The following is a 57,671-nucleotide window of genomic DNA, read 5'->3' on the forward strand; positions in this document are numbered from 1 at the left end:
TGCGTGTAAGGTCGATCACGGCAATCAGCCCCAGGACGCCCAGCCAGATATCCGTGGAGGTCAGAAAATAGAGCCCGGTCTCGATCTCGGCTGCGGCGCGAAAATACTGAAAGACCGCGATGCTCAGGAAACCGGCGGTGACAAGCGCCAGCACCTTTCCCATGGGGCTGTCGCTGCTGTCGATCTGTGCCAGCAGGATCAGCAGACCGCCGACCAGCAACATGCCGACCCGCAGATAGGATTCGCTGAACACGCCAAATACAGAGACGTAGAAAACAACGGCAATAACCAAACCGGACAATGCCAGGTTCAGTCCGGTAACTGATTTTGAAAGCACGCTTTGCATCGGTTTCCTCTTCCTCTGAATGCGGTGACGAAAAACGTTTCCGCCCACGACGCTCCGTCATGAAGGACTAGACAGGAAACTGGATCCAGTCGAACATGCGTTTCACTAGGTGGAATGCCATGACCAAGTTCAACCGCTCTGTCGAGCGCAGCATGAAAATACTCGAAGTCGTTTCCGGTAGTGGCGTGACTTCATTGGCTTTTCTGGCGGATCAAACTGGTCTGCCAAAACCCACGATCCTGAGAATCTGTGCCACTCTGGTCCATCAAAGGTGGCTTACACAAAGCCGAAGTGACGGCCGATACAGGATTGGTTCACGCTTTCCTCGCCTGGGCACTGCCCCCGATTCGATTGATGCACTGGTCGAAGCAGGCAGTTCGGAAATCGTTCGTCTGTCCGAAGCAACCGGATTGGGCGTAGACTTGGCGGCAGGGATCGGAAATGGACGTGTCGAGATCGTCGACACCACCAGAACCTTCTCCGACCATGGCATCTTTCCTGACTGTATCGGCTATCGCCCGTCGCCATTCCGCTCGGCCCTGGGGTGTGCGTTCCTTGCGGCCCATGATGCCGACGCAAGGGCAGACTTCTCTGCCAAACTGGCTGTGAACACCAAGGGAAAAGACCGCGAGGCCGCACTGAGCCTGCCCGGAATACTCAAGGAGATCCGGGCAAAAGGGTTTGCCACAAGGGAGTTCGGCTATTGGGGACGTGCGGTGGATTACGGCGGCATTCCCAGTGCGATCGGCGTTGCCATCCGTGCCGAGGGGCGCGTCATTGGCGCCGTTAGTCTGATTTGGCTTGCCGAGAAGCTTAGCGTCGATGAGGTCGCCTCGGCGCATTTGAAACAGCTGACATCGGCAGCAGTTGCCATCGGCAGGCAATTCGAATCCAACGTCCGCCTTCCGGACGGAGCAGCCTCCTAGGTCGCCATACAGGGGCTTGTCTAGTCAGCCAGGCCTGATTCTTGCCGTCGGATTGCCCCTTCGGAAAGACAAGCGACCGCCCGTGCGGCTGGCCAGTTTTGAGAAATCGTGCTTCTGGCGCGGCCAACAGCGCGCGCAGACCACCGGGGACGACAAACCGGATGGCGTCACGCAATCGCCATCCTTGGTCAGGACCGCGGCTCAGACCTTTGTGACGACCTTGTCCAGTTCGTCATGCAGCCGCGCCATCATGTCGTGCAGCTGATCCCTCTCGGCAGGTGAGAACGCACTCAGGATCACAGCCTCCAACGCAAGTGCCTCGGGCACGATTCGCTGAAAGACCTCACGCCCGGCTTGGGTCAGTTCGATTTCGACCAGCCGGTGATCCGAATCGCAGGTGGATTTTCGCAGAAGTCCGGCCTGTTCGAGCTTGGCAACCGCGCGGCTGACGCTCGGCTTTTCCAGATCGACACTGTCATGGATTTCACGGACCGACATCTTTTCACGGCGCGCGACATGCGCCAGCACCCGCCATTCGGGCGTCGAAAGACCGTATTTCTCACCATAGACTTTCGCCAGAACCTTGGTCGTGCGCGATGCCAATACGGACAGTTTGTAAGGCAAGAATTCAGACAGGTTGAAGTCGTCTGCGGTCATGTGATCCGGCCCCCTTTATTTCGTTGCAAATGAAATGACCTTGACTCAGCCTCCCACAGAATGGTATTCGTTGCAAGTGAAACGATTTTAAGAGTGCAAACAGCAGCAGAGACTTCGAACCACAGGACCGGAAGTAAAATGTTTCAGGGCAGCCACTTGCAAGGTCTACTTCACGCACATGCGGCGGGCATTCTTTCTGAGAATTCCGCCAACCGAAGGAAGCCAGGCCACCCTGATTGTCGTGTCCCCTTTGAATGGAGAACCCTATGAAGATCGAACAAATCCACCACGTCGCCTACCGTTGCAAGGACGCAAAAGAGACAGTCGAATGGTACGGCAAGATGCTCAACATGGACTTCGTTCTGGCCATTGCCGAGGACAAGGTGCCGTCCACGCATGAGCCTGACCCCTACATGCACCTGTTCCTGGACGCAGGAAACGGCAACGTCCTGGCGTTCTTCGAACTGCCGACAAAGCCGGAAATGGGCCGCGACCCGAACACGCCTGAATGGGTTCAGCACATCGCCTTCAAGGTCAAGGATCGCGACACGCTGATCGAATTCAAAGAACATCTGGAGGCCAACGGGGTCGAGGTTCTCGGCATCACCGACCATTCGATGTTCCACTCGATCTATTTCTTCGATCCGAGCGGCCACCGGGTCGAATTGGCCTGTCCCGATCCCGAAGAAGAAGCCATGCTCGCACGCATGGATGAGGTGAAATGGGATATGCTTGAAGAGTGGTCCCAGACCAAACGCGCTCCGAAGCATGCAGATTGGCTGCACGCAAAAGAGCTCAAGAAAGACGCCTGAACCGGCCAGAACGCACCGAAGATCGATTCGGTGCGTTCGCCCCCAATGCAAGGAGACGCGCGATGAACAACCCGGATACCAACCCCATGATTCAGGCCGATGGCGGGCTGACAAACCCCGGCTACATGCCCGGTTTTGGCAACGACTTCGAGACCGAGGCACTGCCCGGCGCTTTGCCGCAAGGCATGAATTCGCCCCAGAAATGCAACTATGGCCTGTATGGGGAACAGCTGTCCGGCACTGCCTTCACCGATGTGCGTCCCGAACGGACCTGGTGCTATCGCATCCGTCCGTCGGTCAAGCACTCGCATCGCTACGAAAAGATCGACCTGCCCCATTTCCGGTCGGCTCCGGATATCCACCCGGATGTGACCTCGCTGGGTCAGTACCGCTGGGATCCGATCCCGCATACAGACGAGCCGCTGACGTGGCTGACCGGCATGCGGACGATGACCACGGCAGGAGACGTAAACACCCAGGTGGGCATGGCAACGCACGTCTATCTGGTGACCGAATCCATGAAGGACGCGTATTTCTTCTCGGCCGACAGCGAAATGCTGGTGGTTCCGCAGGAAGGCCGCCTGCGTTTTGCGACAGAGCTGGGGATCATTGATCTTGAGCCCAAGGAAATCGCGATCATCCCCCGCGGCCTCGTCTACCGGGTCGAAGTGATCGACGGCCCCGCGCGCGGCTTCGTGTGCGAGAACTACGGCCAGAAATTCGAACTGCCGGGCCGTGGCCCGATCGGCGCCAACTGCATGGCCAACCCGCGCGATTTCAAGGCGCCCGTCGCGGCCTATGAAGACCGTGAAGTGCCGTCGACCCTGACCGTGAAATGGTGCGGCCAGTTCCACGAAACCAAGATCGGTCAAAGCCCGCTGGACGTGGTGGCATGGCACGGCAACTACGCGCCCTACAAATACGATCTGCGCAACTACTGCCCGGTCGGCGCGATCCTGTTCGACCACCCGGACCCGTCCATCTTCACCGTTCTGACCGCGCCCTCGGGCCAGCCCGGCACGGCCAATATCGACTTCGTTCTGTTCCGCGAACGCTGGATGGTGATGGAAGATACGTTCCGCCCGCCGTGGTACCACAAGAACATCATGTCCGAGCTGATGGGCAACATCTACGGCGAATACGATGCCAAACCGCAGGGTTTCGTGCCCGGCGGGATCAGCCTGCACAACATGATGCTGCCCCACGGTCCTGACCGCGAAGCGTTCGAAAAGGCTTCCAACGCCAATCTCGGCCCCGACAAGCTGGACAACACCATGTCCTTCATGTTCGAGACCCGCTTCCCGCAGCAACTGACACAGTTCGCGGGCAAGGACGCCCCGCTGCAGGACGACTACATCGACTGCTGGGCGGACATGGAGAAGAAGTTCGACGGCACGCCGGGCAAGAAGTGACGGCGATGCTGACGCTCTATTCCTATTGGCGCTCGACCACATCCTACCGGGTGCGGGTGGCGCTGAACCTCAAGGGGCTGTCCTATCGGACAGTCCCGGTGGACCTTGTCGCCGGCGCGCAACACGCGCCGGACTATGTGGCCTTGAACCCTATCAAGGGCGTGCCGACGCTGGTGCTGGAGGACGGCACCGCGCTGACCCAATCACTGGCGATCCTGGACTATCTGGATCAAATCGCGCCCGACCCTGCCTTGTTGCCGGACGACCCGGTGCTGCGGGCCAGGGTGCAGGCGGCGGCACAGGTCATCGCGACGGACATTCATCCGGTCAACAACCTCAAACTCGTGAACCGCCTGAAGTCCGAATACGGGTTGAGCGCCGATCAAGGCGTGGAATGGATGCGTCACTGGATGACACAAGGGTTGCACGCCTATCAGGCGCTGCTGCCCGAAGGCCCCGCCTACAGCTTTTCGGACACTCCGTTGCTGTGCGACATCTGCCTTGTCACCCAGCTTTACAATGCCCATCGCTGGGGTGTCGACCTGACGCCCTTTGCCCGTCTGCTCCAGATCGAAGAGCAGGCCCTGAAATTGCCGGCATTTGATGCCGCGCGCCCTGAAAACCAGCCCGACGCCACCTGAAGGACACCTCATGACACAGCTACTCCGCTCCTGGGTCGATAGTGCAAATTCGCCCGACACCGACTTCCCGCTCAACAACCTGCCCTATGGCGCCTTCCGCGTTTCGGGCGGCGACCTGCATGCAGGCGTTGCCATCGGGGATCACATCCTTGATGTAACGGCTCTGGAACAGGCCGGCATGCTCGACCTGCCGCAAGGTGATGTGTTTGCCCATGGCACATGGAATGACTTCATGGCGCTTGGCGCTGATGTCTGGAACAGCTTCCGGGCCTATCTGTCCAAGGCGCTGGCCGAAGGTGCCTCGCAGCAAGCCGATCTTGAAGGGCATCTTGTGGCGATGGCCGATGCCACGCTGGAAATGCCCTTCAGCGTCACCGAGTTCACTGATTTCTACGCAGGCCGCCATCACGCGTTCAACGTCGGCTGCCTGTTCCGCGATCCGGCCAATGCCCTGCCGCCCAACTGGCTGCACATCCCGATCGGCTATAACGGCCGCGCGTCCTCGGTTGTGGTCAGCGGCACGGACGTCACCCGCCCCAACGGCCAGCTGAAAGCGCCGGACATGGACATGCCGGTGTTCGAGGCCTCAAAGCGTTTCGACCTGGAACTGGAAATGGGTGCCATTGTCGGCAAACCGTCCAAGGGCCGCGTTTCGGTGCAAGAGGCCGACGACATGATCTTCGGTTATGTGCTGCTGAACGACTGGTCCGCACGCGACATTCAGGCGTGGGAGTATGTGCCGCTCGGTCCGTTCCAGGCCAAGGCGACGGCGACGACCATCAGCCCCTGGATTGTGACCAAAGCCGCACTTGAACCCTTCCGCGCCTCGACCCCGCCGCGCGAAAAGGAACTGCTGCCCTATCTCAAGGAACCCGGACCGATGCTCTATGACATCGATCTTGAGGTCGGCCTCGCCCCCGAGGGCAAGTCGGAAACGATCCTGTCGCGCACGAACTACAGCGTGATGTATTACTCTGCGGCCCAGCAACTGACCCATCACACCACCAGCGGCTGCCCGATGCGGGTTGGCGATCTGCTGGGATCGGGCACGATTTCGGGCCCGGAAAAGGAAAACCGCGGCAGTCTTTTGGAACTCAGCTGGGGCGGGAAAGAGCCGCTGACCCTGGACACCGGAGAGACGCGGACCTTCCTGGAAGACGGTGACACCCTGACCCTGCGCGGCGTCGCCAAGGGCGACGGGTACCGGATCGGGTTTGGTGAGTGCGCAGGCACCTTGCGCCCCGCACCCGCCCTCGATTGAACGACACGACCGTCGCAGCCCGACTGCGGCGGTCACCTTCCGGACGGGACCGCAGCGAATGATCACATCGGCGATCGATGACGGCCCTTGCACCAAATCCCCCGATGGCCGCAACACACCCCCGCACTGACAAACTCCCTTGCGCGACTGCCGGTATGACGGTCGCGATACGGGCTCCGGCATTCAGGACAGCCCGACCTCTGCCGTCCGCGGCGCGATTTCCCTTTGACGACACGCAGGACTTCGACGAGGCATTTCAGAGGCTGATCGCGGCGCCGGACAGCCTGCAGATCGAAGCCGAGGCGGGCGGGTTCGCCTGGGATCTGGAGCGCTTCGACTTCCTGAAACAGGGCGAAAACTTCGACAGCATCCACCCGTCGTTGGAACGGCAAGCCCGGCTGACCACCCAGTTCGGCTTGTACGAGGTCATGGACGGCATCTACCAGGTCCGCGGCTACGACCTGTCAAACCTGACGCTGATCGAAAGCGAAACGGGCTGGATGGTCTATCAGTATGCCTTCCTGCTGCCGGCCAGCCCCTTTGGCTATGTCACGCAGGGTCTGGGCCAGTCTGCCTCCAGCGGCGCGACAGGTCTTGTCGCACCGACGATGGAAATCACCGATCCGATTGAAGAGCACATCATCGACGGCGTGAAGATGGTCTTCCAGTTGACGCCGGGCACCGAGGCGCCGTCCGAGTTGAACACCTATCTTCCGGACATGAAGGCGCTGTGTATGGCCGAGAACGTCACCGGGACGATGCACAACATCTATACCTTGCGCGGTGCGCAGGTGCGCGATGCGCTCGGCTGGTCACAGTTCATCAACGAAGCGCTTCAGATGTTCGGCCAGGACGCCGAGGTCATGTTCGCCTCGCATCACTGGCCGCGCTTTGGCAACGCCCGCATCCAGGAGGTGCTGCGGGCGCAACGGGATCTTTACGCCAACCTCAACAACCAGGTGCTGCACTTCGCCAACCAGGGCGTAACGATCAACGAAATCCACAACGTTTATGAACCGCCCGCGAGCATCGCGAACAACTGGTTCAACCGGGGCTACCATGGCTCGGTGCAGCACAACGTGCGCGCCGTCATCAACCGCTATCTGGGATACTGGGATGCGAACCCCGCAATGCTGATCCCGCTGTCCCCTGCCGACGCCGCCCCTCTTTATGTCGAAATGATGGGCGGTGCCAATGCGATCATGGCGAAAGGTCAGGAGCTGTTCGACGGGGGTGCGTATTTCCAGGCGGTCGAGATACTCAACAAGCTGGTCTATGCGGAACCCGCCAATACCATCGGCTACCAGCAGGAAAACCCGGGCCTGCGGAACAGCTTCCTGGCAGGCGCATACGAATTGCGCTCGCCGCTGCCGCAGGGCACCGCGACCGAGACAGCGACCCCCGATGTGATCCAGGCGATGGCCACGGGGCTGTTTCTCGACTACGTCGGTGTCAAGATGGACAGTCGCAAGGTCGGCGACCTCGCGTTCACCGTCAACATCGTGCATCCGGACATCGACGAGCAGTACATCCTTGAACTGAGCAACGCCACGTTGACCAACATCGAAGGGTACCAGGCCGACGACGCTGATCTGACGGTGACCATCGACCGCGAACAGCTTGTGCCGGTGATGATCGGCGAGGCGACGATCGACGCACAGATCGACGCCGGCAATGCCCGGGCCGAGGGCGACCGGACGGTCCTCACGCAAATGGCCTCGTTGCTGACCGACTTTGAAATGACCTTCGAAGTCATGCCCGGCACCGATGGGGCCACGGCGGTACCGGGGCGGTATGACACCGTGGATGCAGCGACCGGCGAAGGACCCTTCGAGGTCAAGACATCCAGCGGCAGTTCCGTCCTGCCGAACTGAAGCCGCCCACCTGACGAAGATGCGCCTGCACGCCCCAACCGCGTGCGGGCGTCCCCGCAAGGGTGACGCACTCAACGGTCTGATTGGCGCCGCCGTCCCCGAGCTTTCTCAAACCAGACGCTGCCGGACCAAAACTTTGGTTTGGCCAGCGCCTGCACACAACCTAGTATCCTGCCAGACACGCCCGCCAGAGTCGCAACCGACGATCCGATGTGATCGCGAAGGAACACAGCATGTTTGACTTTCCGCCCCTTGCACGTTCTGTCGTCCTGCTGACGGCGGCCGTATTTCTGGCCACCGCGTCCGAGGCCCAGGATGCGGACGCCGAAGCCAACAACCCCCTGGCCAACACAACCGCGCTCAACTTCCAGAACCAGTATTTCGGCCAGATCGAGGGCCTGGATCGCGACGCCAACCAGTTCTACCTGCGATATGCACAGCCCTTCGGCGCCTTCGGCGGCAACTGGCTGGCCCGGTTCACAGCCCCCGTGAACACTCTTCCGGAAGTCGGCAGCGGCGATCAGACCGGGCTGGGGGATCTTAATCTTTTTGCCGCCTACCTGTTCGACACCGGCAACCCGGCCATCAGCTTCGGGATCGGGCCGCAGGTCACGGCCCCCACGGCGACGAAGGATGAGCTGGGGTCCGGCAAATGGTCCGTCGGGCTCGCCAACGTTCTGTTCAATGCCACCAACCCGAAGTTCCAGTGGGGGTACCTGCTGACCTGGCAGGCAAGCGTGGCCGGCGACAAGGACCGCGACGACGTCAACATCGGGGCCTTCCAGCCGTTCGGGTTCTATCAGCTGGGCCAGGGCTGGTATCTGCGCTCTGCTAGCGTCTGGACATACAACTTCGAAACCGACAGCTACGGTGTGCCGCTGAGCCTGGGCCTCGGCAAAGTGATCGAGACGGAGCATGCGGTCATCAACATCTACGCCGAACCGCAAAAATATGTCTGGACCAGCGGCGACGGCCAGCCGGAATGGGGCGTGTTCGCGGGCGTGAATTTCCAGTTCTGATGATGGACTGCGCGCCGTGCCGCGGCCCGGCACGGCGCACACGACGAATGCTGTCACACACATGATCGGTGCGCCTCGGGTCGCCTTGCAAAGCAGGCGCCCGAGGGCGGCGGCCATGCCATTCCCGATACGAGCGAGAATCAGGCCATTGCCTTAACCGCCGCCGCAGCCATGCGCGGCGCGGGCAGCACCCTGAGCGCGCCACGGCCATAAGGCCGCCAAAGGCGTCAATCTAACATCCTGTATTTATGCTTGGATTTCCCTGTTTCCAATCTCTTTTCCGATGCCTGACAAGTGAACACTTGACGTCTGATAAAATTCAGTGAAGTTTACTAATAAGCGGATCGTGAGTTTTTTGGAGACTATGAATGGCTGGCGTCACCCTGAATGCAGTCCGCAAGGACTACGGCACCTTCCTGGCCATTCCCGAGCTTGACTTGGAAATCGAAGATGGCGAGTTTTGCGTGTTTGTCGGGCCGTCCGGCTGCGGAAAGTCGACCTTGCTGCGCACGATCGCGGGGCTGGAAGACCTGACCGATGGCCAGATCCTGATTGGCGATCAGGACGTCAGTGATCGCCATCCGGGCGAGCGTGGCGTGGCGATGGTATTTCAGAACTACGCGCTGTATCCGCATATGAACGTGCGCCAGAACATGGGCTACGCACTGCGATTGGCCCGCGAACCCAAAAGCACGATCAGCCAGAAAGTCGAACGCGCTGCCGACATCCTTGGTCTGCGCGATCATCTGGACAGAAAGCCCGCCGAGCTTTCGGGCGGTCAGCGGCAACGGGTGGCCATCGGACGGGCCATTGTGCGCAATCCGAAGGTCTTTCTGTTCGACGAGCCGCTGTCCAATCTGGATGCCGAGTTGCGGACCAGAATGCGGCTGGAATTGTCGGAACTGCATCAGACCCTCAGCACGACCATGATCTACGTGACCCATGATCAGGTCGAGGCCATGACGCTGGCCGACAAGATCGTCGTTCTGCGCGCCGGACGCATCGAACAGGTGGGCTCTCCGCTGGAGTTGTATGACAACCCCGTCAACAAGTTCGTCGCGGGTTTTCTCGGATCCCCCAGCATGAATTTCCTGCCGGCAACGATGACCGCGAACGGTCTGCAATTTGCCGATCTGGATGGCGCCTGTGTGGACTTTGGCACCGAACCGACGCCCGGCAAGGTCGTCATGGTCGGCATCCGGCCAGAGCATCTTGAAATCAGCGAAGACGGAGCCCCCTTGCCGCTGCGATCGGTCGAACAACTGGGCGGCGTCACCTATGGCTATGCAATCCTGCAATCCGGCGAGGAATTCTGCGTTGACCTGAAAGGCCGCCGCGACATTCGGGCAGGCGACACCATCCGTCTGCTCATTCCCCCGTCACGCGCACTGGTCTTTGACGCGGATACGGAACTTCGAATTCGATAATCGACGCCGACAACTGACAGACAACATCTGGGAGGATACCATGTCTAAATCACAATGGCTGCAAAGCTCTGCGCTGGCCCTGGCATTGGGGCTGACGGCGGCTTCGGCTTCGGCCGAAACGCTGCGGGTCTATTTCAACGCCGGACACGCCTACGACACCTATCTTGAGGCCATCGCGCAATTCGAAGCCGACAACCCCGGCTGGGAAGTTCAGTTCGAAAAGTTCCAGTGGCCGGATCTGCGCACCAAGCTGGTTGCCGATTTCGCTGCCGACAACGCGCCGGACCTGGTGGCGACGGCGGGCGGCTGGGTGCCGGAATTCGCGTTTCAGGACCTGTTGCTGCCGCTGGATGATCTGGCCGCCCGGGATCAGGCCGAGTTCGATTTCCCCGGCGACTGGTTTGACCCAGCCATTGCCAAGAACACCGTGAACGGCAAGATTTACGGCCTGCAAATCCACCTGACCTGCGCCACGCTTGTCTACAACAAGGACATGCTGGCCGAGGCAGGCTATGACGCGCCGCCCACCACCTGGGACGAATTCCGCGAGGTGGCCATAGCCACCACCAAGCCGGGTGTCTTCGGCTTCGCGCCCAATTCGTCGTTCTTCTATTACTGGCCCTGGGTGTTCCAGAACGGTGGCGAGTACTTTGACACCGAAACCGGCGAAGTCGGGTTCGGCTCCGAGGAAACCATCGGCGCGATGCAATTCCTGGCCGACCTGATCCACAAGGACCGCGCGGCCCCCGTGCCGGTGGCGGGTGCCGACTATGAAGGGCCGCAAAAGCTGTTCACCTCGGAACGCGCCGCGATGATCCTGACCGGCCCCTGGGACATCAACCCAATCCGCACCGGCAACCCTGACCTGAACTGGGCCGTTGCGCCGTCGCTGTCGAATGCGACGCAGGCAACCGTGCAGGGCGGCGTTGCGCTTGCCATTCCGAAAGGCGCCCAGCATGCCGACATGGCGTGGGATCTGGCAAAGCGCCTGACCGATGTCGAGGTCGAGGTCGCGACCTCGTTGCAATACTCGATGACCATGCCGCGGAAATCCTGGCTTGCGGATGAGCGTGTGCAGGCCGACCCGCTGCTGGGTCAGTTCGGGTCCTGCCTGCCCTATTCCAAGGACGTGCAACTGCCCCTGACGCTGACCGGGAAATACGATCCGGCAGTCGATGCTGTGATGCGCCAGGCGGTCGAAGAAGTGCTGTATTCCAACGAGCCCGCGGCAGAAGTCCTGCCGGTCGCGGCGGAAGAAGCCAACAAGATCATCGCCAGCAAGTAAGCACCCCGGCCCCGGCGACCGTTCGCCGGGGCCACACCTGAAAGGAGAGGCCATGACATACCGCCAACGACGCGCCTTGACGGCCTATGCCTTTCTGCTGCCTGCAATCTTGTATTTTATCGTGTTCTTCTTCTGGCCGATCGCGATCGAGCTTTGGGCCAGTTTCCGGTCGGGGCAGCCCTTGATCGGCAAGTCCGAATTCGCCGGGATGAAGAACTATCTCTACATCTTTCAGGACAAGCTGGCGATCAAGGCGATCAGCGCCACGATGATCTACGCCCTGGGATCGACCGTGTTCACGCTTCTTCTGGCCCTGGGGCTGGCGTCGATCCTGGCCGGCCCGCTGAAAGCCCGCAACACGATCCGCGCGATCCTGTTCTTTCCCTACATCGTGTCGTTCGTGATCTCTGCCCTGATGTGGAAGTCCATCCTAGACCCCTATACAGGGTTGTTGAACGCCGCGCTTCTGAAGGTCGGGTTGCCGCCGCAATACTGGCTGACCGATCCCGATACCGCGATCTGGGTGCTTGTGGCGGTCTCGGTCTGGAAGGACATCGGCTATGCGGTCCTGATCTATATCGCCGCCATTCAGGGCATCCCCAGCCACCTCTACCAGGCGGCCGAACTGGACGGGGCGCGCCGGCACCACCTGTTTCGCGACATCACCCTGCCGCTGCTGATGCCGACAACGCTGTTCCTGGCCGTGGTGATCATGATCGCGTCGATGCAGGAAATGGCCCTGCCCTACCTGATGACCGGCGGCGGCCCGGCCAATGCCACGAGGCTCTATTCGCTGCACGTCTACGAAACCGCGTTCCAGGGTTTGAACATCGGCTACGCCTCGGCGTTGTCCTTCGTGATGTTCCTGCTGATCCTGCTGATCACCTGGGTGCAGTTCAAGCTTCTCAACCGTGACATCCGCCACGTATAGGACCCGCGCATGGCTTATAAACACACCTACTCGTTGGCCGCCAAAATCTGGATCTATCCGGTCATGGCCTTCTTCGTCCTGCTGTCGGTTCTGCCATTCCTGTACATGATTTCACTGTCATTGCAGAGCGATGCCGAGATGTTCTCGGGTCAGGTGGTGGTCATTCCGGAAGAACTGCAATTCACCAACTACGTGACGATCTGGGAAAAGGCGCCGTTCGCGCGCTTCATCCTGAACTCGTTCTTCGTGGCCGGAACGATCGCGGCATTGCACGTCCTGTTCGACCCGTTGATCGGCTATGTGTTCGCAAAGATGGAGTTTCCAGGCAAACGGTTCATGTTCGTCGCCCTGTTGTCCACGCTGATGATCCCGTTCTTCGTGCGGTTGATCCCGCTTTACATCATGACCGCCAAGTTCGGGCTGCTGAACACCTATACCGGGCTGATCATGCCCTTCGCGATGAGCGCCTTCGGCATCTTCCTGATGCGCCAGTTCATTCTGCCCATTCCCGATGACCTGATCGCGGCGGCCCGTCTTGATGGCGCAAGCGAGCCGCGGATTTTCTTTGACATCGTGCTGCCGCAGCTTGGCCCCGCGATTGCCACCGTGGCATTGCTGACCTTCGTGTTCCAGTTCAACGAATTCATCTGGCCGCTGGTTGTCGTGTCATCGGAAAACATGCGCCCGATCACCACCGGGCTGACCCTCTTCAACCAGGAATTCTTCACGCAGTGGAACCTGACCGCAGTGGGCGGCATGCTGCTCTTCCTGCCCTGCTTCCTGCTTTACCTGATCGCGCAACGGCACTTTGTGAAAAGCGCCATGCTGTCGGGCATGAAATAGACTGACAAGGAATAGACGATGTCCAGCAAGCCGAATGTTCTTGTTTTCTTCACCGATCAGCAGCGATGGGATACGGTCGGCGTCCACGGCAACGGCCTGGACGTGACACCCAATTTCGACCGGCTTGCCAAGGCCGGGTGCTTCGTGCCCAACTCGTTCACCGCACAGCCGGTCTGCGGGCCGGCGCGGTCGATCTTTCAGACCGGGCGCTATCCGACGGCCACGGGCTGTTATCGCAACGACATCCCGCTGCCCGACGGCGAACAGACGCTTGCGCATTATTTTGGCGCTGCCGGGTATGACACCGCCTATATCGGCAAATGGCATCTGGCCGAGGGCGAACCCGTCCAAAAGCCGCAGCAGGGCGGCTACAAGTACTGGCTGGCCTCCAACATTCTTGAATTCACCTCGTGGCCCTATCAGACCACGCTGTATGACAGCGATGGAAACCCCCATGACCTGCCCGGCTATCGTGTCGATGCCCTGACCGACGCCGCGATCCGCTATCTGGCTGAACCGCGCGACGATCCGTTCTTCATGTTCCTGTCGTTCCTGGAACCGCATCATCAGAACCAGCATGACAGTTACCCTGCGCCGGTCGGTTATGAGGAACGACTGGCCGCGCGCGCCGTCTCCTACCCGCCCGATCTGGGCACGCTGGGCGGCACGACCAAAGAGCACTACCACGGTTACATGGGCATGGTTGCAAGGCTGGACGAAGCCCTGGGGCGGGTTGTCGACGCGCTGATATCCCTGGATCAGCTCGACAACACCATTATCCTGTTCACCTCGGACCATGGGTGCCATTTCAAGACCCGCAACAGTGAATACAAGCGATCCTGCCACGAGGCGTCGATCCGCGTGCCAACCATGTTCCACGGGCCCGGCTTCGACAAGCAAACCCCGATCACGCGGAACTGTTCGCTGGCCGATCTGCCGCCGACCCTTCTGGACGCCGCCGGTATCGAGGTGCCGCAATCCATGCAGGGGCATTCCCTGCTGCAGCCCATGGACGGGGCCAACGATATCTTCATCCAGATCAGCGAAAGCCAGGTGGGCCGGGCCCTGCGCCATGGCCAGTGGAAATACTGCGTCTCGGCCGATCACCTCAACCCGTTCGAGCACGCCGGCAGCGACCGCTATCGCGAAACGCATCTGTATGATCTGGACAGCGATCCGTGGGAATTGACAAACCTGGTGGCATCCGCAGACCACAAGGACGTTCGCGCATCGCTTGCCGCGCGACTGACCGCGCGCATGGTCGAAGTGGGCGAACTGCCGCCGCGCATCGAACCGCTCAAGGAAGCATAGGCACGGCGCAACCGGCCCTGGGGAAACAACGGACTTTTTGGCTATGGCGACGTTGAAACAGATCTCGAAGATGACCGGCGTCGCCGAGTCGACCATATCGCGGGTGCTGAACCGCGACCCGACGCTGTCGATCTCGGACGAAAAGCGGACGCTGGTGATCGAGACCGCCGAAAAGCTGCAGTATGTGACCCCCCGCCGCCGGCGCGCCCGCAACGGAACCGACCCGATCAGCCTGCGCAAGCCCGAAGAGCTTGTATCGCTGGTACTGGTCCATTTCCTGACCAGCGAGGAAGAACTGACACGCCCCTTCTACATCGGTCTGCGCAAGGGCATCGAGGCCCGTTGCGAAGCATACGGCATCAATATCGTGCGCGTTCTTGAAAAGGACATGGACCCGGCCTCCCTCCACAATGCGCGGCATACCGGCGTGCTTTCGATTGGTGCGCTGGACCCGCGGATTGTCGAAGCCATCGAGGCACATGGCATTCCGATCGTTCTGGCGCATCCGGCCAAACCCCCGACGGCGCTGGATGTCGCCTATGTCGATATCGCCTCTGCCGCGGCGATGCTGTGCGAATGGCTGATCGGGCGCGGCATCAAGCGCCCAGCACTTGTTGGTCTGGCCAGCGATTCCGACGGGCGGCTTGACGGATATCGACAGGTCATGACCGCGGCAGGGTCCTTCGATCCTGACCTGATCGTCTATGAAGCCCAGACCGAATCCGCCAACAAATCCGCCGTGGATGAACTGTTTGATCGCTTCGAAGCCGGCGGCGACACCTTTCCGGACGCGATCATTGTCAACAAGGATCAGACCGCGGTCGAGGTCTACCAATGCCTGCAGGAACGCGGGCTCAAGATTCCCGACGATATTTCCGTCGTGGGCTTCAACGACAGCGCGGTGGCAAGCGTCCTGCGGCCGAACCTGACGACGATCCGCCTGGATGCCGGGGTGATCGGCGAGGCCGCCGTCGATCTGTTGATGGAACAGCTTGCCGGGCGAAAGACAACGAAACACGTCCAGATCCAGCCGGCCGTCACCATCCGCGCCAGCACCAGATAACGCAGGCCAGCCGCCACACAGAAGCGGCCGCACGCCCCTGCACGACCCCCTCTCGATAAATGGAGACCACCATGCCGCATTCAGAATTGTATTGTGAGAACTGGAGCTTCCGCCCCGGTTTCAAGCAATCCTGGGCAAAGACGCGGCAGCCTGGCGACACGGTCGCCCTGCCCCACAACGCCGTGGATCTGCCTTTCGACTATTTCGACGAAACGGTCTATCAGCGTGAATTCACCTATCAGAACACGATAGCCTGGAAGGATGAATACGCCGGCAAGGAAGTGTGGCTGCGCTTTGACGGGGCCATGGCCAACACCCGCGTATTCCTGAACGGCGAGCCGCTTGGCCAGCACCCAGATGGGTATACGCCATTTCGCATGCGTCTGACCGACCATCTGACCATGGGGGAAAACCTGGTCACCGTTGTTGTCGACGGCAGCGAAAATCCCGACATTCCCCCGTTTGGCGGACAGATCGACTATCTGACCTACGCGGGCATTTACCGCGAAGTCTGGATTGAACATGCCGATCCGGTTTCGATCCTGAACGTGAAGATTGAAACCCCGGAGCCGCTGGCGGACACCAAGACCGTCCGGGTGCGCGCATTTCTGGACAACCCCCGACAATTGCCCGTCGCCGGAGACTGCCAGGTCACCCTGCAGGATGGCGCAGGCCGCATCATCGGCAAGGCCAGCGCCGCGCTGACCGAAGACGGTGCGTCGCTCACCATCGACGGGATCAGTGGCGTCGAGCTTTGGTCACCAGAGGCACCAACCCTCTATTCGGCAACCGTAACCCTTTCCGGCATCGGGTTTTCCGACAGCCGCACAGATCGCTTCGGCGTTCGCGAGGCAATCTTCACGGCCAACGGCTTCATGTTGAACGGATCGCCGCTCAAACTGATGGGGCTGAACCGGCACCAGTCCTTTCCCTATGTCGGCTATGCTGCCGGGCGCGAGGCACAGCAGCGTGATGCCGAAATGGTCAAGCATGACCTGGGCTGCAATATCGTGCGCACCTCGCATTACCCGCAATCAAAGTGGTTTCTGGACCACTGTGACCGTATCGGTCTGCTGGTGCTCGAAGAGATCCCCGGCTGGCAGCACATTGGCGGTGACGTCTGGAAGGACGAGGCCGTCAAGAATGTCCGCCGGATGATCGAACGGGACTGGAACCACCCCTCGATCATCCTCTGGGGCGTGCGGATCAATGAATCCGTGGATGACGACCCGTTCTATGAACGCACCAACGCCCTGGCCCATGCGCTGGATACAACCCGGCAGACAGGGGGCATTCGCAAGCACATGGAGTCTTCCCTGTTGGAGGACGTCTATACGTTCAACGACTTCGTTCTGGGCGAGTTCGAGCGCCCCTTTGCCAATGCCGAACGACGCGGGCTTCGGGACCGCGCCGAGGTCACCGGCCTGCGCACGCCCGTTCCCTATTTGATCACCGAATACAATGGCCACATGTTCCCCACCAAGGTCATGGACAATGAACTGCGGCAGATGGAGCATGTGACCCGCCATCTCGAAGTGCTGGACTCCGCCCATGCCGATCCGGGCATCTCGGGCTGCATCGGCTGGTGCATGTTCGACTACAACACCCACGCCGATTTCGGATCGGGCGACAGGGTCTGCCACCACGGCGTGATGTCGATGTTCCGCGAACCGAAATTCGCCGCTTACGCCTATGCCAGCCAGGTGGATCCGGCGCAGAAGGTTGTGATGAAACCGGTCACCCACTGGGCGCGCGGAGAGCGCAACATCGGCGGCGTGTTCCCGCTGATGATCCTGACCAACTGCGACCGCGTGCGCATGGCGCTGCCGGACGGCCAGCATGTGGACATCTACCCCGACCGGGAGCGGTTCCCGCATCTGCCGCATCCGCCCGCGATCCTGCGTATCGATCAGATCGACGAGAACATTCTCGGCCGCTGGGGCATGTCCTGGCCAGACGTCGTGTTCCAGGGCTTCCTTGGCGAGGACTGCGTCACCACCCAGAGCTTCAGCGCCAAGCCGGTACTGACCGCGCTGCAGGTCGAACCGGACGCCACGGTCCTTGGCTGCGACCGCCAGGAAATGCGGGTCATTCTGCGCGCGGTTGACCAGTTGGGAAACCTGACACCCTTTGCGGATTTGCCGGTGAGGGTTGCCGTCACCGGGGCGGGCCGCCTTCTGGGCCCTGATCAGATTACGCTGCGCGGCGGACATTCCGGGTTCTGGCTGCGCTCGGACGGAACACCCGGCCAGATCAGCGTGACGGTTTCCACGCCGCGACTGCCGGATGTGCAGATCACCCTTGAAACACGCCAGCCGGAGACTGCCCAATGACCACGGCCGACACGACACAGCCGACCGGACATCTCTGCGATCCCCGGCGGTTCTATATTGACGGCAAATGGATCGAAGCCGCGGATCGTGCGCAGCGCGAGGTGGTCAACCCGGCCACCGGAGAGGTCGTGACAACCGTTGGCCTGGCGACCGCCGCAGATGTCGATCTGGCCGTTGCGGCAGCAAAACGCGCGTTGCGGGCCGCTGCGTCAACCACCATGGCGGATCGCAAGGCCATGCTGATGCGCCTCCGCGCGGCCTATAAGCTGCGCATCGAGGACATCGCGCAGGCCCTGGTGCTGGAACTGGGCGCTCCGATCGACCTGTCCCGCAACGGGCAGGCTGCCGCGGTTCTGGGCAAGATCGACGCCTTTATCGACGCCACCGACAGCATCCGGCTGACCGAGAAACTGGGCAATGGTGATCGTCTTCTGAGGCAACCCGTCGGCGTTGCGGCGTTGATTGCGCCGTGGAACTGGCCGATCCACCAGATCATCCTGAAGGTGGCCGCCGCCCTTGCCGCCGGGTGTCCCATGGTGCTGAAGCCCAGCGAAGAAACCCCGATCAGCGCCACCATCTTTGCCGAGGTCATGGCGGCGGCCGATTTGCCCGCAGGCATGTTCAACATGATCCACGGGGATGGGGCGGGCGCGGGTTCGGCGCTTTGTAGCCACCCCGACGTCGCCATGATCTCGTTCACCGGTTCCACCGCCGCGGGGGCAAACATCGCAAGGGCCGCCGCCGAAGGTTTCAAGCGGGTGGCCCTGGAACTGGGCGGCAAATCCGCCTGCCTGGTGTTCGCGGATACCGATCTGGATACGGCCTTTGCGACGATCCTGCGCAAGGCGTTCAACAATTCCGGCCAGAACTGCAACGCGCCGACACGCATTCTGGTAGAGCGGTCGGTCTACGCACAGGCAATCGACGCGGTGCAGAGGGCCGCGCAATCCTGGACCATCGGCGCACCTGACCAGCCGGGCCCCCATATCGGGCCGGTGGCCAATGCCAGGCAACATGCGCATGTGCGCGCGATGATTTCCAGCGGTCTGGAGTCCGGCGCACGGCTTGTAACCGGCGGGCTGGACGTGCCCAAAAAGCTTTCCGAAGGCTTTTTCGTACAGCCAACCGTTCTTGCCGACGCACGCAATGACATGCCGGTGGCAGTTCAGGAAATATTCGGTCCGGTCATCGTGTTGATCCCCTTCGAGGACGAAACCGACGCCCTGCAAATTGCCAATGACAGCGACTATGGACTTGCCGCCTATGTCTATTCCAACGATCGGGACCGTGCAGAACGCCTGATCGAAGCGCTGGAGGCCGGCATGGTGCTTGTCAACGGCGGAGACATCTCTCCGGGAAGTCCGTTCGGCGGCGTCAAGCGCTCGGGCATCGGTCGCGAAGGCGGGACATTCGGCATCGAAGAGTTCATGGAGGTCAAACTGGTCGCCGAAATCTGACCGAACCCAGGTTCTCGTCGCTGGTCATCTTTCAGACCGGACTGCGTGCCTTTTGCAATTTGACCTACTGAAGTGACGGAAAATACTCGGCGGGTGAAATGCCGACCTGGCCCAGATTGTCGTCACTGTTCGTCAAAAGCACGACCTCGGGACCAATCGGCCGCTGGCCGGGTGTGGTTGCCGAAACGGCCTGGCGGATCGACATGCGGGCCTGCAGGATGGGGTCGTCGAAGGACGCCGCCAGCACGTTTCCGTTCATCAGGCTGCGCTTGATTGTATGGTTGACATATGTCGCCAGCAACAGCGGCCTTTCCGCGTCCGGACGGTTGGCCAGCAATCCGATCGCGGCTTCGATGGCCGGGGCGTTTCCGATCAGGTAATTCACATCCGGGTGCCGTTCGAGCGCCGTTTCTATCAGGGCAAGTTGCTGTCGCAGGCCGGTATCCGCCCGAAAAACCTCCAGAACGGTGACGGCGCTGCCCGCAAGCCCGTCACGCAACCCGATCTCAAGCGGGCCGGTCCAGCCTGCTTCCTCGGGTCCGTTCAGGAACACCGCGGTCCTTGGGGCCGATCCGGCGGGGTGCAAAACGCGCAAATGATCGCCCAGGACAAACCCCATGTCCTGCCAGTCGACCCCGATGCTGCCGTGCAACCCCGTCGCGTGCAATTCGTTGATCAGGCCGAAGACAGGGATATCCTGCGCAGCCTGCGAAACGGCATCCATCAGATCCGGATGATCAGAGGTGACGGCACCGATAAGGATCGCATCGACCCCGCGCGCGACGCAGATATCAAGCTGCGCAATCTGCGCGGCACGGGCGCGATAGCCCCCTGCTTCGAAGAACAAAAGCTCGACACCCTGGTGCGCGGCCTCTTGTTCAAGCCCGAACCCGACGCTGAGCCAGTATTCATCCTTGAAATGCGGGACAAGGACGCAAAACAGGGACCGCGTCTTGGCCGCCTCTGCGGGCTGCCCGATCGAAAGACCAATCCCGATTGCAAGGCATGCGCCGACGATTGTACGCACACAAACGGCCACGTAGTGTCTGGTAATGCGACGAACGAGTTTTGACACGAGGCTGATCCAGATCCTGGGCGCCATGGGGGCTTTGGCCATCATGGTGGGATTGGCCGCAATAGGCGTCAACCGTTATCTGGTGCGCACGCAGGACTCGCTCGTTCAAGAGAGCCTGCCTGCAATCGCGCTGACCAGCAGGATCGATGCCTCTACCCAATTGGTCGGCTCGCTGGCGTCTACCTTCGTGCAGGCCGGATCCCGCGAAGACGTCGAGAAGACCGCCGCCGCCCTTGAACGCGCCGTGGTGAGCATCGAGGACGGGGTGCGGGCGCTGGTTGCAATGACCCCGGAGCCCGCCGCACATCCGCCGCAGTCACAGGCACGCGATATCGTTGCGCGGATGACCGTCAACGCACAGGAGGAACTGGCGCTTGCGGATCGCATCGCGGCCAGAGCGGCCGAGGTCGCGCAGGATGGGGTTCTGCTGGAAGACCTGATCGAGGCAGAGACCGATCTGGCCCGCTTGCGGATCACCGCAGGCATTGCCGACCTGTATGCTGCCCCTGACGCCGCCCCGCGCCCGGCATTGGATGCCCTGGCCGATCGTTATTTCTTTGCGTTCGAGCGCCTGACAGAACTGGCAAGGATGGTTGATGCCGTGCGGTTGCAGTTCCAGCAGGTGCCGGCAATGGCGACGCGGCAAGACGTGGATGCTGCCCATGACACCCTGGCAGCGGGCCTTGATCTGGCCCTGCGCCGGGTTGGCTTTCTGTCCTCGCCGTTGGTTACGCAGGAAGCGGCATCGCTGCTGAACCGGCAACAGGCCGCCATCGGACCGGGCGGCCTGACCGAACTGTCACACGACAGGATCGTGCTGCAGGCGTCCATCGCGCAGGATGGTGTGCGGCTGCAGAATGTCATCGCAGACCTCTCGGATCGCGCCAGGCAAGCCCGTGACGCGGTTCAGGCGGACGGGCTGGCGCGGATCGCGGCGGCAAAGCAGCGGTCATCAGTGATGCTCTTCGGGCTTCTGCTTGTGGTCGCCGTTGCTGTCACGACGGCCGCATTGCTGACGCTATATGCCCGCAAGAAAGTGATCGGACGGCTGGGCAACCTGTCACGGCGGATCATCGCGGTGGCGGGCGGCACCTCTGGAGAGCCCATTCCGATCAGTGGCCATGACGAAATCGGACGCATGGAAAAAGCGCTCAACATCCTGCGCCGGCGCGCCAGCGACGCACTCAGGCTGCGCGACAGTCTTGAGGAAGCGGTGATCGCCCGCACGGGTGATGTCGTGCGCGAGATGCAGGCCTCTGACAAGGCGCGTGCCGAGGCCGAAGCCGCCAATCGCAGCAAGACCGAGTTTCTTGCCCGCATGAGCCATGAAATCCGCACCCCGCTGAACGGCATCATCGGCATGCTGGATCTGCTGGAGACCGAAGTGCAGGACAGCGACCGCAAGGCGCGGACACGCACGGCGTTGAATTCGGCGCGTGACCTGCTCGACATCACCAACGACGTCCTCAATTTCGCAAGCAACGAAGACAGGACCAATCGCGACAATCCCGTGCATTTCCGTCTGCGGGAACTGGTCGGTCAGATGGGGCATCAATTGCAATCTCTCGCCGCGCAGAAGGGGCTGGATGCGGTTGTCGACCTTTCAGAAACCGCGCCCCCGGCCTTGTTCGGGGATGTGGTGAAAATCCGTCAGATTGTCGGGAACCTGATGTCGAATGCGGTAAAATACACCAGAAGCGGGACCGTGATGCTGTTGGTGGAACATGCGATTGACGACCGATCCGGGCAGCCCGTGCTGAGCTTCGTCGTGGCCGACACCGGTATCGGGATGAGCCCCGAGGCCATCGCCCATGCGTTTGACGCCTATGCGCGGGCGGACTCGGCCAAACGCGCGGGGATCGAGGGCCTGGGTCTGGGCCTTGCCATTTCACGCAGTCTGACCGAAGCCCTGGGCGGGGTGCTGAGTGTTGAAAGCCAGGCAGGCGTCGGCAGCCGCTTTACCTTGACGGTGCCGCTGGAGATCGGCGATCCCGCACTTGCAGCACAGGAAGAAGAACGTGCCCTGCAAGCCGATTTGAGCCGCGAGGTCCTGGTGATCGACGATCATGCCGTGAACCTGATGGTGGCGCGCGGCTATCTGGAGCGGCTTGGCTGTCGCGTCAGCGAAGCAGAGACCGGCACCGCAGGATTGAAGCTCAGCAGGGAACGGCACTTCGATTTGGCGCTGATTGATCTCGATCTGCCCGACATGCGTGGCGAGGAGGTCGCGGCGCAGATGGCCCAAGACGGGGCCGTGCCCATTCTGGTAGCCCTGACGGCGCACCTGATCGACGACACGCCCGAGAACCGGGAACGGCTCGGGTTTTCACGCATCTTGGCGAAACCGATCTCGCCACGTGCGCTGGCAGAAGTGCTGGGCGCGGGCGGGCCTGCCACCCTGCCCCCGGAAAACGCGATGGTTCTGGACAGCCTGCGCGCCGACATTGCCGATCTTGGGATGCAGGCCACTGCGCAGATCGTACAGGCGTTCCGCGATGACCTGCCGCACGCGATCGACACCCTTTTGTCGACACCCGCCGAAGCGCGGCCCAAGGCAGCCCACAAGTTGAAAGGGGCGGCGTCGAATTTTCGGCTGGATCAGCTTTGTGCCGCATTGGCACGGGTCGAAAAGGCCGGGGCCGACGCGGATGCCGCAGTGATGGAAGACGTCGAACGGCTGGCCATAGAGGCCATGCGCATCCTGGAAACGGCCGCCGCCCAGGCCGGGCTTCAGACCGCGCCCGGATCCACGAAATGATAGCCCACGCCGTGTTCGGTCAAGATCCACTCGGGGTTGGCCGGGTCTTTCTCAAGCTTCTTGCGCAAACGCCCGACGACGACATCGATCATCCGGTCATTGGACCGCATCGCCCTGCGGCCCATCATTTCGGCCAGCCGTGCGCGGCTCAGCGTCTGGCCGGGGTGGTCGGCAAGGGCGGCCAGGACATCGAATTCCTGCTTTGTCAGAACTTCAGTGCGGGCCGCAGACACCAGCCTGCGCCGGATGCGGTCAAGGCACCACGGTCCGAACTCTTCTACCGGCGCCGCACCTTGTGGGGCCTGTCCGATATCCGCGATGCGCGCCAGCAAGTTTTTCACACGGGCCGCCAGCTCGCGCTTGTCAAAGGGCTTGGTGACATAGTCGTCGGCCCCCATTTCCAGACCCACGATCTTGTCGATCTGGTCGTCGCGCGCCGTCAGCAAGATGATCCCGACCCGCGACACGGCCCGTTGCTCGCGGGTGATGGTCAGCCCGTCCTTGCCGTCCAGGTTGATGTCGACCAACAACAGCTCGGCCGGATCCTCGCCAAGGATCTGTTCCATTTCTTCGGCATTCTCGGCCTCGCTGACGCGGTATCCCTGCTCGCGCAGATAGGCAGCGATTCGCATGCGCGTCGTGCGGTCATCTTCGACAATCAGGATATGCTGGCCCATGCCGGTTTATTACATTTACTTACATCTTCGAACAACCTCGATTGCGCAGGGTCAAGGTCTCGGGCCGCCCAAACAGTAGTGTGGGACAAACGCAAGCCACAGGAGGCCAGCATGTCGTTCTCGCAACCCACCCGCCGCGCTTTTCTTCAGGGCGGTGCCGCCGCATTCGGTGTCGCCAACCTGATGGGAACAACCGCCCTCGCCGCCCTCGATCCAAACTCGTTCGACGGGCGTATTTTCCATGCCACGCATTTCGGCCCTTTCGAAGCGGTCGTCCGCGACGGCAAACTGGTCGGGCTGAACACCATCATGGAAATTGATGCGCGGCCCACAGAAATGCTGACCGCAGGCGTCATGGACCGGACCTATGACAAATCCCGCATCGACTATCCGATGGTGCGCAAATCCTACCTTGAGGGCTGGGAAACCGGCGACACCAAGCCCGAACTGCGCGGCAAGGAACCCTATGTCAAGGTGGACTGGGACACGGTCTGGAGCCTGGCGGCCAAGGCCCTGCTCGACACCGCGACCAACCATGGCAACGAAGCGATCTTCAGCTCGTCCTACGGCGGCTGGTCGAACGCGGGTACGTTCCGCCCGAACGTGCTTCAGGGCCGTCTGATCAACCTGTTGGGCGGCTGCACCAACACCTCGGGTGACTGGTCCGCCGGCGCAAGCCAGGTGTCGCTGCCCCACATCATCGGCGACATGGAAGTCTACTCGGCGCAATCCGCCTGGGAAACCATCCGCGACAACACCGAAGTCTTTGTCCTGGTGGGCTGCGACCCGATCAAGAACAACCGGATCGAGTATCGCGTGGCCGACCACGGCATGTATTCGCACTGGGAATCCATCCGCGACGCCGGCGTCAAGTTCATCTCGATCAACCCGCAGAAAACAGCGTCCGACGACTATCTTGACGCCGAGTGGGTCAAGATCGTGCCGAACACCGACGTGGCCCTGTTCGTGGCCATGGCCAACCATGTGCTTGCGCAGGGGCTTGAGGATCGCGCCTACATGGACAAATACACGGTCGGTGCCGACAAGTGGATTGCCTATGTCCAGGGTGACGACGACGGCGTTGCCAAAACCCCGGAATGGGCGGCTGAAATCACCGGCATCGACGCCGACAAGATCCGCGAAATGGCCGAGCTTTTCGCCAGGTCCAACACCGAAATCGCAGGGGCATGGGCCCTGCAACGGGCGCAGCATGGCGAGATGACCCACTGGGCGATCATCAACTTCGCGGCGCTTACCGGCAAGATCGGCAAGCCGGGCTGCGGTGTCGGGTTCAGCTGGCACTATGGCAACGGCGGCATGCCGGCGTCGGGCAAATCGACACCGGCGGGCATGAGCCAGGGCCGCAACTTTGTCAAAGGCGTCTGCCCGGCAAGCCGGATCACCGAAATGCTGGAAAACCCCGGCAAGGAAGTTTTCTACAACGGCAACACGCACACCTATCCGGATGTGAAGGTGATCTTCAACGCTGGCAACAACTTCATGAGCCACCAGCAGGACACCAACCGCCTGATCCGTGCGCTTGAAAAGGTGGAAACCATCATCAGTGTCGATGTTTGGTGGACAGCCGCGGTTCGTTGGGCCGACATCGTGATGCCGGCGGCGTCGACATTGGAACAGGACGACATCACCTCGGGTGGCACCTATTCCAACGACAAGGTCTATGCCATGAAGAAGGTGATCGAACCTTTGGGCGACAGCCTGCCGGATTACGAGATCTTCGAAGGCCTGGCCGACAAACTGGGCCTGTGGGCGCAGTTCACCGACAGCGAAGACAAGATGTATCACATCAAGCTCGCCTACGAGAAATCCTCGGCGGCCAAGCACACCTCGTTCGAGGAGTTCTGGGAAAAAGGCTATGCCCGCATGGAGGTCCCGGAAGAGGCCCGCAAGTGGACACGCCACGGTGATTTCTACAATGACCCGGAAGGCAACCCGCTGCACACGGCCTCTGGCAAGATCGAGATGTTCTGCGAAGACTTCGCCAAGCTCGACATCGACGACATGCCCGGCATGCCGATGTGGATGGAAAAGCACGAGTATCTCGGCAACGCCAAGGAAGGCCAGTTGCACGTGGTATCGCCCCACCCGTGGTTCCGCCTGCACAGCCAGATGGACCAGTCGGAAAACCTGCGCAAACTCTACAAGGTGCAGGGGCGGGAACCGGTGCGCATCAACAGCGAAGATGCTGCTTCGCGCGGGATCGAAGATGGCGATCTGGTCGAACTGTACAACGATCGGGGCACCGTCATTGCCGGGGCCGTGGTCAGCGATGAGATCATGCCGGGCGTCGTGTCGATCTACGAGGGCGCGTGGCCACAGCTTGACAGCAAGGGCCGGTGCAACTCGGGTCTGGTCAACTTCCTGACCTCGACACAACGGTCGTCGGGCGTGGCGCAGGCAACCACCGCCAACACCACCCTGTGCTACATGCGTAAATGTGAGGATCCAGAAGGCCCGAACCTGGCCTATGAAAAGCCCGAGATCATCGAGGACTATGAAGTGGCCGCGATCGATGACGATCTGCTGGGTCTGGACCGTCTCTATGAGCTGACCGAAAAGCTCTATGCGGATATGGGACCGGGCGAGAAGATCTACTTCGAGCGCTGCACCGTCTGCCACGCCCCTCGTGAAGTGACGCACTTCACCCAGCAGCAGTGGAAGGGCATCACCCCGTCGATGTTCCCCCGCGCGGGCCTTGAAGGCGCAGAAGCCGCGCTGGTCATGGACTACCTCATGGCGAACGCTTCCGACGCACCGGAGTAAGCGTCAAGACCACACCTCAGAAGGCCGGTGCATCCGGCCTTCTGACCTTTCCTCCCCCAGAAACCTCAGGATTTGGCAGATGTTTGTTGGTCCCGCCCCGGGTGGATGCAGTTGCGACAGCCAGTCCGCGCCCACCGACATGATGAGCCTGCATGACGCCATAGGCCACGCGCACCGATTGGTCGCCCCGATCCGGGAAAGCCAGACGGTGCCGCTTCTGGAGGCTCCTGGCCGGACCACCGCCGTATCTGTCCGCGCCGCTGCGGCGATGCCTTTCTTCGACAATTCCGCGATGGATGGCTTCGCCCTGCGCTGTGCCGATCTTGAGGGCCGGTGCTGCCTGCCGGTTGCGGGCACGGTCGCGGCGGGCGATGCGCCATGCGATCTGCCCAAGGGCATGGCGATGCGCATTTTCACCGGTGCCCCCCTGCCGAAGGGTGCCGATGCGGTGGTCATGATCGAGGCGTGCGTCGACAAGGCTGACAAGGTCCATGTCGAAACGGCACCGCGCGAGGGCGAAAATATCCGCCGCATGGGCAGTGATCAGGCCGCCGGTCAGGTCCTGCTGGCAGCGGGCACGCGGATCGGATCACATCACATCGGCCTGCTGGCCGCCAATGGCATCGCACAGGTTGATGTCCTTCGACGCCCCCGTGTCGCTGTGTTTTCCACCGGGGACGAATTGCACAGCGGGCCATGCGCCCCCGGTCAAATCCCCGATGCCAACCGCCCGATGCTGTTGGCAATGCTGCACCAGGCAGGCGCCGAGGCGGTGGATCTGGGCATCTTGCCGGATGACGCCGACGCCACCGCGGCAGCGTTCGCCGGCATCGGCAACGGCCATGATCTGATCCTGTCATCCGGCGCTGTGTCGATGGGTGGCAAAGATCACATACGCGCCGCGCTGAGTTCTGCCGGCGGCACGGTGCACGGCTGGCGCGTGGCGTTGAAGCCGGGCAAGCCGGTGATGTTCGGCACGCTGGGCAACGCGGCGTTCACAGGTCTGCCGGGAAACCCCTTCGCGGTGCACGTGGGATTTCACATGTTTGTCCTGCCCCAGATCGCACGCCTTCTTGGGGAACGGCCGGGAACCTTCGCGCCGGTGCCGGCTGTTGCCGATTTCGACTGGACCCGCAAACCGGGACGCGCCGAGGTCTTCCCGGTGCGCCTTGCATCCTACGATGATCTGGGGCGGCCTGTCCTCGAACGCCTTGGCCACAGCGTATCGGCCACATTGTTTCCGTTGAGCGGTGCAGACGGGCTGGCGATCGTGCCGTCCGAATGCCATCACATCACCCCCGGCACGCCCTTGATGTGGCGTCCGTTCTGTCAAAAAGGAGATGTCCAGTGAGCCTCTCTCCCCTTGCCGCAATCCGACTGGATCATGGTGATATCGACGCGTTTCTGGAAGGCATCGCGCGAACCCTGGCCGACCGCGGACTGACCATACGCGGGGCCGTGCAAACCCGTGGCGCAGAGGGCGGCGAATGCCACTGCGCCGACATGGACCTGACGACCTTTGGATCGCGGCGGACATTCCGCATCTCGCAACCCTTGGGCAATGGATCGCGGGGGTGCCGTCTGCATCCGGGCGTCCTGGCCGACTGCTCCGCCTTTATCGAGGCCGAGCTGGAGCAAGGGGCGGATCTGCTGATCCTCAATCGCTTCGGGCGCGGAGAAAGCGAAGGGCGCGGGTTTCGCGACCTGATGGTCAAGGCCATCGCGCTGGACGTGCCGGTGCTGACGGCTGTTCGACCAACCTATGCGGAAAGCTGGTCGGAATTTGGGGCGGGCTGCGCCTGTGACCTGCCGATGAATGAGGACGCGGTCCTGCACTGGCTGGCTTGCGTTCGACAGGACCGCGACGCGGCATGAACCACTGCACGCGAGGCACCACAGCCGCGCCGCGCGGACCGTTGCTGACACCGGGCAGGACGATCCGCGTCTGTCTCGGCACGGACATGTCCGGCGCCCGGACCACCGAAAGGATGATCGCGGTTACCTGAAAGCCGCATCCCGGAATGATCATCGTCATTCGGATTGGCGGCACAAAAGCGCAAGTGGGCTTTCTTGACGTCAAGATGCCCAAAAGAGCAAAATCCACGGGTTAGGACATTGTTGCTGAAAACCCGACCACAGACTGAAAGGACAGAACATGAGCAAAGACCTACCGGGTGCCGCAGGCGATCTCGCCAAGAACTACCCCTCGGTTTGGGAGGCCTATGCCGCACTTGGGGCGGCCACTGCTGAAGCGGGCAATCTGACCGAACGCGAACGGCGTCTGGTCAAGCTGGCGCTGGCCATCGGTGCGGGATCCGAAGGGGCTGTCCACTCTCACTCCCGCCGGGGCCTTGCCGAAGGCGTCGCAAAGGACGATCTGCACCAGGTGGCCCTGCTCGCGATCGGGCCGCTTGGTCTGCCGCGCGCGGTTGCTGCGGGAACCTGGATCGCAGATGTGACGAAGTGATACGAAAATGATCTGCGCCGCTTTGAAAGACCCGGTGCAGATCAATCCCGTTCGTGTAAAAAACCCGGATCCCGAACCCGATGCCTCCATCCCGCAAAGTGGATCCGGGAAGGGAATTTCCCGAGGATCGCAGCGGCAGCCGTCAACGGCGGCAATCAACAGCCCAACGATGCACCGACGTGGGGCCGCGTCTTCGGATGCTGGTCCCTATTGAACGATCCATGACGGGCCTATGCGCGGCGATTTTCGGGGCCCTAGTTGATCCGGAACCCTTCGAACCGGATCGCAACGACTTCAAGATCAACGACTCCGTTGGGTTTGCGCCATTCCACAGCGCTGCCGCGTTCAGCTCCAAGCAAGGCGACGCCAAGCGGTGAGTAGGGAGAGATCAGGCCGCGCGCCGGGTCAGCTTCATCTTCGCCGACAATTCGAAACGTCTGCGCGCTGCCGGCCTCGTCAAGAACATCGACCTCTGCGCCAAAGGCAACACGTCCACTGGGGTGACTGGTGGGATCAACCAGGATTGCCCGGCTGACGCGCGCCTCGAGAAAGCGGATGTCACGCTCGGCAACGGCAACGGCGTGCTTGCGATCCATTTCGTCGGGTTTCTTGCGCAGCTCGGCCAGATCCAGGCGACGGGCCGCCAGCCGGGCCCTGAGATCCGCAAGGCCCGAGGGGGTGACCAGGTTCGGGTGCGGGCTTTGGGGCAAATCGTCCAGCCGGATGTTCTCGGTGCCAACGTCCTCTTTGGTGAATGCCTTGCTCATTGGATGTCTTCTCGTGCTCTATTCGTCCAGATGCATCGCGTGGAACCGCAGGTGATCCTCAACGAAACTGGCGATGAAGTAGTAGCTGTGATCGTAGCCCTCTCGCCTGTTGAGTTGCAAAGGATAGCCGCTGGCCCTGGCCGCCGCCTCCAGCGTTTCGGGCTTCAACTGTTCTTCCAGAAAAGGATCGGCGCCGCCCTGATCGACAAGCGCGGGAACAGCCCCGGTTGCCTTGCGCATCAGCAGGCTTGCATCGTGGTCGCCCCATGCGGCGCTGTCCTTGCCGAGGTACGCGGCAAAGGCCTTCTGGCCCCACGGGCAGTTGACCGGATTGGCGATCGGGCTGAAGGCCGAAACGGACTGGAACCGATCAGGATTGCGCAGCGCCATGACCAGCGCGCCATGGCCGCCCATGGAATGGCCGAACACCGAGCGTTTGCTGCTGACCGGAAAAGTCGCCTCGACGAGCGCGGGCAGTTCATCCATCACGTAGTCATACATGTGATAGTGGCGGTTCCACGGTGCCTGCGTTGCATTGACGTAAAATCCGGCCCCCTGCCCCAGATCAAAGGCCGTGTCGTCGGCGACATCCGTACCGCGTGGGCTGGTGTCCGGGGCGACGATTGCAACGCCAAGCTCAGCGGCGACACGTTGGGCGGCGGCCTTTTGCATGAAGTTCTCATCGGTGCAGGTCAGCCCGGACAGCCAGTAGATCACCGGCACCTTCCGCCCCTTGGCCGTCTGCGGCGGCAGGTAGATCGCAAACCGCATGTCGCAATTCAGCGTGGTTGAACGGTGGGAGTAGTGTTTCGTCCACCCATCGAAGCTCTTGTTGTCGCTCAGGTTGTCGAGGGTCATGCCGCACCTTTGAAAAAGACTTCAGGTCGCGCCAACAAGGCGCGACCTGCTTGGTTGGTTTACATGTCGAAATGGATGACAGAGCGAATGCTCTTGCCCTCGTGCATCAGATCGAACGCCTCGTTGATGTCTTCCAGGCCCATCGTGTGGGTGATGAAGTCGTTGAGCTTGAATTCGCCCTGCATGTACCGCTCGACATATTCGGGCAGTTCGGACCGGCCCTTGACGCCCCCAAAAGCAGACCCGCGCCAGACACGGCCTGTAACGAGCTGGAACGGCCGGGTCGAGATTTCCTGACCGGCCCCGGCAACGCCGATGATCACGGACTCACCCCAGCCCTTGTGGCAGCACTCCAGCGCCGAGCGCATGACATTGACGTTGCCGATACACTCGAACGAGTAGTCCACACCGCCATCGGTCAACTCGACAATCACATCCTGGATCGGCTTGTCATGATCCTTCGGGTTGATGAAGTCGGTCGCGCCTAGCTTGCGGGCCAGGTCGAACTTGCTTTCGTTGATGTCGATCACGATGATCCGGCTGGCCTTGGCCATGGCCGCGCCAATGACCGCCGAAAGGCCAATGCCGCCCATGCCGAAGATCGCAACGGTTGCGCCCTCTTCGACCTTGGCCGTGTTCATCACCGCGCCCATGCCCGTGGTGACACCACAGCCCAGCAGGCAGACCTCTTCCAGCGGCGCGTCGGGGTTGACCTTGGCCAGCGAGATTTCCGGCAGCACGGTGTATTCCGAGAAGGTCGAACAGCCCATGTAGTGCAGGATCGGCTTGCCGTCCTTGAAGAACCGGGTGGTGCCGTCGGGCATCAGACCCTTTCCTTGGGTTTCACGGATTTTCTGGCAGAGGTTGGTCTTGCCGGACTTGCAGAATTTGCATTCTCCGCATTCGGGCGTGTAGAGCGGAATGACGTGGTCTCCCACGGCAACGCTGGTCACGCCCTCGCCGATGGATTCCACAATGCCGCCGCCCTCGTGGCCGAGGATGACAGGGAACAGCCCTTCCGGGTCGTCGCCCGACAGGGTGAAGGCGTCGGTGTGGCAGACCCCGGACGCAATGATCCTGATGCGCACTTCGCCGGCTTGCGGCGGCATCACGTCAATTTCTTCGATCGAAAGCGGCTGGTTCACAGCCCAGGCAACGGCGGCCTTGCATTTGATTACATCGGTCATCTTGGCTCACTTTTCTTTGGAGGAGAGGCTCTGGGTTACGATTTACACTATTCCTGAGGTACGATAATTAGCCCATGACGCAAATTACTATTACCGTTCTGCAACAGTGATACCGCGCAAGAGGGTGTAACATTGGCCAAATGGGACGGCGTTTCTGAATTCGTGGCCGTTGCCGAGGCGGAGAGCTTCACGGCCGCCGGCAACCGGCTTGGGATCTCTACCGCACAGGTCAGTCGCCAGATCGGCGCGCTTGAGACGCGACTTGGGGTCAAGCTGTTCTACCGGACGACCCGCAAGGTTTCGATCACCGACGCAGGACAGGTCTATTACAACCATTGCCGACAGGTGCTGGATGCGCTGGCCGACGCGGAACGGGCCGTGACCGATCTGCATCAAACCCCCAGGGGCAGGCTGAACATGACCGCGCCGGTGACTTTTGGCGAAAGCAGGATTGCACCGCTGATCAATGATTTCGTTGCGCGCTACCCCGACCTTGAGGTCACCCTGAAGCTGACCAATCAGATGGTGGATCTGGTGGCGGAAAGCTATGATCTGGCGATCCGTCTGGGCGAACTGGATGACAGCACGATGATGGCCAGACGCCTGGCAGCGCGGACCCACCACACCTGCGCTTCACCGGACTATCTTGCGGGGCACGGCGCGCCATACACCCTGTCCGAACTGGATCAGCACAATTGCCTGCAAGGCACGCTGAACACATGGCGGTTTCAGGAAGACGGCAAAGCGCGGCATATCCGTGTCAAAGGAAACCTGCGCTGCAACAGCGGGTGGTCGCTGGTCGATGCCGCGCTGAAGGGCATCGGCATCATCCAACTGCCGGACTACTACGTTCATTCCGAGATCGACACGGGCCGGCTGGTCCCGGTCCTTGACCATTTCCGTGCACCCGATGACGGGATATGGGCGATCTACCCGCACAACCGCCACCTTTCGCCCAAGGTGAGGCTGCTTCTGGATCATCTGGGCGAAGGATTGGGAAAGGCGCAAGACATGACACCCACGACAGCCAGGTTCGCAAAATGATTGTCCGGGAACACCCTTCGACCCTGAAACTGTTTTTCGTGATGCAAGGGTCTGTCGTGCCAAAGATCATCGGCAGGATCATCATGATTGCCCTGTTGACCATCGTTGTCGTGCTGCTCGATCGGCATGTCGTCACGCTGCCGCACATCTCGATCGGAGCGATGGGCATATTCGGGGTCGCGCTTTCGCTGTTCCTCGGCTTTCGCAACAACGCCGCCTATGACCGCTGGTGGGAAGCACGCAAGCTTTGGGGCACGATGATTGCTGATGTGCGCAACCTGGGGCGGCACATGTGTGTTTTCGTAGAAAAGGACGCGGACCGCGAACAGATCCTGTCTTGTGCGGTGGCCTTCGCGCATCTGCATCGCGGTTTCCTGCGCGGAGTGGATGTGAAAGCAGATATCCTGGGCTGGATCGGCAAGGAACAGGCCGACGCCATGGTCACCAAGACAAACCCGGCCGATGCAGCCTTGCGGTCCATGGCCGACAAGATTGGCACGCTGACCAAGGCTGACGCGATCAGCGGGTTCGGTCAGATGACCCTCTCACAGACCTTGTCCTCCATGGCGCTGGCGCAGGCGGGGTGTGAACGCATCTTCACGACGCCTTTGCCGTTTGTCTATTCCCTGCTGGTTCGTCGAACCACCTATATCTATTGCTGGCTGCTTCCCTTCGCACTGATCGAAACCACGGGCTGGCTCGCGCCCCTCTTTGCCGCGGTCGTGGCCTATGTGTTCTTTGGTCTGCAGGCCGTCACCAACGAACTGGAGCACCCGTTTCGCAACGTGCAGAACGGGCTGCCGCTGGATGCGATGTGCCGCACGATCGAAATCTCGGTGTCGGAAGCGCTGAACCGCCGCCCGCCCGAGGCCTTGACCGCGAAGGACCATGTTCTGAGCTGAAATCCGGCGCCGGGTCATTCCTTCCTTCAGGTCGGTTTTCAAACATCACATCCGAGAGTTGCCGATCCACCCAATGCGCCGCTTAAGGCCTCGCAACCGCATCGCGAGGATGCTCGGGAAACACGTGTCTGCTGGGGAACGCCGGGGGCCAAATGGCACCCGGCGGGATTCGCCCCAAAAACGGGTTTACAAGGCTACATCTTGTGGGCGATCTTGTGCCACCTACCATCTGAGCAGAAAACGAGATCTCCAAACATGTCCAATCCGACTGCCCTGACTCGGCGAAAGCTCCTTGCTGCCTCTGGTGGTGCTGCGCTGGCGCTGCTGGCCGGCCCGCTTGCCGGACAACACGTCTACAAGGAGATCCACGAGCTCAAACCCGGCGAGTTCACGTGGCATCCCGAGCGTCAGCCCACCGGGCCGGTCGCGGTCATCGTGTCGCTCACGGACCAGCGGGTGCACATCTATCGCAATGGCGTTCGTATCGCGGTATCGACCTGTTCCACGGGCAAGACCGGACATGAAACGCCCACGGGGGTTTTCGTTGTGCTGCAAAAGGATCGGGATCACCGCTCCTCGACCTATAACAACGCGCCCATGCCGAACATGAACCGGCTGACATGGGATGGGGTCGCCCTTCATGCCGGGAACCTGCCGGGCTATCCGGCGTCCCATGGATGTGTGCGCCTGCCCTTGAAGTTCTCGGCCCTGCTGTTCGAGGTCACGCACCTGGGGACACCGGTGATCGTTGCCGACGAACATCACTTCCCGGTGGATGTGGTTCATCCGGGAATGGTGCTGTCGAGTTATGCCGAGCACGAATTCGAGGATGTTGTTTCAACCCTGGAGGGGCGCAAGCACCCTGCGGACTGGACCCTGGACGAGGCGTATCCGGTCACCACGATCCTTGCGTCCTCCCATGACCGGAAAATCGTGATCATTGAAAACGACGTGGAGGTCGCCTCCGGGGTGCTCGAATGGGACGGCGATCCCCTGGGCGCTCATGTCTACGTCCTGCAGGGCGCCCACGAAGGCGCCAAGGGTATGCACTGGCAAGCCCTCACTTACGGCACATCGCAGAGTGCCGAGATGCAGGATCTCAAGCGTGTGCGCACGGACAAGGCATTTGCCGAGCAGATCCGTCAATACGTCCATCCGGGCATGATCTACATCCTGACAGACCTGCCGCTGCATCCCGACAGCCGTTCGCAGCGCGATTTCGTGATCATGTCATGACGACACCGGGGACAGAAAAAGTGCAGTACCGTTTCAGAGCCTTCGCGGCCGTACCACGCGCAAGCCTTGCCCCCGCGCCCAGTACGCCGTCGCCGGACGGGTGCGAAAGCGCCCATGTATCCGATTTCATCAAGGAAGACACCGATGAATGATCTGTACCGCCTTGCCGGGGCGCTCGGGCTTGCCGCCACCGCCTGCATGTCGCCGACCTTGGGGCTGGCAAGTGACTGGACCATCGTATCGGTGAACGGCTCGGCCGCGGCCGGAGACCCCCAGATCGCGCTTGGCGCGGATGGCACCATCGCCGGCAACACCGGCTGCAACAGCTTCACCGGATCGGCACGGTTCGAAAACACGGTTCTGGTGGTGGACACCCCATTGGCCGTGACCCGGATGGCGTGCTTCGATGACGCCCTTGCCATGCAGGAAGAGACGATCCTGCAACTGCTGCAGGGGGAAACTGCGTTCGCCCATGATCCCTTCACCGGCGCTTTCGTACTTTCCCGGGGTGAAACCCAGTTGGGGCTGGCCGAATTGCTGCCGTCGGTTTTCGATATCGGTTACGTCACGGTGGACGGGGTCCGTGGACCGCTGAACATCCGACAGGCGCCCGGCACGGATGCACCGGTGGTCACCCGCGTCCTGCCCGGAACACTTCTGCGCAATCAGGGATGCCAGGTCGGGGACAGCTACGACTGGTGCAACATCACCTTTCTGGACGCATCGGGCACCACCGGCTGGGCCGCGGCAGAGTACCTGCGGCCTGCACCGGCCACGGTGCGGGCGCAGCAGGGCGTGTTCGACAACATCGGCAGCCTCGATTGCCAGGGCTCGGACGACAGCCCGGTCCTGAGCTGCGACTATGGCGTTGCGCGAGACGGCGACCACTCGGCGGTTCTGGTGATCTATGATCCCGACGCGGGCGAGCGCGCCGTGCATTTTTCAGATGGCGAGCTGGTCTATGCAGACATCGCGGAAGGCAGCGCTTTAGATGCACAATCCAGCGCGTTGTCGGGAGATGTGATCGTGGTGTCCCTGGGTCAGCAGACCTATCAGGTGCCGCAACATGTGATCATTGGAAATGTGGAATAGCCCGCAGCCGATGCCGCACATGCCTCAGGGAATAGAGAGGGCAATTTGATGCGACGTTTCGGGCAGACGCCTGGTGCCATTGTCGGCGCGTTCCATGCGCTGATCTTCGGCGTCACTGTCGCTTTGGCAGAAGACACCGCCGATCTGGATGCCATTGCAGCGCAACTTCTGCCGGAGCAGGTTGCCTCCGCCGTTGCCGCGATCCCGGAAGAGCCGCGCAAGCTTCTTGCCATGCGCAGCTACCTGCGGTTTTCCGGCAAGCTGGAGGAGCGTTGGAGCTGGAGCGAGGAAGAGATTGCCGCGTTCCAGGGATCCGAGGCGCAACTGGCGCTGCAATCCGAGATTGACGCCATCAGTGCCGATTTTGCCGAACGCAATCCCGGCCACGCGATCTATGTACATTCCCGCGTGCGGAGCCTCGACACGCAGATCGACCACTGGAACGAGAACAACTCCGTCGGGGTGTCGGGTGCCGAAATCCACGAGGCCTGGCTGAACAGCAAAGCGGCCACACCCTCCCCTACCGACCCCAAAGCGCTGGCACGTTTCGAGAAATGGCTGAAGCGCTATACCCCCGAAACCCGCGCGCATATCGCCGCGCCGGGACTTTCGCGGCATGGGCGTGCGCAGGCGATTGATTTCCAGATCACGAAGGATGGAAAGATCATCGCCAGCACGGACTATGACGCGATCGAGACCGAGTGGCGGCAGGGCGGCTGGGAAGACAAACTCAAGGCAAGCGTGACAGCCGCCGGGCCGTGCTTCTCCGGGCCGCTGTCCTCGCTCCATGAACCCTGGCACTACGACTATACACCGCAACCGACTGCGGCGGACACTTCTGGATCGCAGTAGGTCGCGCCGCGGGCGCGGGTGCACGGCCACCGCAGGGCCTGATCATACGCAGGCCGTTAGCAGATGGGGGGCAGTGGCGCGTGCCTAGCGGGCGGCCCCTGCGCTTTCCAGCTGGATGACCCGATACGTGGGATCCTCGACGCGAACGACAAGGTTGTCCCCGTCAAATTCAAAGACATTCGAAGCCGTCATCATACGCGCGAACGCGTCGCCCAACGACGGTGGCGGACAGAGTGCCAGCGTCGCCGGGCCTGACTCAAGCACAAGTTGCGTGTCTTCCAGTGCCCATGTCCCGGTGGTGCGATTGGAGTCAGCCTGCAGCGCGCAACTGCCGTCGTCTGAGAACGTGACTGCATAGCGCCCTGCACCATCAATCACGTCTTCTTCAAGATCGCTTGTCGCGGCGCGCGTCCATCAACGGATGATCAGCAATCCCCGGACGGCAGCATGTCCACGGAAGAATAGCGTCCGTCTGCGGTGACGACACGCGCGCAGGCGCCCGTGCTGCGATTGAACCAATAGGCGGTCAGGCCTTCGGTGCGCACCAATTCGTACCCAAGGTTCTGAATTCCCATTTCAGCCTGCCCGGCGCGGGTGCCTTCGAAGGACGACAGATCGCTGCTGCTGCCGACGCTGGGCTGGCCGACCGAGGCGCCATCGTCGACACAGGCGGTCAGGGCAACCATGGCCAGAACGGAAAGCGTGGATGTGAATTTCATGTAAATTCTCCATTTATTGTCCGGTTGACGGTACAGTTTGCGGTCGGGTTAACAACCCAAACATGTTGCTTGCGCAGCATTCGGGTCGCCAATAGCCTTTCGAATATCAACCGTAGAGAGGTCCATCGTGCCATTCAGCAAACTCACCGCAGCTGCGGTCGCAACAACCCTGGTCGCGATCCCCGTCTTTTCAGCAGAACAGGATGCCATAGACGGCTGTATTGACCAGCTTAGGGTCGTGGGCGGGCCGGATGGGCAATCCGGCGAAGTGCTGAGTTCGGAGTTCTCCGAGGCCGCAACCCTGGTCATGCTGCGCGACCTTGGTGGCACCACCTGGCGCTGCCGTGCCTTTTCCGACGGTACCGTCGGGGAATTGAGCGTCGCAAGCGCTGCCGACGAAGGCGGGGGCGCCATGGCCGGGGCAACGGATCGGGTGCGCGTCAGGTTCAATGCCGGGACGACCGGAACGGAGCTGAGCGATGCATTGGCACCGGGTGCCTCACGCCAGTACGTGATCGGCGCTGCAAAGGATCAGTTCCTGTACACCCGCGTTGCCGCTGACGGAGGGCCCCTCGACTACCAGATCTTCAATCCCGACGGATCTTTCCTTCGGGATCTCATGGGCGGTGATCGGGAGTATCGCGGCCAGCTTTGGCAATCTGGAGATCACGTGATCGAGGTGATCAACCGCACCGGCGCACGGCAAGGCTACAACTTGATCATTGGCATCGAATGATCGCGTATTCCTGTTTGGAGAGCCAGGATGAATAACAAAGCTACGACCACTGTCTGTTTGGTTTCGCTTCTTGCGCTCTCGGCCTGTGTCGAGCACAGCACCGGTACCTCCCCTTCCGCCACGCCCAGCATCGAAGAGCAGGCCTGCCTGAGGGATGTCACCAGGACCACGAACAACGGAGACGTCGTGCTTTTGTCGTCCGATTATTCGCAAGCCGGAACCCAGGTGATCGTCGGGGTTGGTCCACAACGTGCCCGTTGGAGTTGCATCGGCTACAGCGACGGGACCACGGCGGACATCACGTCGTTGACCAACGAAGGCACCCTGTAGTGCCGGAAATCAGGGCGAGCTTCCGATGAGGCCTTGCAAGATCATTGTCTGGCTGTTCGGTATGCTGTGGCTCTTCGCCATTGGGATTTTTCTGATCGGCCAGTTTGGTCTGTTCGGACAGGAACGCGATCCGCTGGCCGGAGTGTTTCTGTTGCCGCTTGGTCTCCCCTGGAATCGCTTCATCGACTTCGCACCTGAAGCAACATGGCCCTGGCTTGCGGCAGCAATGCCGCTGGTCAACCTCCTTCTGCTGAGGGCGATCTGCCGGTTTCTGGGAAGCAGGCAGGCGAAATAGGGCCTGAAACCTGTCACAAACCAGAACTCGAACGCCCACAATTGCGTGGCTGGCGGCGGATTGGTCGGCGGCCTAAGGGCGGTGTTGCGGAATCCTGCTGACCCTTCAAACGGCCATCAAAAGTCGGGTCACGGCATCTTGCCTGTTGCCTGAAAACAGATATCCGGGCTCCAAACAGACCCCGCACCAGCTTGTCGATTCAGCGCGCACGCAGATTTCACGAAATGCGTCCGAACGTTGTTTCAACAACCTGTTCAATTGGGTTTTCTGCTAGGTCCCCAAGAACACCAAGGACACTTTTCCGCCATGCTGGGGACTCAGACAACTCTTTGGGGAACAACCCCGGCATTCTCTCGAATGCGGACAGTATTTCGTCCGGAGTGTCACCCTGCGCGGCGGCTCTGAGCAGGTCTGCGCGTGGGTCGTTTATCGCGCGATCATCCATCCCTTTGCCGCCCCTTTTGCAGTACCACATCCAGACAGCCGTCGCGAAGGCGCCGCTTTGAATTGAAAGGTTGTGCGCGATTGCGTCGGCCGCGGGGGCAAAGATCCTTTGCGGCATCTTTTCGGACCCGTCTGACGCAATCTGCAGGGTCTCATGTGCAATATTCGGATTGCGGAATCGCGCGATCAGATCGGCACGGTATTGCGGCAGATCAATATCGGGCAAGGCGGGCAAGGTCGCAGACACCTCTTCAAGATGCCGGCGCACGATGGCTTCAAGACACGGGTCTGCCATGACATCGCGCACGTACTGCTTGCCAAGAAGCTGGCCCATGTAGGCGATCAGGGAATGGCTGCCGTTCAACAGGCGCAGCTTCATTTTTTCATATGCGGCGACATCATTGGTAAAGATCGCACCCGCCGCATCCCATGCCGGGCGTCCGGTGGGAAAATTGTCTTCGATCACCCACTGATGAAAGCTCTCGGTTTCGATCGCCAGAACGTCTTCGGAGCCGGTCAGTTCCTGCGCCAGCGCGCGGGTATCGGCGGTTTGCGCCGGGGTGATGCGATCCACCATCGACGAGGGGCAAGCGACGGTGTCGGCAATCCATTGGCCCAGGTCCGTATCGTACCGGTTGGCAAAGTCGATCAACCCGGCGCGAAGAAATGTGCCGTTTTCAGGAAGGTTATCGCAGCAAAGCACCGTAAAGGGCGCGATGCCTCTGGTGCGGCGCCGCGCCAGTGCCGTGACGATCAGCCCGATGACCCCGACCGGGGCGCTGTCGCGGGTCAAGTCCTGTGCAATGACCGGGTTGGACAGGTCAAGGCCGCCAGTCGCGCGGTCGATACCATAGCCTTTCTCTGTGACGGTGGTCGTGACCACGCGGACGTTGGCATCGCACAGGGCGTCCAGAACCTGTTCGGGCTGGGTGCGCGCGCACACGGCGTGGTCGATGCTGCCGATGATCTGCGCCTTTGCGCCGTCGTTCCCTTTTTCAAGGATCGTGAACAGTCCGTCCTGGGCGTTGAAATCCGCCGCCACCTGTTCATTGCGCATGCTGACGCCGATGATTTTCCAATCGCCGCCCTCTGCCGCCAGGGCCGCATCGGTGTAAAACGCCTGATGCGCCTTGTGAAACGCGCCAAGGCCAAGATGCACGATCCCGACACCACAGGCGTTACGGTCATACTGCGGGGTGGCCGCCGTAGCTGGCGCCTTCGCGATGCTTCGGGAAGTCAAACCCGTCATGCCGCAGACCTCGGATGGGACAGGGCCTCGATGATGCCGCGCAATTCGGCCAACCCCTTGAGGCGGCCCACGGCGGGATAGCCAGGCTGGCTGTTCTTCCCGAGATCGCTGAGGATATCCTGCCCATGGTCGGGGCGGAACGGGATGTTGCAATCCGTACGACCTTCGGCGGCGCGGCGTTTTTCCTCGTCCAGCACGGCGGCGATCAACTCGACCATATCGGTCACGCCCTCAAGATGCGCGGCCTCGTGGAAGGAATTCGGCAGGCCGTCGGTTTCTCGGCAGACGTTGCGCAGGTGCACGAAATGCACCCGTGACCCAAGGCGACGCATCATGCCCGGCAGGTCATTGTCGGCGCGCACGCCCAGCGAGCCGCTGCACAGCGTGATCCCGTTTGCAGGCGAATCCACGGCGGCCATCAGGCGGGTGTAGTCCGCTTCGGTCGACATGATGCGCGGCAGGCCCAGCAGCGCGAAGGGCGGATCGTCGGGGTGACAACACAGGCGCGCACCCACTTCTTCCGCCACGGGCACGACCTCGGCCAGGAAATCAATCTGGTGCTGGCGCAGACGCTCGGCGTCGATTCCGTCATACGCGCGAAGATGCGCGCGCAGATCGTCAAGGGAATATCCCTCTTCGGCGCCCGGCAGTCCGCAGATCACGTTTTGCATCAACGCATCAAGGTCGGTGTCGGTCATCGTATCGCGGCGTGTCTTGGCCTGCTGCACGACCTCGGCGGGGAAATCATCGCTTGCCCCGTCACGAGCCAGAACGAATATATCGAAGATCGCAAAATCGACCACGTCGAACCGCATGCACCGTGCACCGTTGGGCAATTCATACCCCAGATTGGTTCGCGTCCAGTCCAGCACCGGCATGAAGTTATAGCAGATCACCGGCACGCCGGCCGCTGCAAGATTCCGGATGCTTTGCTTGTAGTTTTCGATTTGGGCGCGCCAATCGCTGGTCTGCTGCTTGATGTTTTCGGACACCGGCAGGCTTTCGACGACATTCCACACCAGACTTGTCGGCGCGCCGTTCGGCTGCTGTTCGATCTGCTGCTGGCGCCGTTTGATTTCCTCGTCCGACCAGACCACGCCATTGGGGATGTGATGCAGCGCGCTGACCACCCCGGTGACCCCCGCCTGTCGCATATCTGGGATCGAAACTGTATCCTTTGGTCCAAACCAACGCCAAGATTGTTGCATGCTGTTCTCCGCCACAATGCGCAACGCATTGAAAAGATTACGGTCCCGATGAGACCCCAGCAAACCATAACATTTAGTTGACTTGTATGGAAGTAGGCAAGTATAGAAAAGGCAGGAGGATGACACATGCTGGACTTGGTCGACGTTGAGGGATGGGTGCTGGATCACCGCAAGGCTGTGAGCCCTCAGCTGCGTGCAATCCTGCGAAGCCGTATCATCCGCAATGACCTGCGCCCGATGTCCCGCCTGTCCGAACCGGAGCTTGCAAAGGAATACGGCGTCAGCCGCCAGCCGGTGCGCGAAGCCTTCATCACCCTGATGAACGAGGGCCTGGTCGAGGTTCGCCCCCAGCGTGGCACCTATGTGTGCAAGATCGACTACGACGCCGTGCTGAACGCCCGCTTTGTGCGCGAGGCCGTTGAGTCCGACATTGTCGCCAAACTTGCCTCCGAGGACAGTGGCGATCTGATCAAGGAGCTGCGCGCGCAGCTGTCCTTGCAGAAAAAGGTCGTAAAAGGCTCACCCGAAAAATTCATGGAACTGGATGAACGGTTCCACATGACCCTTGCCCAAGGGGCGGGGCTGGCGAAATCATGGAGGTTCCTTGAAGGCATCAAGTCACAAATGGACCGCGTGCGGTTCATCACCTTCGAAGAATTCCACATATCCAAGTTGATTGGTCAACACGAACAGATCGTCGACTTCATCGAGCAGAAAACTGTGAGCGGAGCAGAGGACGCCATGCGGGCCCATCTGCGCGAGATTCTCAACAGTTTGCCGCGCGTTCGGGCACTTTACCCTGACCACTTCGAGAATTCGCCGGGCGAGTCCCGCGAAGAAAATCCAAAACTCTAGGAGGAGTAAACCATGAGCCTAATTTCGAAATTCACCACTTTGGCGGCTGCAAGCTGCATGGCGATTGCCAGCGGCACCGCTGTCTTCAGCCAGGAAATGACGCTGAAACTCGGCCACCTCGCCAACGAAGACAACTCATGGCACCTTGCCGCAGTTCGTTTCGGCGAAGAACTCAGCGCGCGGACCGACGGGCGTATCGCGGTTCAGGTGTTCCCGAACGAGTCGCTGGGCAAAGAGATCGACCTGATCAACGGCATGCAGCTTGGCACCGTGGACATGACCATTACAGGTGAAAGCCTTCAGAACTGGGCGCCGATGGCAGCCCTTCTGGCCGTGCCCTACGCCTATCGCTCGCTCGAGCACATGGACGAAGTGGCCGGTGGCGAGATCGGCGATCAGATCGAAGCTCAGATCATCGCAAAAGCCCAGGTGCGCCCGATTGCATTCTTTGCTCGCGGCCCGCGCAACCTGACCTCGCAACGCCCGATCGAGTCCCCTGCGGACCTGGACGGCATGAAGATGCGCGTTCCGAACGTGCCGCTGTTCGTCGATGTCTGGGCGGCCCTTGGTGCATCCCCGACCCCGATGGCCTTTTCCGAAGTGTTCACCTCGCTGCAAAGCGGCGTGATCGACGGTCAGGAAAACCCGCTGGCGCTGATCCGCTCGGCGAACTTCAACGAAGTTCAGGGGTACGTGAACCAGACCGAGCACGTGCGGTCCTGGATCTATCTGACGATCGCTGAATCCACATGGGCCAAGCTGTCCGAAGAGGATCGGGCCGCCGTCATGGAAGCCGCCGCCGCCGCCCAGGAATACGAGCGCAGCCTGCTGCTTGACAGCCTGGCCGCCGACAAAGCCTACCTTGAGGAAAACGGCATGACCTTCGTTGAAGTCGATGGCGCTGCCTTCCAGGCTGCCGCCCGTGACGCGGTTCTTGCCAACGTCAGCGACGAGATCAAGCCGATCGTCGAAGGCCTGTTCGCCAACTAAGCGAACCTGCCTGAAATAAAGGGGAATTGCCGACATCGGGTCGGCAATTCCTTGCCCTTTAGCCGGAAACAGTCCCATGGCCAGAATTGAAAGCTTCTTCTACGCTGTCTGCCGCATCGGTGTCGGTATCTCGTTCCTGGTGTTGATCGTGACAGTCCTGACGCAGGTCCTGGGGCGGACGTTCGGCTCCTCTCCGATCTGGACCGAAGAGCTGACACGGTTCTCGATGCTCTACATGGTCGCTTTCGGGGCGGGCCTGTCGCTGCGCTCCGGTGATCTGGTAAACGTCGATGTTGTCTGCGAAAACCTGCCCGGAAAATGGCCGTGGCGGCTGCGGCTGGTTTCCGCCGCGCTGACCGCCTTGCTCTGTGCCTACCTGATTCCACCCGCCTGGAAATATGTCTCCATCGGTGCGATGCAAACATCCCCGGCCATGACCCTGCGCATGGACTTCGTCCATTTCACGGTCTTTGGGCTGCTGGTGACCCTTTTACTTTTCGCCGTTTTCAGAGTCATCGGTATGGTGTTTGCCGGCCGTGATGGCAAAGCGGACGTTCGCGAGGATCTCGTCTGATGGGCCTTACAATCCTGATCGCCGTATTTGTCGTTGGGCTGATAATTGGCCTGCCCGTGGCCGTGACGCTGGGCGTCAGCTCGCTCAGCTATCTGTTGATCATGGGCATCCCCGCCGTGGTGATGCCGCAAAAAATGTATGCGGGCATGGACGTATTCGTCCTGCTCAGCATTCCGGGTTTCATCCTTGCGGGCAACCTGATGAACCGTGGCGGAATTACCGAACGCATTATCCGCTTCGCAAACTCTCTGGTTGGCTGGATCCGGGGTGGCCTTGGATTGACCAACGTCGGCGCGTCGATGCTGTTTGGCGGCATCACCGGCACGGCTGTGGCCGATGCGGCCTCTATCGGTGGCGTGATGATTCCGGGGATGAAAAAGGCGGGGTATCCGGCTGATTTTTCGGCGGCCGTCACCGCGGCGTCCTCGACCGTGGGGCCGATCATCCCACCCAGCGTCCCGATGATCATTGTCGGTGCTTTGTCGGGCATTTCCGTCGGCAAGATGTTCCTGGCGGGGGCCATTCCCGGCATCCTGATGGGTCTTGCGATGATGGTCACGACCTATCTGATCGCGCGCAAGAAGAACTTCCCCAAACAGGACTGGCAAGGCTTCAGCGAAATCGGCAAATCGTTTGCGGGGGCGTTCTGGGCGCTCGCGATGACCGGGATCATTCTTTACGGCCTGCTCAGCGGGATCGCGACACCCACGGAAACGGCCATCGTTGCCTCGGTCTATGCCATGGTGATCGGGCTGTTCATCTACCGCGAACTGCCGGTTCTGGAGATTCCGAAGATCGTCGTGGACAGTGCCGTGTCCGCCACGGGCATCCTGCTGCTTGTCGGGTTTGCCAATGTCTTCGGCTGGATTCTGGTGTCGGAACAGATCCCGCAGGCGATTGCCTCGGCGGTTCTGTCGATGACCGACAACAAGTTCCTGGTGATCCTGATCATCAACATCCTGCTGTTGCTGGTCGGAATGTTCATGGAAACGATCGCGGCGCTGATCATCCTTTTCGTGCCGCTTCTGGCACTTGCCGTTGCGGTGGATATCGAACCGCTGCACTTCGCGACCTTCGCGGTTCTGAACCTGATGATCGGCCTGACCACGCCCCCCCTGGGTGTCTGCCTGTTCGTCTGCGCCGGGATCGCGCGCCTGCCGCTCACCCCTGTCGTGATCGCAATCCTTCCATTCCTGTTCACCAACATCCTTGTGCTGTTGCTGGTGTCCTATGTGCCTGCCATTTCGACATGGCTGCCTTCTGTCCTCATGCCTTAGGAAAAAACATGACCATCAAAGCCTGTGTTCTTCACAAACAAAATGACCTGCGCGTTGATGAGGTTGCCCTTGACGACATGGGCCCCGACGATGTGCGTGTCGCCATGACCCACGGCGGGATCTGTGGGTCTGACATGCACTATTACCAAGACGGCGGCTTCGGCCCGGTGCGCGTCATTGCCCCGATCATTCTGGGTCACGAAGTGTCCGGTGTGATCGAGGCGGTGGGCGCCAAGGTGGGCGACCTTCAGATCGGCGACCGCGTCGCCGTCAGCCCCAGCCAGCCCTGCTTTGATTGTGAATACTGTGCCCGCGAAGAATTTCAGCACTGCGTGAACATGCGCTTCATGGGCTCTGCGCGCACGGTTCCCCATGTTCAGGGTGGGTTCCGATCCAAGATGGTGACGCCGCAGCGACAGTGTTTCAAGATCGGCAAGGACACCCCGCTGGCCAATGCCGCCTGTAGCGAACCTCTGGCGGTGTGCCTGCATGCCGCGGCTCAGGCGGGTCCGCTTGGCAGCAAGAAAGTCCTGGTTACCGGGGCCGGGCCGATTGGCGCGCTGTGCGTGGCGGTTGCCAAAATGCAGGGGGCCGACAGCATCGTTGTGACCGATCTGTTCGACTTCACGCTGGCCGTATCCGAAAGGATGGGCGCGACCAAGACAATCAACATTGGTGCCAACCGTGACGGCGTGGCCGAATACGTGGCCGAACACGGACCCTTCGATATCGTGTTCGAATGCTCCGCCGCCGAACCCGCCATCCTCTCTGCCATCGCGGCCGTGCGTCCGCGCGGCACAATCGTACAAGTGGGCGTCGCCGGCAGCCTGAGCCTTCCGATCAACGCAATCGTCGGCAAGGAAATCAACTTCAAGGGCACGCACCGCTTCCACCCGGAGTTCGCACAGGCGGTAGACCTGATTGATCGCGGCGTCATCGACGTGACCCCGATCGTGACCCAGACCTATCCCTTGGAAGACGCTGTCGAGGCCTTCAAGACAGCCGCCAACCGCGAGAAGGCAGTCAAGGTGCAGTTGAAGCTTGAGGCCCCCTAGATTTGTAGAGCCCACCGGGTTCAGTTTCTGCTGACTGATTTTTGAAATCACCGGGCATTGATTGCCGAAGGACAGATCGCAAGGGGCCGGCACAAACATCTGGGGCCGCATTCACAAGGCCACACAAACACACCGAAGGCGTCCCCGGCCCGTCTTCGTGAGACATTGGGAAGCTTCCAGCTTCCGGCGGTCCAAGGTTGGAAATCACCGCAGCCCCATCCGCCCCGGGGCCAGCGGTGAGTTCCCTTTACGACGCTGACGCCAGCAATTTTGCGTTGCCGCCTGCTGCAGTGGTATCGATGCAAAGGTGGCGTTCCAGGACATAGCGTTCAGGGGCAATCTCCTCGACCACCAGGGGGACGATTGGGCCTTCACATTGCGACAGGGCGATACGCAGGGCGTGCGTCCAGTCCGATGCACCCGCGGCCGCCACGACGTCGATGTCCGCCATGTCTGCCAGGCTTTCGGGATCGATTGTTCCGTCCAGGGCCACAACCGGTGCGCCGGCGTCGGACAATGGTGCGGCCAGGGCCTTGCCGCCGGGCACGACAATCACCACCGGGCACCCGGCACCCAAAGCCTGTACGGCTTGTGCGAAGGCGATCTCGGGGGTCGGACCAAGGCACAGGACATTCCCGCGTGGGAACGTGCTCAGACGGTTGCTTTCGCCCGTCGGCCCCGGCAGCGTCTGTGGCGAGGTGTCGAAAGCGGCGGTTTCCGACAGCGCCCGGCGCACCACGCCGACACTTCCGCTCAGGGCCGTGCGCAGGGCGTGGACCCGGTCCGGCCGTGCGGCCCAGTTGCGGGCATCCAGTGTCGACACGGCCTTTCGCACAGCTTCCATGCTGACCGCGGCACCCACGGGCGCAGCGTGGCTGCCGGATTTGCCAACCTTTCGGAACCGGGTCAGGTACAGCGGACCGCCCGCTTTGGGCCCGGTGCCCGAAAGGCCTTCGCCGCCGAACGGCTGGCTGCCGACGATGGCACCGATCTGGTTGCGGTTGACGTAGCAGTTGCCGACCTGAATGCGTTCGATGATCTGCTCGACCCGGTCGTCGATCCGGGTGTGCAGCCCGAATGTCAGGCCGTATTGCCGCGCATTGATGGCGTCGACCACATTGTCAATCTGGTCTGCCTTGAACGTCGCCACGTGCAGCACAGGGCCAAAGATCTCGCGTTCCATGTCGGCGATGCCGCCCACCTTGACGATTGCCGGCGTGACATAGGTGCCGCCATCGGGCGCGGGCAAAGTCTTGATCAGGGTGCCCGCCTTCCGGTGCCCGTCGATGTAGCCCATGATGTCCCTTTGCGCATCGGCATCAATGACCGGCGACACATCGACATCCAGCCGCCAGGAATCGCCAATCACCAGCGCATCAAGCGCGCCGGACAGCATCTCCATCAGTTTGTCGTGCACGTCCTCCTGGACATAGAGAATACGCAGCGCCGAACAGCGCTGACCGGCAGACTGGAACGACGAGATCAGGATGTCGCGCACGGCCTGTTCCGGCAGCGCGGTGCTGTCCACGATCATGGCGTTCAGACCGCCGGTTTCGGCAATCAGCACCGCATCCGGCCCGGCGTTCTTCGCCAGCGCCTTGTTGATGATCATCGCAACTTCGGTCGAGCCGGTGAAACAGACGCCGGCAATGCGCGGATCCGAGGTCAGCGGGCCGCCGACCGTAGGACCGTCGCCGGGCAGAAGCTGCAGGGCCGCCTCTGGCAAGCCACAGTCGCGCATCATCTGCACAGCCCGCGCGGCGATGATCGGAGTCTGCTCGGCGGGTTTGGCCAGAACCGCATTGCCGACAGCCAGCGCCGCCGCGATCTGGCCGGTGAAGATGGCCAACGGAAAGTTCCAGGGACTGATGCAAACGAAAATCCCGCGCGGGCTGCCCGGTTCCTCTTCGCTCAGACGTTCGGCCTCGTTCGCGTAGAAGCGAAGGAAATCCACCGCCTCGCGCACTTCGGCGATGCCGTCGAGCACGGTCTTGCCCGCCTCGCGCGTGGTGATAGCGGTCAGTTCCGCGGTGTTGTCCTCGTACATGTCGGCCAGTTTGCGCAGGACATCCGCCCGGTCCGATACCGGCCTGGCCGACCATTCCCTGAACCCCTCTTCGGCAGCATCGAGGGCTGCGGCGACATCCTCGGCCGAGGCCTCCTGAACGGTGCCGACAATGCGGCTTTTGTCAGCGGGAGAATAGACTTCGCGCTTGGGACCGTTCGAGGCGCGGCCACCGGCCAGCATCGGGCCTGCATCCCATGTCACATCGGCGAACGCCTCGCGCGCGGCCATCAAGGGCAGGATCGAAGCGGGTTCGTTGACGCGGTAGCCTTTCGAGTTGCGACGGTAGGGTGCGAAAAGCTCGGATGGCGGCCGGATCGACGGGTTGGCGATCTCATCCCCCAGCTTTTCCATCTCGCTGACCGGGTCGGCAGAGATTGCCTCGGCGGGGATGTCGGGATCGACGATCTGGTTCACGAAGGACGAGTTGGCGCCGTTTTCCAAAAGGCGACGGACGAGGTAGGCCAGCAGATCCTGGTGCGCGCCAACCGGCGCATAGATGCGACAGCGGGTGCCTTCGGATTCCTTGACGATCTGGTGCAGGGATTCGCCCATGCCGTGCAGTCGCTGGAATTCGAAGCTGTCCTTGTCGTTGCCGGCCATCTGCACGACGGCGGCGCAGGTGTGCGCATTGTGGGTGGCGAACTGCGGATAGATCCGGTCGCGCCGGTCCAGCAGCATCTGCGCGCAGGCCATGTAGCTGACATCGGTGTTGTTCTTGCGGGTGAAGACCGGGAACCGCTCGACCCCCAACTCCTGCGCCAGCTTGATTTCGGTGTCCCAATAGGCGCCCTTGACCAGCCGCACCATGATCTTGCGATCATGGCGTTCGGCCATGTCATACAGCGTTTCGATCACCGGGGCAGCGCGACGGCCATAGGCCTGCACCACCACGCCAAATCCATCCCAGCCGTCAAGCTCCGGCTCGGACATCATCGCCTCGATCACGTCCAGGGAAAGGTCCAGGCGGTCCTGCTCTTCGGCGTCGATGTTGAAGCCGATCCCGGCCTTGGCCGCCTGCTTCACCAGTTCGATCGCCCGCGGGACCAACTCGGCCATCACTGTTTCTTTGTGGGTGTACTCATAGCGCGGGTGCAGGGCCGACAGTTTGACCGAAATGCCCGGAGACGAGCGGACGTCGCCCTTGGCCTGCTTGGCGATCGCGGTGATCGCCTTGGCATAGGCGGCATGATAGCGAACGGCATCGTCGTCGGTGCGCGCCGCTTCCCCAAGCATGTCATAGGAATAGGTATAGCCCTTCTTCTCAAGCTCGCGGGCGTTCTTCATGCCTTCTTCGATGGTTTGGCCCAGCACGAACTGTCGTCCCAGCACTTTCATCGACTGTCCGACGGCGGTGCGCACGACCGGTTCACCCAGACGTTTGACCAGCCCGCGCAAGGCGCGTGCGGGACCCCGGGGTTCATCATCCAGCACCTTGCCGGTCAGCATCAGCGCCCAGGTCGAGGCATTCACCAGCGTCGACGACGAATGCCCCAGATGCGCGCCCCAGTTCGACGGCGCGACCTTGTCCTCGATCAGATCATCAATCGTGTCGGCATCCGGCACCCGCAACAGCGCCTCGGCGAGGCACATCAGGCCAACGCCTTCCGAGGTCGAAAGCCCGTATTCGGCCAGAAACGCCTCCATCATCGACGGTTTGGTTTCGCTCCGGACCCGCTTGACGAATGTCGCGCCCACGGCGGCGGCCTTGTCACGGTCTGCCTTGGACAGCTTGATGCCGGCCGCAAGAGACCCGAGAAGCGCGGCTTCTTCGGCGGTGTAATTTGCACGGACCCGTGCGCGGAACGGATTGTCGATGTCCTGGATTGCAGCAGTTGCTTTGTTCACCGTCGTGTCTCCCAACGCATTATCACGGTCTGGCCGTGCCAGAGTGTTTGTTAGTCGGCTTGGTCACGGATGGGTCAGGCAGGGCCGGTCATAGCTGTCCCATCTGTCCATCAGAAACGTGTAGTTGGCGCGCGCTTCGCGTATGTGCTGAGGATCAATTGCGACGTAGCGAAAATCCTCATCCCGGTCAGCGAAATGCTGGGGTCCGCAAGTATCGTCCATCCACGGATAGCAGAACAGCGAGTTCCCATATTCCTGACCCGCGCGGTTCAGCGACAGGAAGAACACCTGATTTTCAAGCGCGCGCGTCGTGGCAAAGGCATGCCAGGTGGGAAAGGACGGGTCCCTGAAATAGGCGCCACTATGCAGGATGACATCCACGCCGTGCTTCAGAACCAGAACTCGCGACAGTTCCGGGAAACGGATGTCGTAGCAAATGATTGGCGACAGGGTGAAGCCATTGACCTTGAACGTGAAGATGCCGTTGCCGATCGAGAAATAGTCTTTCTCCATCGAAGCGCCGTATTGGCACAGATGCAGCTTGTCATAGTGCCCGGCCAGCTCTCCTTCCGGCGTGACAACCGCCATCGAAATATAGGTCCCGGCGTCGTCCCGCCGGGCAAACCCATAGCACACATGAATGCCGAATTCGACAGCAAGTGCTGCCCACGTCTGAAACGAGGCCCCGTCCAGCGGTTCGGCAATCTCATCAAGCTGGTCAAACGCTGCGCGGGAATAGTCGATGCTGGAAAGCTCGGGCAGGACCACGAGATCAGCGCGCTTTTCGGTCAGCCGCTCTCGCAGCTTTGCAGCCGTATCCGCAAGATGACTGTCACGCGCCTGCGCGGTCGTCGTCGGCGGAATTGCAATCTGGCAGGCCAATAGAGTGAGAGACTCTTGCGCTGTCATCTGAACGGTGTGCTCATATCAGGGCTCCAAATACGTCAATACCTCTGTATTGCACCTGTTTTTCGCGCCCTGCGGGCAACGTAGCGACTGTCGGGAAATGGCCCAGTGCCCTTGGGTCAGCAGTGACCGAATTCCGCTGCGGAACCTAGATGCTGCACCAGATCATCTTGAATGGCCAGTTGATTTTTCCTTTGGCCTCAGAGCCGAAGGATTGGTGCTGGCGAGGGTCCGAGGGTCGCATCGGGCCAATCCATGTTTGTCGTTCAGGCGCCTGAAATCGAGGGTGGCTTTCAAAAGAAGGATGCGGGGTTGTACAGCGGTTTGTTCCAAACAATCGCGACCAATCGAAACAAATTGCCACTATCATCCTAATTGCCTAGGCTGAGCGAACGCCAACTGTGACGCAGCGCCAAAAGGCGCTTCCAAGCCGAACAAAAAAGAACCCAAGGGAGAGAAGCCGATGAAATTCAAGACGATTTCCAATACACTGGTGATAGGTGCGCTCGGCGCCACGATGTCGACCGCAGCGTTTGCACAAGACATGACCTTTCGTTTCGCGGGCACGTTCCCGATCGATCACCAGGGCACCAAGATGATGGAGCAGGTCGCCGCCGACGTCGCGGCTGCCGATGTGGGCCTGACCATCGAAGTGTTCCCCGCCAACCAGCTTGGCTCGGGCGAGGCGCTTTTTGAAGACGTGGCGCGCGGCAACATCGACATGGTGTCGGCCTTCATCTACGCCGACACCGACCCGCGCTTCGACTATCTGTCGATGCCGTTCCTGGTCAGTGGCTGGGACGAGATGGACAGCGTCATGCGGGACATGAACTCCGAATACAACAACGTCCTGCAAGAGATCACCGACGAATACGGCGTACATATCTTCGCGCAGAACCCTGAAGGCTTCGTCGGCATCGTCGCCACGCGCGAGCCAAACAACTACAACACCTTCGACGACAAGGGCATGAACATCCGCGTCTGGTCTTCGCCCATCGTGAAAGGCATGGTGGAACTTCTTGGCTACAGGGCAACCACGATGGCCTGGGGCGATATCTTCCCCGCAATCCAGTCGGGCATCGTCGATGGCGCGATCTGCTGCACCAAGACCGCGACCTATTCCATCTTCGCCAAGTCTGACGTCGGCACGCATTTCGTCGAAGTCAATGCGATCCAGGAAATGACCACCTACTACGCCTCGCAGCGTTCGCTTGACAAACTGAACGACGAACAGCGCGCGGCGCTTGAAGCGGCGCTGACCAAGGCGTCGGACGACTTCTTTGCCTACAACCGCGAAAACGATGCGGTGTTCGAACAGAAGCTGGTCGAGTCCGGCTACACCATCCTGAAGTACAGCCCGGAAGAACACGCCGCGATGGCCGCAAAGGTTCGCGAAGAGATCTGGCCGATGATGGCAAAGAACGTCGGTCAGGATATCATCGACCGCATGATGCCGGCCGGGAACTGATCACCCGAACCCTCAGGGAGGCCGCCGACAAGAGCGGCCTCCCTTTCCAATATGTTGAACCAAAAAACCGGGGGGTGGAATGTCGAACACACAAGCCGAAAAGCCGACTTTCTTTGGCTATGCGGTCAGAGAGGGTCAGCGAAAGATCACAGACGAACTCCCGCCGGTATTCGGGTATCCGCTGAAATTCGTGGCCTATGTCATGCGGGTGATCGTGACATTCACCGGATTTCTGATGGCGTTCACCTTCGGCGCCGTCGTGGTCATCAGGTACGGCTTCGGAGGCGACCTTTTTGCCTATGAAGAATGGCTGCTGGGCATCAGCATCGTCGGTTTCTTTGCCGGCGCGGTTCTGGCCTCGTCCCGCAATCTGCACATCAACGCCGACATTCTGGGCATCGTCATCCATGACCCTAAGCTGATCTGGTGGCGCGGGTTCATCGTGCTTGTGATCGAACTGGTTGTGATCCTTTTCCTCTTCTATGCCTGCTACATGTCATTGCTTGACGACTTCTCTTTCCCCCGGTTGCGGTCCACACCAGTGCTGCGCATTCCCTTCGTGTCCTGGCGAATTGCCATCATGTGTGCCTTCGGCTTCATGGCGCTGTTCACCAGCGCCTATCTCTACGTCCATATCCGAAAGGGACTGGGCCTCCCGCTCCGCTCCGACACTTTGAAGGAGGCCGCGAAGTGATCATCACTGGAAGTCTAATTATCGTATGCCTGATGCTGCTTCTGGGTGTCAGCGTCTATGTCGCGTTCGGGGCGGTTCTGGTCTTTATCGCGCTGGTCGGGGATCAGTCGATCACCGGCTATCTGCCAACAGGGTCAACCGGCATCCGGTCCCTGGTGCTTCTGGCGATCCCGTTGTTCATGCTTGCCGGCGGCATCATGGAGAAAGGACGGATCGCGGCCCCGCTGGTGACGCTTGCTGAAATGTTCATCGGTCACATCAAGGGGGGGTTGAGCGCTGCGGCGGTTCTGGCCTGCGGGGTGTTTGGCTCGATCTCCGGTTCCGCCAACGCGACGCTGACCTGCATCGGCTCGATCATGATGCCGCACCTGCGGCAAGCCAACTACCCGCGCGGACAATCCGCAGCGCTTCTTGTCTGTGCCAGCCCGCTTGGACTTCTGATCCCGCCCAGTGCGTCACACATCCTTTATGGGTGGATTGCCCAGCAGCACGTCCTGAAGTGTTTCCTGTCGACGGTCATACCGGCGATGATCCTGATCACCCTGCTGATCATTGCCAACCAGTTCATGCTGCGGAAATATGACAACATCGAGTTGAAAGAGCGTCCCAAGCCCTTCCTGCCGATGCTGGGTCAACAGGGGCGTCTTGCCGGTCCAGCCCTGATGATGCCCTTCATCATTCTGGGGGGGATTTACGGCGGCATCATGACCCCGACCGAGGCTGCCGGCATTGCCGTGGTCTATGCCATTCCTGTTGCGATCTACTTCTACCGCGGCCTGACCTGGAGATCCCTTGCGCAGACCATCCAGACCTCGGGTGTGACCATCGGGGTTGTCATGGTGATGATCTTCATGGTGCTGATCGTGTCGGACAATCTGATTGCCCAGGGCGCCCCCCAGCTGGCCAAGGATATGGTCTATTCAGTGTCGGACAATCCGATCGTGATCCTGCTGATGATCAACGTCGTCATGATCCTGATCGGCATGTTGATGGACGACATCTCGGGCCTGCTTCTGGCGACCCCGATCCTGTTGCCCATCGCGCAAAGCACCGGTATGGACCCGATCCATTTTGCAGCCGTGATCGGCGTCAATCTGGGAATGGCCAACATCACCCCCCCGACGGCGCCCCTGCTCTACCTCGGTGCGCAGATCTGTGACACCCCGGTGTCGAAGATGCTCTGGCCGACTCTGATCTTCATCGTGTTCGCCTGGCTGCCGACGCTGATCCTGACGACCTTCATTCCGGGACTGGCGCTTTGGCTGCCGAACCTTCTGCTTGGCTAATAGGCTGGCAGGCTGACAACAAGACAGGGCGCCCGAAAACCGGGCGCCCTGTTTCGTTCTGATGGCTGATCTGCGCAGCGCATTTGGATTTGCGTGCGATGGTTCCCGACAGGCAAGCGCGGGCGCGCGTTACTGCACGTACATCCAGGAATGCACGCCGATAAAAACTGCCGCAACCGCGACAACCGAAGCGATCCCGAAGACGTCTTTCGTAACTTTCGACATTGTGCTGCTCCTTCGAACAAGCGATTCCGTTATGGCCCACATATGCCCGCAGTGCCGAACTGTGCACCGCCAATACTGCAGAGGCGCTTTGCGGTGCATGCATGACAGTCCAGGTGGATAGGACAACGGGCGGGCAGGATCTTGGGCCGCGGTGCCTCGTCACGTCGGGCACGGTCCGACAACCGGGCCGGATTGGCCCGCTTCGCCGGGTGCTCGCGTTAGGTGGAAGGGGCAATCGGCAGGACCGTGCAGATCGGCTCGGCCCCATGCACCGCGCGATGCATGTCGATAAGAGACACCATCACGTCGACCAACGGTCGAGACTCGCGCTCGCAAAACCGACCGCAGGACCGCGACGGGTCAAAGGGACAAGATCAACCCGATGCCTTGCAGAGATCGACATGATCGTCTGCCAGCGGGAACTGAGCTGGCCTTGTTGTCCAGCACCAGTCGCGCTGCTGCGCCGCGCAAGTTCAGGGCATCTGGTATCGTCATTTCGCCACGCGCACCGGCGGCAGATCGTAGGTCCGGTCGAGAATGCTCTGCCCCGGGCCATAATTGCGCAGCACCATCCAGAACGGACCTTCGGGCGCCGGCAACCAGTTTGCGTCGTGTTCGGGGCCTGGAGAGTTTGTCCCGATATGAAGCGTTAGAGATCCATCCGGTGCAGTCGCAAGGCCCGGCGTTGCACTACCGATTGCGTAACGGCCGATGGGATTCTCGGCCAGCGCGCGTTCGGGCAAGCGGTACATGGTCATCGACCAGAAGAACTCCACCGGGGGCAGCTCTTGCGGCCCGAAGGTCATCGTGTAGGCGGCCTTCGCGCCGTTCAGGGGGGCCCCGGTCTCGTCGACCACGCGGTTCAGATAGACCGAGATATCCTTCGTATTGCCGAAGATGCCGACATAAACCCCAAGCGCCCGGTCAAGGTATCGCTGCCCCATGGCGCTGCGCGGTCCAAAGAGCTTCGTGCCATCGGTTAGTTCGCCCGCCTCGTCGGCCAGGATCGCGCGTGCATCGTCGATCCCGGCGCGCAAATGGGCCTGCGTTTCCGGGTCAAGGGCAGAACTGTCGAACGGCTCTCCCGACACGATCCCGAGGAGCGCGAGCGCGGCGTAGGCCCTGCGATCCGCAGGGTGCGGCGCGACAAGCGGCAAAAGACGGGCGACGTGGTCCCAGTACGCAAGCCGCGCTTCCGTGCCGTCCTGCCAGGGCAGCCAGTCAATCGGCTCTGCGGGCGGGGCGCGGGCTGGTCTAGAGAGGCGCTGAGCGGGCGCAGGGCATATCCGTTCTGGATCGCCTCCACCGCATCCATGCCCCCGTCCGGCAAGAGTTGCGTGCGCGTGAGCGTTCCAAGGAAGCGGCTTTCATCCCGGATGACCCGGTCGATGCCCGCAGGCAGATCGCCCGCCCAGTCCGGACCCGCCAGCAGCACCGACACGCCGCCGTTGCCGTCGTTCACCGAGCCCGCGTTGTCCAGCACATGGCCCCACAGATCGTCCCACTGCGAGGTATAGAACCGCTCCGCCTCGATCGCGGGCAGCGTCAGCACCCACGGTTCTGAGCGCAGGTCGACCCAGGCGTAGGAGTAGGGCGTGTCGTTGTTCGGCGTGACGATGTCGGTGTCAGCGGGCGTGGCAACGCCCAGATGCAGCCACACGCCCATGCCCCCCGAGAACGAGGGCGAAGTCGCGTCGATCGCCTGCAAAAACATGGTGCGGTACATCATCACCAGCGGATAGGTAAAGATATAGCTATCGCGCGCGGCGTCCCTCAGGTTTGGGACCGTTTCCTGCGCGCGCACGGTGCCCGTCGTACTTATCAGAACCGCCGACGCCAGCACCGGCAGGACATATCTTCGGAGAAACGACATATGCACTTCCCTTCAACGGTACGGAGGCGCGGGGATTGCAGGCTCGTGTCGCTGCCCGCGCCTTGACATTTCGCGGGGCGCACGATCCCGTTGTACCAACAGGCACCCAAATTTCTGGACAGGATAGAATGCCCCAGCCGCTTTTCCCAGCACGCACCCGTCTTGGCATTTTGTTTACCGGCGCTTTCCTTGCCCTCGCGGGTGCGACCACCGCTGACGGGATCACCGTCACGCCCGAGTCCTACATCCGGGCCGAAACCGACACCGCCTTCGCCGA

At 61.1% G+C, this 57,671-nt stretch carries 52 protein-coding genes and 1 other annotated feature (2 of these 53 cut by a window edge); of the genes, 37 read left to right on the forward strand and 15 right to left on the reverse strand.

Annotation, left to right across the window (positions count from 1 at the left end):
* Positions 1-301 carry the 5' end (the start) of a TRAP transporter permease gene (locus ACP15K_RS11705; RefSeq protein WP_424990590.1) on the reverse strand. 1,514 nt of this gene lie to the left of the window's left edge, so only the first 301 of its 1,815 coding nucleotides appear in the window; the start codon lies at positions 299-301; the stop codon falls past the left edge of the window.
* Positions 302-465: 164 nt separating this feature from the next.
* Here ACP15K_RS11705 and ACP15K_RS11710 point away from each other — a divergent pair, with 164 nt between their 5' ends.
* Entirely contained in the window at positions 466-1,272 is an 807-nt protein-coding gene (locus tag ACP15K_RS11710; RefSeq protein WP_424990591.1) for an IclR family transcriptional regulator, read from the forward strand.
* A 201-nt stretch (positions 1,273-1,473) separates the two neighbouring features.
* On the opposite strand, the gene ACP15K_RS11715 is transcribed toward ACP15K_RS11710, so the two are convergent.
* Positions 1,474-1,929: a MarR family winged helix-turn-helix transcriptional regulator gene (locus ACP15K_RS11715; protein ID WP_193142793.1), complete on the reverse strand. Its 456-nt coding sequence runs from the start codon at positions 1,927-1,929 to the stop codon at positions 1,474-1,476.
* A gap of 266 nt (positions 1,930-2,195) precedes the next feature.
* Between ACP15K_RS11715 and ACP15K_RS11720 the strand changes: the two genes are divergently transcribed.
* The 14 genes from ACP15K_RS11720 to ACP15K_RS11785 all read left to right on the forward strand — a co-directional run bounded on the left by ACP15K_RS11720 (position 2,196) and on the right by ACP15K_RS11785 (position 19,598).
* A complete protein-coding gene (locus ACP15K_RS11720) occupies positions 2,196-2,741 on the forward strand; it encodes a VOC family protein (RefSeq protein WP_424990592.1) in 546 nt (181 codons plus the stop codon).
* Between the two features lie 62 nt (positions 2,742-2,803).
* Complete coding sequence (hmgA, locus tag ACP15K_RS11725; protein ID WP_193142795.1) at positions 2,804-4,153, forward strand: homogentisate 1,2-dioxygenase; 1,350 nt, start codon at positions 2,804-2,806, stop codon at positions 4,151-4,153.
* Positions 4,154-4,158: 5 nt separating this feature from the next.
* The gene (gene maiA / locus ACP15K_RS11730) at positions 4,159-4,794 is read left to right on the forward strand and encodes a maleylacetoacetate isomerase (protein ID WP_193142796.1); all 636 of its coding nucleotides are present in this window, start codon (positions 4,159-4,161) and stop codon (positions 4,792-4,794) included.
* A 10-nt stretch (positions 4,795-4,804) separates the two neighbouring features.
* Positions 4,805-6,055, forward strand: a complete 1,251-nt coding sequence (fahA, locus tag ACP15K_RS11735) for a fumarylacetoacetase (protein WP_193142797.1) — start codon at positions 4,805-4,807, stop codon at positions 6,053-6,055.
* A 155-nt stretch (positions 6,056-6,210) separates the two neighbouring features.
* Positions 6,211-7,929, forward strand: a complete 1,719-nt coding sequence (locus tag ACP15K_RS11740) for an alkyl/aryl-sulfatase (RefSeq protein ID WP_424990593.1) — start codon at positions 6,211-6,213, stop codon at positions 7,927-7,929.
* Positions 7,930-8,162: 233 nt separating this feature from the next.
* A complete protein-coding gene (locus ACP15K_RS11745) occupies positions 8,163-8,948 on the forward strand; it encodes a hypothetical protein (RefSeq protein ID WP_193142799.1) in 786 nt (261 codons plus the stop codon).
* Positions 8,949-9,316: 368 nt separating this feature from the next.
* Entirely contained in the window at positions 9,317-10,375 is a 1,059-nt protein-coding gene (locus ACP15K_RS11750; protein WP_193142800.1) for an ABC transporter ATP-binding protein, read from the forward strand.
* 40 nt (positions 10,376-10,415) lie between these two features.
* Complete coding sequence (locus ACP15K_RS11755; protein ID WP_424990594.1) at positions 10,416-11,660, forward strand: ABC transporter substrate-binding protein; 1,245 nt, start codon at positions 10,416-10,418, stop codon at positions 11,658-11,660.
* A gap of 52 nt (positions 11,661-11,712) precedes the next feature.
* Positions 11,713-12,591, forward strand: coding sequence for a carbohydrate ABC transporter permease (locus ACP15K_RS11760; protein ID WP_424990595.1), 879 nt, complete (start codon positions 11,713-11,715; stop codon positions 12,589-12,591).
* Positions 12,592-12,600: 9 nt separating this feature from the next.
* Positions 12,601-13,434 carry a carbohydrate ABC transporter permease gene (locus ACP15K_RS11765; RefSeq protein ID WP_424990596.1) on the forward strand — a complete coding sequence of 278 codons (834 nt, stop codon included), beginning with the start codon at positions 12,601-12,603 and terminating at the stop codon, positions 13,432-13,434.
* Positions 13,435-13,452: 18 nt separating this feature from the next.
* Complete coding sequence (locus ACP15K_RS11770) at positions 13,453-14,745, forward strand: sulfatase-like hydrolase/transferase (RefSeq protein ID WP_424990597.1); 1,293 nt, start codon at positions 13,453-13,455, stop codon at positions 14,743-14,745.
* Positions 14,746-14,788: 43 nt separating this feature from the next.
* On the forward strand, positions 14,789-15,808 hold the full coding sequence (locus ACP15K_RS11775; RefSeq protein WP_193142805.1) for a LacI family DNA-binding transcriptional regulator: 1,020 nt from the start codon (positions 14,789-14,791) through the stop codon (positions 15,806-15,808).
* 71 nt (positions 15,809-15,879) lie between these two features.
* Positions 15,880-18,141 carry a glycoside hydrolase family 2 protein gene (locus ACP15K_RS11780; protein WP_424990598.1) on the forward strand — a complete coding sequence of 754 codons (2,262 nt, stop codon included), beginning with the start codon at positions 15,880-15,882 and terminating at the stop codon, positions 18,139-18,141.
* Positions 18,138-19,598 (forward strand): aldehyde dehydrogenase family protein, encoded by a 1,461-nt coding sequence (locus ACP15K_RS11785; protein WP_424990599.1) that lies wholly within the window; start codon positions 18,138-18,140, stop codon positions 19,596-19,598. The genes ACP15K_RS11780 and ACP15K_RS11785 overlap by 4 nt, the downstream gene beginning before the upstream one ends.
* A gap of 64 nt (positions 19,599-19,662) precedes the next feature.
* On the opposite strand, the gene torT is transcribed toward ACP15K_RS11785, so the two are convergent.
* The gene (gene torT / locus ACP15K_RS11790) at positions 19,663-20,625 is read right to left on the reverse strand and encodes a TMAO reductase system periplasmic protein TorT (protein ID WP_424990600.1); all 963 of its coding nucleotides are present in this window, start codon (positions 20,623-20,625) and stop codon (positions 19,663-19,665) included.
* Between the two features lie 25 nt (positions 20,626-20,650).
* Here torT and ACP15K_RS11795 point away from each other — a divergent pair, with 25 nt between their 5' ends.
* Complete coding sequence (locus ACP15K_RS11795) at positions 20,651-23,431, forward strand: ATP-binding protein (protein ID WP_424990601.1); 2,781 nt, start codon at positions 20,651-20,653, stop codon at positions 23,429-23,431.
* Here the strand turns inward: ACP15K_RS11795 and ACP15K_RS11800 are convergent.
* Positions 23,404-24,108, reverse strand: coding sequence for a response regulator (locus ACP15K_RS11800; protein ID WP_424990602.1), 705 nt, complete (start codon positions 24,106-24,108; stop codon positions 23,404-23,406). The two genes, ACP15K_RS11795 and ACP15K_RS11800, sit on opposite strands and share 28 nt — an antisense overlap.
* 111 nt (positions 24,109-24,219) lie before the next feature.
* Between ACP15K_RS11800 and ACP15K_RS11805 the strand changes: the two genes are divergently transcribed.
* The 4 genes from ACP15K_RS11805 (at position 24,220) to ACP15K_RS11820 (ending at position 29,359) form a co-directional block, all read left to right on the forward strand.
* Positions 24,220-26,892 carry a molybdopterin-dependent oxidoreductase gene (locus ACP15K_RS11805; protein ID WP_424990603.1) on the forward strand — a complete coding sequence of 891 codons (2,673 nt, stop codon included), beginning with the start codon at positions 24,220-24,222 and terminating at the stop codon, positions 26,890-26,892.
* Positions 26,893-26,971: 79 nt separating this feature from the next.
* Positions 26,972-28,243 carry a gephyrin-like molybdotransferase Glp gene (glp, locus tag ACP15K_RS11810; RefSeq protein WP_424990604.1) on the forward strand — a complete coding sequence of 424 codons (1,272 nt, stop codon included), beginning with the start codon at positions 26,972-26,974 and terminating at the stop codon, positions 28,241-28,243.
* Complete coding sequence (locus ACP15K_RS11815) at positions 28,240-28,767, forward strand: DUF2478 domain-containing protein (RefSeq protein WP_193142813.1); 528 nt, start codon at positions 28,240-28,242, stop codon at positions 28,765-28,767. Before glp ends, ACP15K_RS11815 begins: the two co-directional genes overlap by 4 nt.
* Positions 28,768-29,047: 280 nt before the next feature.
* Positions 29,048-29,359 (forward strand): carboxymuconolactone decarboxylase family protein, encoded by a 312-nt coding sequence (locus ACP15K_RS11820; protein ID WP_193142814.1) that lies wholly within the window; start codon positions 29,048-29,050, stop codon positions 29,357-29,359.
* Positions 29,360-29,613: 254 nt separating this feature from the next.
* Here ACP15K_RS11820 and ACP15K_RS11825 read toward each other — a convergent pair whose 3' ends face one another.
* Genes ACP15K_RS11825 through ACP15K_RS11835 form a run of 3 tightly spaced genes read right to left on the reverse strand, consistent with a single transcriptional unit; the run spans position 29,614 to position 32,171 of the window.
* The gene (locus ACP15K_RS11825; RefSeq protein WP_193142815.1) at positions 29,614-30,126 is read right to left on the reverse strand and encodes a GreA/GreB family elongation factor; all 513 of its coding nucleotides are present in this window, start codon (positions 30,124-30,126) and stop codon (positions 29,614-29,616) included.
* A gap of 18 nt (positions 30,127-30,144) precedes the next feature.
* A complete protein-coding gene (fghA, locus tag ACP15K_RS11830) occupies positions 30,145-30,984 on the reverse strand; it encodes an S-formylglutathione hydrolase (RefSeq protein WP_193142816.1) in 840 nt (279 codons plus the stop codon).
* 59 nt (positions 30,985-31,043) lie between these two features.
* Positions 31,044-32,171 (reverse strand): S-(hydroxymethyl)glutathione dehydrogenase/class III alcohol dehydrogenase, encoded by a 1,128-nt coding sequence (locus ACP15K_RS11835; RefSeq protein ID WP_226925983.1) that lies wholly within the window; start codon positions 32,169-32,171, stop codon positions 31,044-31,046.
* A 132-nt stretch (positions 32,172-32,303) separates the two neighbouring features.
* On the opposite strand from ACP15K_RS11835, the gene ACP15K_RS11840 reads away from it, so the two are divergent.
* The 5 genes from ACP15K_RS11840 (at position 32,304) to ACP15K_RS11860 (ending at position 37,297) form a co-directional block, all read left to right on the forward strand.
* Entirely contained in the window at positions 32,304-33,215 is a 912-nt protein-coding gene (locus tag ACP15K_RS11840; RefSeq protein WP_193142817.1) for a LysR family transcriptional regulator, read from the forward strand.
* Entirely contained in the window at positions 33,212-34,117 is a 906-nt protein-coding gene (locus tag ACP15K_RS11845) for a bestrophin family protein (RefSeq protein WP_193142818.1), read from the forward strand. The genes ACP15K_RS11840 and ACP15K_RS11845 overlap by 4 nt, the downstream gene beginning before the upstream one ends.
* Before the next feature lie 255 nt (positions 34,118-34,372).
* Entirely contained in the window at positions 34,373-35,353 is a 981-nt protein-coding gene (locus tag ACP15K_RS11850; RefSeq protein WP_193142819.1) for a L,D-transpeptidase, read from the forward strand.
* A 144-nt stretch (positions 35,354-35,497) separates the two neighbouring features.
* On the forward strand, positions 35,498-36,445 hold the full coding sequence (locus ACP15K_RS11855; RefSeq protein ID WP_193142820.1) for an META domain-containing protein: 948 nt from the start codon (positions 35,498-35,500) through the stop codon (positions 36,443-36,445).
* Between the two features lie 48 nt (positions 36,446-36,493).
* Positions 36,494-37,297, forward strand: coding sequence for a hypothetical protein (locus ACP15K_RS11860; RefSeq protein ID WP_193142821.1), 804 nt, complete (start codon positions 36,494-36,496; stop codon positions 37,295-37,297).
* Positions 37,298-37,381: 84 nt separating this feature from the next.
* Here ACP15K_RS11860 and ACP15K_RS11865 read toward each other — a convergent pair whose 3' ends face one another.
* Both ACP15K_RS11865 and ACP15K_RS11870 read right to left on the reverse strand, forming a co-directional pair.
* Entirely contained in the window at positions 37,382-37,675 is a 294-nt protein-coding gene (locus ACP15K_RS11865) for an META domain-containing protein (protein ID WP_193142822.1), read from the reverse strand.
* 47 nt (positions 37,676-37,722) lie between these two features.
* Positions 37,723-38,016, reverse strand: coding sequence for a hypothetical protein (locus ACP15K_RS11870; RefSeq protein ID WP_424990605.1), 294 nt, complete (start codon positions 38,014-38,016; stop codon positions 37,723-37,725).
* A 127-nt stretch (positions 38,017-38,143) separates the two neighbouring features.
* Between ACP15K_RS11870 and ACP15K_RS11875 the strand changes: the two genes are divergently transcribed.
* The 3 genes from ACP15K_RS11875 to ACP15K_RS11885 all read left to right on the forward strand — a co-directional run bounded on the left by ACP15K_RS11875 (position 38,144) and on the right by ACP15K_RS11885 (position 39,377).
* A complete protein-coding gene (locus ACP15K_RS11875) occupies positions 38,144-38,752 on the forward strand; it encodes a hypothetical protein (RefSeq protein ID WP_193142824.1) in 609 nt (202 codons plus the stop codon).
* A 27-nt stretch (positions 38,753-38,779) separates the two neighbouring features.
* Positions 38,780-39,082 carry a hypothetical protein gene (locus ACP15K_RS11880; RefSeq protein ID WP_193142825.1) on the forward strand — a complete coding sequence of 101 codons (303 nt, stop codon included), beginning with the start codon at positions 38,780-38,782 and terminating at the stop codon, positions 39,080-39,082.
* Between the two features lie 61 nt (positions 39,083-39,143).
* Positions 39,144-39,377 (forward strand): hypothetical protein, encoded by a 234-nt coding sequence (locus ACP15K_RS11885; protein WP_424990606.1) that lies wholly within the window; start codon positions 39,144-39,146, stop codon positions 39,375-39,377.
* 217 nt (positions 39,378-39,594) lie between these two features.
* Here ACP15K_RS11885 and ACP15K_RS11890 read toward each other — a convergent pair whose 3' ends face one another.
* Together ACP15K_RS11890 and uxuA are read right to left on the reverse strand one after the other, a co-directional pair.
* On the reverse strand, positions 39,595-41,070 hold the full coding sequence (locus ACP15K_RS11890) for a mannitol dehydrogenase family protein (RefSeq protein ID WP_193142827.1): 1,476 nt from the start codon (positions 41,068-41,070) through the stop codon (positions 39,595-39,597).
* Positions 41,067-42,278: a mannonate dehydratase gene (gene uxuA, locus ACP15K_RS11895; RefSeq protein WP_424990607.1), complete on the reverse strand. Its 1,212-nt coding sequence runs from the start codon at positions 42,276-42,278 to the stop codon at positions 41,067-41,069. The genes ACP15K_RS11890 and uxuA overlap by 4 nt, the downstream gene beginning before the upstream one ends.
* Before the next feature lie 126 nt (positions 42,279-42,404).
* On the opposite strand from uxuA, the gene ACP15K_RS11900 reads away from it, so the two are divergent.
* From ACP15K_RS11900 to ACP15K_RS11920, 5 genes are all read left to right on the forward strand, one after another.
* Complete coding sequence (locus ACP15K_RS11900; protein ID WP_424990608.1) at positions 42,405-43,133, forward strand: GntR family transcriptional regulator; 729 nt, start codon at positions 42,405-42,407, stop codon at positions 43,131-43,133.
* A 12-nt stretch (positions 43,134-43,145) separates the two neighbouring features.
* The gene (locus ACP15K_RS11905) at positions 43,146-44,123 is read left to right on the forward strand and encodes a TRAP transporter substrate-binding protein (protein ID WP_193142830.1); all 978 of its coding nucleotides are present in this window, start codon (positions 43,146-43,148) and stop codon (positions 44,121-44,123) included.
* 76 nt (positions 44,124-44,199) lie between these two features.
* Positions 44,200-44,697 carry a TRAP transporter small permease gene (locus ACP15K_RS11910; RefSeq protein ID WP_424990609.1) on the forward strand — a complete coding sequence of 166 codons (498 nt, stop codon included), beginning with the start codon at positions 44,200-44,202 and terminating at the stop codon, positions 44,695-44,697.
* Positions 44,697-45,974 carry a TRAP transporter large permease gene (locus ACP15K_RS11915; protein WP_193142832.1) on the forward strand — a complete coding sequence of 426 codons (1,278 nt, stop codon included), beginning with the start codon at positions 44,697-44,699 and terminating at the stop codon, positions 45,972-45,974. The genes ACP15K_RS11910 and ACP15K_RS11915 overlap by 1 nt, the downstream gene beginning before the upstream one ends.
* Positions 45,975-45,982: 8 nt before the next feature.
* Positions 45,983-47,029, forward strand: coding sequence for an L-idonate 5-dehydrogenase (locus tag ACP15K_RS11920; protein WP_193142833.1), 1,047 nt, complete (start codon positions 45,983-45,985; stop codon positions 47,027-47,029).
* Positions 47,030-47,276: 247 nt separating this feature from the next.
* Here ACP15K_RS11920 and putA read toward each other — a convergent pair whose 3' ends face one another.
* Together putA and ACP15K_RS11930 are read right to left on the reverse strand one after the other, a co-directional pair.
* Positions 47,277-50,942, reverse strand: a complete 3,666-nt coding sequence (gene putA / locus ACP15K_RS11925) for a bifunctional proline dehydrogenase/L-glutamate gamma-semialdehyde dehydrogenase PutA (RefSeq protein WP_424990610.1) — start codon at positions 50,940-50,942, stop codon at positions 47,277-47,279.
* Positions 50,943-51,005: 63 nt separating this feature from the next.
* Positions 51,006-51,851, reverse strand: coding sequence for a carbon-nitrogen hydrolase family protein (locus ACP15K_RS11930; RefSeq protein ID WP_424990611.1), 846 nt, complete (start codon positions 51,849-51,851; stop codon positions 51,006-51,008).
* A 460-nt stretch (positions 51,852-52,311) separates the two neighbouring features.
* Between ACP15K_RS11930 and dctP the strand changes: the two genes are divergently transcribed.
* From dctP to ACP15K_RS11945, 3 genes are all read left to right on the forward strand, one after another.
* The gene (gene dctP, locus ACP15K_RS11935; RefSeq protein WP_193142836.1) at positions 52,312-53,316 is read left to right on the forward strand and encodes a TRAP transporter substrate-binding protein DctP; all 1,005 of its coding nucleotides are present in this window, start codon (positions 52,312-52,314) and stop codon (positions 53,314-53,316) included.
* Positions 53,317-53,395: 79 nt separating this feature from the next.
* Positions 53,396-54,010 (forward strand): TRAP transporter small permease, encoded by a 615-nt coding sequence (locus ACP15K_RS11940; protein WP_193142837.1) that lies wholly within the window; start codon positions 53,396-53,398, stop codon positions 54,008-54,010.
* Positions 54,007-55,296: a TRAP transporter large permease gene (locus tag ACP15K_RS11945; protein WP_193142838.1), complete on the forward strand. Its 1,290-nt coding sequence runs from the start codon at positions 54,007-54,009 to the stop codon at positions 55,294-55,296. The genes ACP15K_RS11940 and ACP15K_RS11945 overlap by 4 nt, the downstream gene beginning before the upstream one ends.
* Before the next feature lie 452 nt (positions 55,297-55,748).
* Positions 55,749-55,865 (reverse strand) — a sequence feature (AL1L pseudoknot).
* 147 nt (positions 55,866-56,012) lie between these two features.
* Here ACP15K_RS11945 and ACP15K_RS11950 read toward each other — a convergent pair.
* On the reverse strand, positions 56,013-56,465 hold the full coding sequence (locus tag ACP15K_RS11950) for a DUF1214 domain-containing protein (RefSeq protein ID WP_424990612.1): 453 nt from the start codon (positions 56,463-56,465) through the stop codon (positions 56,013-56,015).
* A 35-nt stretch (positions 56,466-56,500) separates the two neighbouring features.
* The gene (locus ACP15K_RS11955) at positions 56,501-57,394 is read right to left on the reverse strand and encodes a DUF1254 domain-containing protein (RefSeq protein WP_424990613.1); all 894 of its coding nucleotides are present in this window, start codon (positions 57,392-57,394) and stop codon (positions 56,501-56,503) included.
* A 128-nt stretch (positions 57,395-57,522) separates the two neighbouring features.
* Between ACP15K_RS11955 and ACP15K_RS11960 the strand changes: the two genes are divergently transcribed.
* Positions 57,523-57,671: the 5' end (the start) of a DUF1254 domain-containing protein gene (locus tag ACP15K_RS11960; RefSeq protein ID WP_424990614.1), read on the forward strand. It continues 886 nt past the right edge of the window; the window shows 149 of its 1,035 coding nt (coding positions 1-149); the start codon lies at positions 57,523-57,525; the stop codon falls past the right edge of the window.

It is taken from the genome of Fluviibacterium sp. S390 (assembly GCF_049800695.1).
GTDB lineage: Bacteria > Pseudomonadota > Alphaproteobacteria > Rhodobacterales > Rhodobacteraceae > Meridianimarinicoccus.

Coding starts and splice junctions, on each gene's coding strand:
- ACP15K_RS11745 (WP_193142799.1), top strand. CDS start 8,163: ATGTTTGACTTTCCGCCCCTTGCACGTTCTGTCGTCCTGCTGACGGCG.
- glp (WP_424990604.1), top strand. CDS start 26,972: ATGTTTGTTGGTCCCGCCCCGGGTGGATGCAGTTGCGACAGCCAGTCC.
- ACP15K_RS11900 (WP_424990608.1), top strand. CDS start 42,405: ATGCTGGACTTGGTCGACGTTGAGGGATGGGTGCTGGATCACCGCAAG.
- ACP15K_RS11915 (WP_193142832.1), top strand. CDS start 44,697: ATGGGCCTTACAATCCTGATCGCCGTATTTGTCGTTGGGCTGATAATT.
- ACP15K_RS11855 (WP_193142820.1), top strand. CDS start 35,498: ATGAATGATCTGTACCGCCTTGCCGGGGCGCTCGGGCTTGCCGCCACC.
- ACP15K_RS11940 (WP_193142837.1), top strand. CDS start 53,396: ATGTCGAACACACAAGCCGAAAAGCCGACTTTCTTTGGCTATGCGGTC.
- ACP15K_RS11880 (WP_193142825.1), top strand. CDS start 38,780: ATGAATAACAAAGCTACGACCACTGTCTGTTTGGTTTCGCTTCTTGCG.
- ACP15K_RS11750 (WP_193142800.1), top strand. CDS start 9,317: ATGGCTGGCGTCACCCTGAATGCAGTCCGCAAGGACTACGGCACCTTC.
- ACP15K_RS11920 (WP_193142833.1), top strand. CDS start 45,983: ATGACCATCAAAGCCTGTGTTCTTCACAAACAAAATGACCTGCGCGTT.
- maiA (WP_193142796.1), top strand. CDS start 4,159: ATGCTGACGCTCTATTCCTATTGGCGCTCGACCACATCCTACCGGGTG.
- ACP15K_RS11740 (WP_424990593.1), top strand. CDS start 6,211: ATGACGGTCGCGATACGGGCTCCGGCATTCAGGACAGCCCGACCTCTG.
- ACP15K_RS11950 (WP_424990612.1), bottom strand. CDS start 56,465: ATGGGGCAGCGATACCTTGACCGGGCGCTTGGGGTTTATGTCGGCATC.
- ACP15K_RS11905 (WP_193142830.1), top strand. CDS start 43,146: ATGAGCCTAATTTCGAAATTCACCACTTTGGCGGCTGCAAGCTGCATG.
- ACP15K_RS11800 (WP_424990602.1), bottom strand. CDS start 24,108: ATGGGCCAGCATATCCTGATTGTCGAAGATGACCGCACGACGCGCATG.
- ACP15K_RS11710 (WP_424990591.1), top strand. CDS start 466: ATGACCAAGTTCAACCGCTCTGTCGAGCGCAGCATGAAAATACTCGAA.
- ACP15K_RS11825 (WP_193142815.1), bottom strand. CDS start 30,126: ATGAGCAAGGCATTCACCAAAGAGGACGTTGGCACCGAGAACATCCGG.
- hmgA (WP_193142795.1), top strand. CDS start 2,804: ATGAACAACCCGGATACCAACCCCATGATTCAGGCCGATGGCGGGCTG.
- ACP15K_RS11860 (WP_193142821.1), top strand. CDS start 36,494: ATGCGACGTTTCGGGCAGACGCCTGGTGCCATTGTCGGCGCGTTCCAT.
- fahA (WP_193142797.1), top strand. CDS start 4,805: ATGACACAGCTACTCCGCTCCTGGGTCGATAGTGCAAATTCGCCCGAC.
- dctP (WP_193142836.1), top strand. CDS start 52,312: ATGAAATTCAAGACGATTTCCAATACACTGGTGATAGGTGCGCTCGGC.
- ACP15K_RS11910 (WP_424990609.1), top strand. CDS start 44,200: ATGGCCAGAATTGAAAGCTTCTTCTACGCTGTCTGCCGCATCGGTGTC.
- ACP15K_RS11775 (WP_193142805.1), top strand. CDS start 14,789: ATGGCGACGTTGAAACAGATCTCGAAGATGACCGGCGTCGCCGAGTCG.
- ACP15K_RS11835 (WP_226925983.1), bottom strand. CDS start 32,171: ATGACCGATGTAATCAAATGCAAGGCCGCCGTTGCCTGGGCTGTGAAC.
- uxuA (WP_424990607.1), bottom strand. CDS start 42,278: ATGCAACAATCTTGGCGTTGGTTTGGACCAAAGGATACAGTTTCGATC.
- ACP15K_RS11870 (WP_424990605.1), bottom strand. CDS start 38,016: ATGAAATTCACATCCACGCTTTCCGTTCTGGCCATGGTTGCCCTGACC.
- ACP15K_RS11955 (WP_424990613.1), bottom strand. CDS start 57,394: ATGTCGTTTCTCCGAAGATATGTCCTGCCGGTGCTGGCGTCGGCGGTT.
- ACP15K_RS11845 (WP_193142818.1), top strand. CDS start 33,212: ATGATTGTCCGGGAACACCCTTCGACCCTGAAACTGTTTTTCGTGATG.
- ACP15K_RS11885 (WP_424990606.1), top strand. CDS start 39,144: ATGCTGTGGCTCTTCGCCATTGGGATTTTTCTGATCGGCCAGTTTGGT.
- ACP15K_RS11760 (WP_424990595.1), top strand. CDS start 11,713: ATGACATACCGCCAACGACGCGCCTTGACGGCCTATGCCTTTCTGCTG.
- ACP15K_RS11755 (WP_424990594.1), top strand. CDS start 10,416: ATGTCTAAATCACAATGGCTGCAAAGCTCTGCGCTGGCCCTGGCATTG.
- fghA (WP_193142816.1), bottom strand. CDS start 30,984: ATGACCCTCGACAACCTGAGCGACAACAAGAGCTTCGATGGGTGGACG.
- ACP15K_RS11720 (WP_424990592.1), top strand. CDS start 2,196: ATGAAGATCGAACAAATCCACCACGTCGCCTACCGTTGCAAGGACGCA.
- ACP15K_RS11770 (WP_424990597.1), top strand. CDS start 13,453: ATGTCCAGCAAGCCGAATGTTCTTGTTTTCTTCACCGATCAGCAGCGA.
- ACP15K_RS11820 (WP_193142814.1), top strand. CDS start 29,048: ATGAGCAAAGACCTACCGGGTGCCGCAGGCGATCTCGCCAAGAACTAC.
- ACP15K_RS11805 (WP_424990603.1), top strand. CDS start 24,220: ATGTCGTTCTCGCAACCCACCCGCCGCGCTTTTCTTCAGGGCGGTGCC.
- ACP15K_RS11890 (WP_193142827.1), bottom strand. CDS start 41,070: ATGACGGGTTTGACTTCCCGAAGCATCGCGAAGGCGCCAGCTACGGCG.
- ACP15K_RS11765 (WP_424990596.1), top strand. CDS start 12,601: ATGGCTTATAAACACACCTACTCGTTGGCCGCCAAAATCTGGATCTAT.
- ACP15K_RS11780 (WP_424990598.1), top strand. CDS start 15,880: ATGCCGCATTCAGAATTGTATTGTGAGAACTGGAGCTTCCGCCCCGGT.
- ACP15K_RS11715 (WP_193142793.1), bottom strand. CDS start 1,929: ATGACCGCAGACGACTTCAACCTGTCTGAATTCTTGCCTTACAAACTG.
- ACP15K_RS11795 (WP_424990601.1), top strand. CDS start 20,651: ATGCGACGAACGAGTTTTGACACGAGGCTGATCCAGATCCTGGGCGCC.
- ACP15K_RS11930 (WP_424990611.1), bottom strand. CDS start 51,851: ATGACAGCGCAAGAGTCTCTCACTCTATTGGCCTGCCAGATTGCAATT.
- ACP15K_RS11785 (WP_424990599.1), top strand. CDS start 18,138: ATGACCACGGCCGACACGACACAGCCGACCGGACATCTCTGCGATCCC.
- ACP15K_RS11850 (WP_193142819.1), top strand. CDS start 34,373: ATGTCCAATCCGACTGCCCTGACTCGGCGAAAGCTCCTTGCTGCCTCT.